We start from the raw sequence: 56071 nt of genomic DNA on the forward strand, positions 1-56071 counted from the left end.
TCGCATGGCCCCGGCGGCCGAGGCTGGTCTGATCGCATATCTCTGGCCGTTGCTCATCGTGTTGTTTTCCGGGCTTTTGCCGGGCGAACACCTGCGCATCGGACATTTGTTCGGCGCATGTCTGGGGTTTGCAGGGGCTGCCGTGATCATCGCCGGAGGCGGCAGCAATGGGTTTCAGACCGACCACCTGCCCGGCTACGCCTTGGCCTTGTTATGCGCGTTGACGTGGTCTGGATACTCGGTCCTGTCGCGTCGGCTGGGCGATACGCCAACTAGCTCTGTCGCCGTTTTCTGTATTGCGACCGCCATAGCATCCAGTTTGCTGCACCTTGCTGTCGAAGATACCGTCTGGCCTGACAGTGCCTTTAGCTGGACGTCCGTGATCGCACTGGGCCTGGGGCCGGTGGGGTTGGCGTTCTATGTCTGGGATATCGGGGTCAAGCAAGGCGACATACAGCTCTTGGGGACGGCGTCGTACGCGGCACCCTTGTTGTCTACGCTAGCTTTGGTTGTGGCCGGGATCGCCGCCCCGTCCTGGGGTCTGGCGATCGCGGCCCTATTGATTACTGGCGGCGCGGCCATTGCCGCGCGGGCGAGTATGAAAACCTAGGCTGACAGGCGTTCGATCTCTTCTTTTAGCCTTAGTTTTTGTTTTTTGAGTTGAGCGATATGGAGATCATCGATACCTGGCGCGCGTTGGGCTTGTTCAACTTCAAGACCGAGAGTTTCGTGCTTTTTCTTCAGTTCGGTCAGATGTGCGCTCACGCTCATGGCGATACTCCTTCGTTGGTGTCTCAGGTTCACGTAAGAAGTTGACCACATCGTTTCCAGCCTGTCACGCCGCAGACGCACAGAATCTGTAATAAATCCGACAAATTCGGCTGGTTAATGCCTATTGATCAGAAAACCCCGGCAGCGAGGCCCCTTTGCGCAACACGTCTGAGACCTTTGGCGTATAGCTTTCCCCATCATGTTCGTGCCGATCCCCGTCGTGTAAAACGACTGGCGCACGCAGCTGAAAATCGGCGCGGCCGCCCTTTCTGGCTCGTAAAATTACCAATTCTGCCTTGCGACCGGCTCTGGCGGCCAGTGGCAGGACTTCAACCGATCCCAACCGCCCTTCGCATGCCATCAATATGTCGGGAAGACGGTTGGCTTTCTGGATCATATGCAAGTGCCCGCGAGGCGCGAGGCGCTTGGCCGCGCAGTCAATCCATGTCTCCAAAGGCGTTTGCTCGCCCAACGCAATACTACGCCCCGTGTCATCGGCCGGGCTATGCGCGCCAGCACGGTAATAAGGCGGGTTTGCGAGTACATGATCGAATTGCCGCTGTTTGAGCGTAGCTGGCAATGCACTGATATCGGCCTCGACTACCTCCAGCGGCGCGTCATTTTCCGCGGCGTTTCGGCTTGCCAATTCTGCATAGCTTGCCTGTAACTCGACCCCAACGGCCTGCAGACCCGGCACGCGGGCCAGCAAGCACAGGATCGCGGCACCCGCGCCACAGCCCAGTTCCAACACGGTGTGACCACGTGTCGCCGGGACGACCGCTGCCAGCAAAACCGGGTCAACCCCCGCGCGATATCCTGCGCGCGGCTGCAACAAACGCACACGCCCGCCCAGAAAATCATTTTGGGTCAATTCACTATCGGAAAACAGGTTCATCTGCCCAGCGGGATTTCGTTGTCACGCATTACCCGTTCTGCGCGGGTCAGGTCATCGGCTCGCACCATCAGGCGGCGCGGAAAGATTCCTATGCCTCCTTCGAGGATGCTCATATTTACGTCCATCTGAAAGCAGTCTATATCCTCGCCCTCAAGAAGGGCGGAAGCAAAGGCCAGAATCGTCGGATCGGTGCTGCGCAAAAGTTCTTTCATGGGGATGGATGTAAGGGCAAGGCAAGGCGGAAGTCGAGCCTTGTATCAGGAGAGTGATGAACATCGACACGATCTCGAAACCGCATGAGCGCCTGGCAGAGATTCTGGACGGCGAAATGGATGCCGTAAACCAGTTGATCCGCACGCGCATGGCCTCGGAACACGCACCGCGCATCCCGGAAGTGACTGCGCATCTGGTTGAAGCAGGCGGCAAGCGTCTGCGCCCAATGCTGACGCTGGCGGCGGCCCGGATGTTTGACTATCCGGGTGATCATCACGTGCGACTGGCCGCGACGGTTGAATTCATCCACACCGCAACCCTGTTGCACGACGATGTCGTTGATGAAAGCGCACAGCGGCGTGGCCGCCCCACGGCGAACTTGTTGTGGGACAATAAATCCAGCGTTCTTGTCGGCGACTACCTGTTTTCCCGCAGTTTCCAGCTGATGGTTGAGACCGGGTCGCTGCGGGTGCTGGACATTCTGGCCAATGCCTCGGCCACCATTGCCGAGGGCGAAGTGTTGCAGATGACAGCTGCCACCGATCTGGGCACTACCGAGGCAATCTATTTGCAGGTCGTGCGCGGCAAGACCGCCGCGCTGTTTTCCGCCGCGACCGAAGTGGGCGGCGTGATTGCTGGCGCGGCTGAGGATCAGGTTAAGGCGCTATACGAATACGGCGATGCGCTGGGAATTGCGTTCCAAATTGCCGATGACCTGTTGGATTATCATGGTGACAGCAAGGCAACCGGCAAGAATGTCGGCGACGACTTCCGCGAGCGCAAACTGACCTTGCCCGTCATCAAAGCCATCGCACAGGCCACCCCGGAGGAGCACGCCTTTTGGGAGCGTACAATTGGTCGAGGCCGTCAGGAAGACGGCGATCTGGACCATGCGCTGAGCCTGATGAACAAATACGGCACGCTGGACGCCACACGATCGGATGCGTTTGGGTGGGCCACCAAAGCCAAGACCGCGCTGGATGCGCTGCCGGATCACGAGATCCGGTCGTTGCTGCGCGATCTGGCTGACTACGTGGTTTCGCGTCTCAATTAAACTGCGTGGCGCGGCACCACCAATCGGGGTGCGCCGCGCCAATCTCGTAAGCTGCGAAATGCGCGGCTTTCATGGTTGGGTAGAGCGCAAAACAGGTCGAACCCGAACCTGACATCCGAGCCAGCAGAACATCTTTCGTATCCGACAGATCATCCAGCACCCGGGCAACCTCGGGTGCGATGCCCTTTGTCGGTGGCTCTAAGTCATTGCGTTGTTCCTGCACCCAATCCGCGCATGCCTTGGGCGTTTCAAAGGCCGGGATATTATCGGGCATTGGCGGGTTGTCGCGACTCTGCAAGGCAGAGAATACGGCGCCGGTTGGGACTTCGACACCAGGATTGACCAAAAGCGCTGGCAATTGCGGCATTGAGACCGGCTGCAACCGCTCGCCGATGCCGCGCATCCGGGAGGCCCTTGCCATCATGCAAACCGGCACATCCGCACCAAGGGTCAGGGCAATTTCGCTGGGGATAGCCACACCCTGATCTGCAATCATGCGCAATGTCGCCGCGGCGTCGGATGATCCGCCGCCAATGCCACCACCGTGGGGCAGCGCTTTGTTCAGGTTGATATGCCCGGTCCATCCAGCAGCGACGGCGGCTTTCCAGACTAGATTTCGGTCATCCGCCGGAACGCCCTTGGCGTGTTCACCGGCCACTGACATCGACAGCTCTGACCCCAGCGCGAATTCCAGCTTATCCCCGACATCTGCAAACACGACGAGAGAGTCCAGCAGATGATATCCATCATCGCGTCGGCCGGTCACATGCAGGGTCAGGTTGATCTTGGCGGGCGCAAAACCCTCAATTGCCATTGGCGACTTTCAGGGGATCGGCGCCTTCTTCGGCCAAGACCGCGTCCAGGCCCACCTCAATCTTGCGACGAATGCGCTCGGGGTCGGCCTCACCATCCGTGTCGTCTGGATCAACAAAGGACAGAGCACGCTTCCACTGAAATTCAGCTTCGCGCGCGCGGCCCACGGCCCAATAGACGTCGCCAAGGTGGTCGTTTACCACAGGATCAACCGGCATCAGTTCGACCGCGCGCTCCATATGCGCGACGGCTTCGTCATAGCGGCCCAGTCGGAACAGGACCCACCCAAGGCTGTCGACAATATAGCCGCTGTCAGGGCGCGCCGCGACAGCGCGTTCGATCATGTTCAGTGCTTCGTCCAGCTTTTCCTGCCGTTCGACCAGCGAGTAGCCCAAATAGTTCAGAACTTGTGGTTGATCAGGGTTCAGTTCCAGCGCGCGACGGAAATCGGCCTCAGCCGCTTCCCAGTGCTTGAGACGTTCATGCGAGATACCGCGGGCGTAATACAAAAACCAGTTGCCGCTGACACCCTGCTCGGTCAGTTCGATAGCAGTGTCATAGGTCCCAACCGCATCGACATAGTTTTCTTGCCGCCGTTGCAGATCAGCCAGGGCTACATGCACACTGGGCAGGCTGGGGCTTTGCGCCGCGAGGTTCTGCAAAACTTCGGCGGCTGCATCCGTTTTTCCCGATCGGCTCAGAACCTCGGCCCGGCCCAACTCGGCCGCGTGGTAATCGCTGCTGGTGGATGGCACCATGCGATAGGCTTCGACGGCCAGGTCATATTGTTCCAGCGCATCCAGCAACTCGGCGCTTAGTAGGATTGCGTCCACGTGGTCCGGGCGCAGGAACGCGGCAATCCGGGCATAGAGAAGTACATAGTCCTGTGACGCCTCACTGCTGAGCGCGGCACCAACAGAAAAGAACACTTCAGCCATACCGTCCTGCGCCGACTGTATGTGTGTAAACGGCAACGTTTCACCCGCCTTCAAACGCGCCACGTAACCTTCGATGGATGGGTCGCTGCCCGCCGCGAAAACGTCTTTCAGATATTGCAGAGCGTCTTCGTTGCGGTCCAGCTGCGACAATACTTCGGTCCGGGCCAAGGCCGCCCGGCGCGAGAACCGCGACACCGCGCCGTTGTTTGCCGCAAAAATCTCTTCGGCCCCTTCGAAGTCACCAATCGACGCCAGCGCCAACGCCTTGTGGTAAAGCGCGAATTCCAGAAGCCCCTCTTGGGTGCCGACTTCGTCGAACTTTTCCATCGCTTTGGTCATGGCACCTTGCGCCACATAGACCCAACCCAGAACCAAGCCATCTACTAATGGCCCAACGCCTTGAGTTTCAGGATCACGAGCAAGCAGCTCATCTAGCTTTCCGTCGTCAATCAGGTTGGCCATGATGACCATCTTTGCCGCCTGACTTGGCAGTTCAAGCGCCTCAATTGACTGCGCAACCGGCAGCGCGCGCTCAATCTCGCCCAATGCAAGACGCGCTACGACGACGTTTTCCAGAAGTTTGCCATTTTCAGGGTCGGCGCGCAGGGCCTGCGCATAATATTTCTCGGCAGAAATATAATCGCTTTGATAAATCGCCTGACGCCCGGCCAGATACGACCCAGAGCCAGAGTCCGACAGCGCCGGGAATGCAAATGACGAGGTTAACAGCGCGGCAAATGCCGCGCGACGAACGAGGGAAGCCACCAAAATCCTGCCTTGCTATCGTTGACTGGACAACAAGCTAGGGCTTTGACCGGAAAGAGGCAATGGCAGAGCCTTCACGACCCCGCCATTGCCCATGTTTTCGCTTACATGTTGGGATAGTTCGGTCCATCCCCGCCCTGCGGCGTGGTCCAGGTGATGTTCTGACTGGGGTCCTTGATGTCGCAGGTTTTGCAGTGGACGCAGTTCTGGAAGTTGATGACGAATCGCGTGCCATCTTCATCCTCGACCATCTCGTACACACCAGCCGGGCAATAGCGCTGCGCCGGTTCGTCGAACTTGGGCAAGTTTACTTTGACCGGGATTTCCGGATCGGCCAGCTTCAGGTGGCAAGGCTGGCTTTCCTCGTGGTTGGTCATCGCAAAGGAAACGTTGGTCAGACGGTCAAAGGACAGCTTGCCATCGGGCTTTGGATAATCGATGGGCTTGTGCTTGCTGGCCTCTTCGGTCGATTCAGCATCGTTCTTGCCGTGACCCAGCGTGCCCAGCAGCGAAAAGCCCAGCGTGTTAGTCCACATATCCATGCCGCCCAGCATCAGGCTGGCGGTCAGGCCGTATTTCGACCACAGCGGCTTGACGTTGCGCACCTTCTTCAGGTCTGCGCCGATTGCACCGTCGCGCACGTCGGTTTCATAGGCTGTCAGTTCATCACCCGAACGCTCGGCCTTGATGGCGTCAAACGCCGCTTCAGCCGCCGCTTTGCCCGACAGCATCGCGTTGTGGTTGCCTTTGATGCGCGGCACGTTGACCATGCCTGCGGAACAACCCAACAGCGCCACGCCCGGCGCAACCAGCTTGGGCATCGACTGATAACCACCCTCGGTGATCGCACGGGCACCGTAAGCGACGCGTTTGCCGCCTTTCAGCAGCTCGGCCACCATCGGGTGATGCTTGAAGCGCTGGAACTCCATGTACGGATACAGATGCGGGTTCTTGTAGTTCAGGTGAACCACGAAACCGACATAGACCTGATTGTTTTCAAGGTGGTAGATGAATGACCCGCCGCCCGCGTTGCTGCCCAGCGGCCAACCCATGGTGTGCGTGACTGAGCCTTCCTTGTGCTTGGCCGGGTCGATCTCCCAGATCTCTTTCATGCCCACGCCGTATTTCTGCACCTCTTTGCCAGCAGAGAGGTCATACTTGGCGATGACTTCCTTGGACAGCGAACCGCGCACACCTTCCGACAGGAAGACGTACTTGCCATGCAGTTCCATACCTGGCTCGGTCTGCGGCCCGTATGATCCATCGGGCTCTAGGCCGAAGACACCGGCGACGACGCCTTTGACTTCGCCATTGTCGCCATAAACCAGTTCGGAACACGCCATGCCGGGGAAGATTTCCACTCCCAGCTCTTCCGCCTGTTCAGCCATCCAGCGGCAGACATTGCCCATCGAAACAATGTAGTTGCCGTGGTTGTTCATCAGCGGCGGCATTGGGAAGTTGGGAATGCGAATCTTGCCCGCCTCGCCCAGCATATAGAAGTTGTCTTCATGCACCGGCACGTTCAGCGGCGCGCCTTTTTCTTTCCAGTCCGGGATCAGTGCGTCCAGCCCGCAAGGGTCCAGAACCGCGCCCGACAGGATATGTGCGCCCACTTCCGAGCCCTTTTCCAGAACCACGACGTTCAGGTCGGCATCCAGCTGTTTCAGACGGATGGCCGCCGACAGGCCCGCGGGGCCTGCACCCACGATCACCACGTCGTATTCCATCGCTTCGCGTTCAATCTCGGCCATCGCGGGCTCCCTAGCTAACTTTCCGAATTGGCGCTTTCACTGCATGCTCTGCGCAATTTTGTTTCACGGCTGATTACATGGTCGCAAACACCTTGGTCAATCAAAACACGGCGTAACTTTGCTGCAATGCGGCAGTTATGCCTCGGGTGAGTCCCCCATCAGGTACCTGGGACCGCTACCATTGGATTTTGCGCGGTCATCCGGGTTGTAGAGGGCGCATTTCGGCAGGCTTAGACATCCGCAGCCGATGCAGCCATCCAAATTGTCGCGCAAACGCGTCAGGGTATCGATTCGCTGGTCCAGATGGGCCCTTAGCCCCTTGCTGATGTCCTGCCAATCCTGCGGTGTTGGCGTGCGGTTTCCAGGCAGGCCAGACAGGACCTCGCGGATCTCGGGCAAGGTCAGGCCGAACTGCTGCGCAATCATCACAAAACTCAGGCGTCTGATATCTGCGCGCTGATACCGCCGCTGCCCGCCCGCATTGCGCCAGGGCGATATCAGACCTTGCGCCTCATAGTACCGGATCGCCGAAACGGCCAAGCCTGTGCGCCGGGCCAATGCGCCAATTGCCAACCCTTCCGAAGCCGCCATCACATCCTCCTGAAAAATCTCTTGATCTAAAGTTAGGTTTAGGAATTACGGTGAGTCGGGACAAGCCTCAAGACACAAAGGAGATCCCATGATGGCGACACTTGAACACACCAACTTCACCGTTCGCGACCCGCAGGCCTCGGCTGCGTGGATGCACAAGGTGTTCGGTTGGAAAACACGCTGGGAAGGCCCGGCAATTGCAGGCGGTTACACGGTTCACGTGGGCGCCAAGCACACCTATCTGGCGCTTTACGCGCCCAGCGATCCACAACCGTCCGGGGAAAGCAGCTATGACATCGTCGGAGGGCTGAACCACGTGGGCGTTCTGGTCGAAGACATCGACACGACCGAGCAGAAGGTGATCGACGCCGGTTTTACGCCCAAGTCCCATGCTGATTATGAACCGGGTCGGCGGTTCTATTTCAATGACGACAATGACATCGAATTCGAAGTGATTAGCTACGATTAAGGCGTTCTGGGAAACACCCGATAGATTCTTCATCGCCAATGCCCCGAGAGCCACGAGCGTGGCAGGGTATTGGCGATTCAGACTTTTCCCGAACACCATAGGCCGTAATCCGCGCGTTGTGCGACCAAGCCCCCTTGCAATTCACGCCTCATTTGGGTCAGTTAATTGACGACCCATCAAATCGCCCCGACGCGTGTCTCATGCGGCGGGGCGAACCAATTTATGCGTGGACGACAAGAACATGGAAAAAATTCCAATGACGCCTGCGGGTAATGCCGCGCTTGGGGCGGAGCTCAAAAACCTCAAGTCCGTCGAGCGCCCGGCGATCATCGAAGCCATCGCAACAGCGCGCGAGCTGGGCGACCTGAAAGAGAATGCCGAGTATCATTCGGCCCGCGAAAAGCAGGGCTTCATCGAAGGTCGCATCAAAGAGCTGGAAGGCATTCTGTCGCTTGCCGATGTGATCGACCCCGCCAAACTGAACGGCGCGATCAAATTTGGCGCAAAGGTCACCCTGGTGGATGAAGACACTGACGAGGAAAAGACCTGGCAGATTGTTGGCGAATACGAAGCCAACATTGAAAAAGGCCTGCTGAATATCAAATCCCCCATCGCGCGGGCATTGATCGGCAAGGAAGAAGGCGACAGTGTCGAAGTACGCACCCCCGGCGGTGTGCGGTCCTATGAAGTTCTAAGTATCGAGTATGCCTGACCGGAGCCTTGACCATGTCAGAGCCCAATCCCGAACAAGATCCCGAACGGCCAACCCCTTTGGGGATATATGACAAGCCTTCGCATCCTTCGGTAACCGAGATCGAGATCGTTGCCGTCGCGCTTAGCGTGGTTTGGCTGATCGTGTCGATTGTGTTTCTGGTGCTTCCCGACAAGGTCGATGGCGGCGGATTCGTCGTGACCCTGCTGGCTGTTTTCATGCCGGTGGCGATGATTTGGGTCGCCGCTATGGCGATGCGCGCCAGTCGCGTCATGCGCGAGGAAAGCGCTCGGCTGCAGACAGCGATAGATGCGATCCGTCAGGCTTACGTGATTCAGCAACAGCGCGCCGCCAGCTTGCAAGAACCCGGTGTCAGCAAAAAGCTGGACGAAATCGCCGAGACCGCCAAAAAAGCAGAAACCGCGCTGGCGACGTTTTCGTCGAAACGGACCGAGCCGGTTCGCGGCGAAGCATCTGTTGCCACAAGCGACCAGACATCTTTGGAACTGGGCACCCCGGCCGAAGATATCGCGCCGCCATTGACGACCGATACCTTCATTCGGGCGCTGAATTTCCCGGAAACGCAGGATGATGCTGAAGGGTTCGACGCCCTTAGGCTGGCGCTACGGGATCGCAAGACCGCCCAACTGGTGCAGGCTTCGCAGGACGTGCTTACCCTGCTGAGTCAGGAAGGCATCTATATGGACGATCTGCGCCCGGATATGGCGCGTCCCGAAATCTGGCGGCAGTTCGCACAGGGCGCGCGCGGCCGCGCGGTTGCCGCGTTGGGCGGGATCAGGGACCGGTCTTCGCTGGCACTGACGGCAGCGCGGATGAAGCAGGATCCGATATTCCGGGACGCCGTGCACCATTTCCTACGCCGTTTTGATCACATGATCGTTGAATTTGAACCGGTTGCCAGCGACGCGGACCTGACCGCTTTGGGCGACACGCGAACTGCCCGTGCGTTCATGCTGCTGGGGCGTGTCGCAGGTACCTTCGATTGATCACAGCCCAAAGCTGCCATAGGGAATAAACCGCACCAGATTGCCCGGCCTGATGTGGCATGCGCCATCCTGAATCTCGACCAATCCCTCGGCCCAGCTTAGGCCGCTGATACGACCCGACCCTTCCGAGGCAAAAACCTCGACCCGACCGTCTCGGACACGGGCCCGCAAGTACTCGCGCCGCCCCGGTTTTTTGCGCTTCTCGAAATTGGCTGGCAAGTCGAACCCCTGCGGCTGAGACCAGCCTTCGCCCGCCATCAGACCCAGCGCCGGACGGGCAAAGATCAACGTACAGACTTTGGCAGCGACGGGATTACCCGGCAGGCCAAATACGGGCGTTTCGTTCCACATACCCAACGCCAGGGGGCGGCCGGGCTTTAGCGCAATACGCCACTCTTGCATCGCACCGGCCTCTCGCAACAGGGCCGAGACGTGATCCTCATCCCCGGCGGACGCGCCGCCGCTGGTCAGAATGACGTCGGCCTGTTCCGACGCCTTGTCCAGCCTGTCACGCAGATCTTCCCGGTCGTCAGACACGCGCCCCATATCCACCGGCTCATAGCCCAGCCGCGCGATCATCGACAACAGCATCGGACGGTTGGCGTCAAATATTTGGCCGGGTCCGGCAGAGTTTCCAGGCTCGACCAGCTCATCCCCGGTCGAGAGAACCGCAACGCGCAGCGTCTTGCGTACCGCTACCTCGGATATCCCGGTGGCCGACAGAAGGGCCATGTCAGCGGGGGTCAGCCTGCGCCCGGCAGGCAAAACCAAATCGCCCTCGGCGACATCTTCGCCAGCTTTGCGTGTGTTTGCGCCCTGTTTCAGCGGGCCGTGAAAGGCGATGTGGCCATCCTGAACGGTCACGTCTTCTTCCAGTATGACAGTGTCCACGCCGGCAGGCAGCGCTGCGCCGGTCAACACGCGCAGCGCCTTGCCGTGTGGCACCGTGCCATCAAACGGAATACCAGCCGCAGCGCGCCCATCCTGCAGCGGCATCACTTGGGGACCCTCGGGGGCAGCCCCGGAAAAACCATAACCATCCACGGCCGTGTTCGGTTGCGGCGGGTTTGAACGTTTCGCAAAAACGTTTTCTGCCAGTATCCGCCCCACAGCCTGCCCGATCAGAGCGGTTTCGACCGACGTCACCACCGTCAACCGAGATCGCAACAAGGCTAGCGCGTCGTCAACAGGTGTCCAGTTGACCCCGGCAGGCAAGGCAAAACAATCATTTCGCAGGGGCGGAGGCGTGATGTTTGGCGGCGTCATAATCCGACCTCTTTCAAGATGAAATCCGCGACTGCGGCGGTGTTGTCCAGATCAAACACCGGAACCTGTACCTGCAGGGGCGTATCGCTGGCGACAGCGCGGATCGTACTGTTTTCCGGGGCCATCAACGCATTGCCGGCCTCGGCACGAAACGCTTCGACCTTGGGGTGGCTTTCTCGTTTGAACCCTTCGATCAGTACGAGATCGACCGGGAGCAGCCGAGCCAGAAGATCAGCCAAAGGCGGCTCAGGTGCCCCGCGCAGTTCTTGCATCACGGCAATACGCTTGCCGGATGCCAATAGCACCTCGGACGCACCGGCTTCTCGATGGCGGAAGCTGTCGGTTCCGGTCTGGTCGACATCGACCGCGTGATGGGCATGTTTGACCGTCGAAACTGAAAAGCCGCGCCCCGTAATCTCGGTCACTAACCGCTCCACTAGGCCGGTCTTGCCTGCGTTTTTCCAGCCGGTGACGCCGAAGACCCTCATGCCTGTTCCAGCAGCTTTTGCGCCCGCGCCAAATCGTCGGGCGTGTTGACGTTGAAGAAGGGATCGAAAGGTTCCGCGGGAAACAAAGCTTCACGACCGTCATGTTTGTCGGTCCACAGCACAACCTTGCGCAGCCCGTCATTCAAGGCATCCCGCAGATCATCGCGCAGGGCGACAGGCCAGAGCCCAAATGTCGGATGCCTGTTGACCCGCTTGCCGCCGCCGGACTTTAGCGCTTCATCCCCGGTGCGCGGCGTGGTGGCCAGCACCAGAGGATGTGTTTGCCCTTGGGCAGCGTCGGTCAGCCGCGCCACAAGATCGCGTGGAAAAAACGGCGTATCAGCAGCGGCTGTGACTATGCTGTCGGCGCCTTGCTTGGCAGCCCAGTCGAGCCCCGCCAGCACACCCGCCAAAGGCCCGGCGAAACCTTCGATGGTATCGGGCAGAACCGGCAGGTTCAGATCGGCGAACCGTTCGGGATCGCCATTGGCGTTCAGCGCCAGACCGTCTACCTGCGGGCCGAACCGGTCAATGACATGAGACAGCAGGCTTTGCCCCCCGATCTGCATCAGACCCTTGTCGCCGCCGCCCATACGGGTGGCGAGGCCGCCTGCGAGGATTACGCCCAAAGGGGTGTTCATTGCTGCACCTTGTTGCTTGCGTCCAAGTGATCAATAGATCGCAACTTTGTAGAGCGAACTCAATTCAATTGGAACGCGGTAGGATGCAGATGATGCAGGACAAACAGCCACAGGATCAAAGTCCCGACCGCCAGGAACGAGGTCGCCGACACGATGTGAGCGGCGAGTTGCGGCTCCTGATCATAATGTTTGGCCAGCAAAAAGATGCTCTTTGCCGTGGGCGCTGCTGCAGAGACCGTCGCCGCAATGATCCAAAGCGGATCCAGCCCGATCAAATGCCCCGCAAGCAGCACCACCCCCGGAACAACGAGAAGTTTTACTACCGTCAAGAACAGGATCATTGGTCCAGTCTGAACAATCGTGCGAACACTTGTGGTAAACCCGATCGCAAACAGCGCAACAGCTGCAAGCGCCTGGCTCATAAGCTCTAAATAATCCGAAACGGCGTCAGAAAACCCAATACCTGTGAAAGAGTAAAGAACGCCCAACAACGTTGCAGCGATTATCGGGTTTTTCAAAACATTCAGAAGGATCTTGTAAATGGGTGTCTTGGCGCTTGCCTTGTGCCCGGCCGAGGTCTCTAGAATGGTGGTCATGATCAACAGCAGAATGGCGACCACCAGATTTGCCAATACGGCCGGCAGCGCCCCCTTTGATCCAAAAATCGCATGGAGGATGGGCAGCGCAACCAACGCTGTGTTCGAGGCAACGCCAGCAAAGGCCAAAACGGTTGCTGATCCGACCTGAAAACTCGTCAGCGCCTTCAAACCGATGAACAGGACGGCAAAAAGAGCCAGTATCGTACCGCCATACGACACGTAGAAACCGTAGTTTAGAAGGTTCTCAAACTCCTCCTGACCAATCAGGTAAAACATGATGGCGGGGATCAGGACGTAAACCGCAAACTGCACCAGAGCTTCTGACGTGTCTTCACCCAGAAGATTCGTCCAAGAAAACACGTACCCCGTCAAGATCACCGCGAAGACCGGTGCAATTAAACTGATTAATTCCATAGCTTCCCTACGTGGCAACCATCCAAAATTCCACCCTAAGTTGCTCCACCTTAGTGTATATCTTCTGGAACTTGCAGAGTTTTCTCAGAACGACTGGTTACCCAACGGATTTCAGGACTGGGAGCTTTTCCTTTTGTGTTTCTTATCCTCGACCGCCACAGTCGCCGGATCCACATCACGCATCAGTCGGTCCTCACCTGAAAGACATACAAAGCGCTGCCCACGCATCCGACCGATCAATGTCAGTCCGACTTCGCGGGCAATCTCTACGCCCCATGCGGTGAAGCCCGATCGCGATGCCAGAACCGGGATGCCCATCATCGCGGTCTTGATCACCATTTCCGAGGTAAGGCGTCCGGTGGTGTAGAGGATTTTGTCTTCTGCGCCTTCTCCTTGGGACAGCATCCAGCCGGCGATCTTATCGACCGCGTTGTGGCGGCCAACGTCCTCCATATAGACCAGCGGGCGGTTCTCGCGACATAGCACCGTGCCGTGAATCGCACCGGCCTCAAGATACAACGACGGGGTGCGGTTGATCTGGGCGGCCAGATCGTACAGCCACGAGGTGCGGACCGAGACCTGCGGCAGGCGCACGTCCTCCAATCCTTCCATCATGTCACCGAACACCGTGCCGACCGCACAGCCGCTGGTTCGGGTCTTTTTCTTCAGTTTGTCCTCATACGAGGTCTCGCGCGCAGTGCGTACCACTACGGTTTCCAGATCTTCATCGTAATCGACGCGCGTGATGTCGTCATCGACCAGCAGCATCCCCTGATTGCGCAGGAACCCCAGCGCCAGATACTCGGGGTAGTCACCGATCGTCATCGCTGTCACGATCTCTTGCGAATTCAGGAAAATCGTCAGCGGGCGTTCCTCGACCACCGAGATCTGGCTGACCTCACCATTCTGGTCCACGCCTTCAACGGCGCGGGTCAGGCGGGGCGCACCGGGATCTGGGGCGATGATGTAGCCTGACTGGTTCTGTTCCGTGGCCAATTGCAACCCTTTCCCAAGACCGCTACTGCTGCGGGGATCACCATAGGATTTAGCCATGGCAGACACCATATCCAAGTCATACTTCTGGAAGGGTTTTCGCGACGGGACCCCGTTCATTTTTGTGGCGATCCCGTTTGGCACCCTGTTCGGCGTGTTCGCAACCGAGGCCGGGTTGAATATCGTGCAAACCATGGCGTTCACATCCACCGTCTTTGCGGGTGCTGCGCAGTTTACCGCGCTGCAATTGCTGCAGGATCAGACGCCGACGGCCATTATTCTTGTCTCTGCCCTGGCGGTAAATCTGCGGATGGCGATGTATTCAGCGTCGCTGACCCCTTATCTGGGGGCTGCGCCGATGTGGCAACGGGCATGTGCGGCCTACCTGACCGTCGATCAGTCTTATGCCTGTTCAATCGTGCAGTTTGAAAAAGAACCCAGGATGACGGTGCCCCAGCGCATGGCTTATTTCGTGGGCTCGGTCACCCCCATCACGCCGCTATGGATATTTGCGACTTATCTGGGCGCGGTTCTTGGCACGCGCATTCCCGAAAGCTGGGCGCTGGACTTTGCCTTGCCGATTACATTTCTGGCAATGATCGGGCCAATGATGCGCACCCTACCCCATGTGGTGGCTGCGCTGGTCGCCATTTTCGTTTCTTTGATGACCGCTGGCATCCCATACAATCTGGGCCTGCTGATTGCCGGATGTGCCGGCATGATGGCCGGTGCTCAGGCCGAATTGTTCGCCGAACGCAGAAAGGCCACACAATGACCCCTGTTGATCCGGTCACGATCTGGTCCATCATCATTGGACTTGCCATTGGCAGTTATAGTTTGCGGTTTGTCTTTATCGGCCTCGTCGGGGATCGCCCGATGCCTCCCTGGCTGTTGCGCCACTTGCGCTATACCGCTGTCGCCATCCTGCCCGCCCTGATTGCACCGCTGGTTGTTTGGCCAACCGCAACCGAAGGGCAGCCCGACATTCCACGGATGGCGGCCGCCGCGGTTGCGCTGAGCGTTGGAGTGATCACAAAGAATGTGCTGGCAGCAATCTTCAGCGGCGCCGCAATCCTGTACGGGTTGCTGTACTTATTGGGTTGAGACCGTTTCCAGTTGGTTCAGTGCCGCATTGTTGGCGGCCAGACCTTTTTGCAGGTCGGCATCGTCGTTCTCACGATACTCCGTTGTCACAACACCCGGAAGCTGACCGAATTGATCCGACAGCTTGACCGGAAAAAAGGTCACGTCGATCTGTTCGAACCCCGGAACCTGCTTCAGCAGCGACGCGGTGGAATTCGCACAATAAGCGCCAGCGACCGGACCGGATTGTTTGGCCAGCTGCAAGGCAATCTCGGCCTGTTGCGGGCTTACCTGAATCGTCTGGATACGCGCATAATGTGTCTCGCGCGCGTGCGAGCTGCGATAGGCGCGCTCGGCATTCGGGGTGATGCCGTACAGCACGTCGTCCTTGATCGGAACCACATCTGCGCGGAAAGACCCTGCAGGATCAAAGATCACCCGCTCGCTGCCGCTGATCATCAACGAGGTATGCGCACCAGATCCGGTGCGCGTGCTGATCATCGTATACAGCGTCAGGGTCGAACGCCCCGGATCACGATAGGATCGGGCAGCGACCTCGGCCCGGTCGGCTTGCGGACGCTGCGATCCCGTGCAGCCAGCAACAGTTGCTGCCAGCAGGCAGGCAATCAAAATCCGGATCACGGTCAACCCCGTTTTTTGGATTATGCGGCGAAGACCGCCAGGAACAGGCAAAGGAGGGCGATGGCAACCACACACCATGTGGTGGCTTTGACGAACCCATCAAAGGTTTTGGTTTGAACAGTGATATCCATTTCGCCGTGCTTGTGTTCAGCCATGAGTCTCAGAATCCTAATTCGCGTGTTTGAAATGTTGGATAATGGAAAATCCGAGGCCTGTCACCACGTCATTCGCGCGCAGGGGCCAAAGGTGGGAACACCGAGCACCCCGGATACCCAAAACCCCAACGCCAGGGCAGGCCCGAACAGGGGCCACCGCCAAATCGGACCGCCGCGTACATCGCCTCGGCCGTGACGGAATGGGCGGTGCGAATCTGTTCGGCCGTCATGTCATAGCGCTCGGCATATTCCTCGGCATGGTCTGTCCCATGCTTTTTGACGCAAGCACGCAGGGTGTCGTCTGCGGACAGGCGTGCGTCATAGCTGTCTTCGGCCCGCATAGCCCCGCCGGCATGGTGATAGGCGCGATCATGGGTCACACAGCAGTATTCCCACGGTGGGTGCGCCTCATACAGTCCCCGAAAGCTGGGGAACGTATCCGCCACAAAGCGCCAGCTTGCCGAAAGACCACCCGAACAGCCATCCGTTTCAAACGGGGTCAACTCTGCGCTGCTGCGCTCCGCCATCAGGGCGCGATGCGCGGGCAACTCAAAGCTGCGCATGACGTCTTGCGCGAAGGCTGGCGCGGCACTCACCAAAAGGATTGCCGCCAGATTAGGGGCTTTCATCGCGCATCGCCTCAGTATCAAAGGACATGCCGAAGGTCGTCGCCAGCCATAACAACAACCGCTCTGCCGGCCCCAATTCGGCGCGCACACGCAGAACTTCATTTGCCATCGCTGGTCGGTCCGTGATCAGCCCATCCACCCCCATCGACGCCATCGCCGACATTTGCAGCGGATCATTCACTGTCCAGACATAGATGTCCTTACCCGCCGCATGGACCGAATTGACCAAACCCGGCGTCGCCATCGCGGCGTTCACCGCAACAAAATCACCTTCGAGACCTGAGAGATTACCCACAGCAGTCGCGGCTAGAACACCGGCGCGCCAGTCGGGGCGAATCGTCTTCATCTTTTGCACTGCCGGGTATTTCAGGGACATCGTTGCAATGTCGTCCTGCATGCCCAGCTCTTCGACCAGAGCGACAACCCGATTCTCAAGGTCTACGTCGTGGCCGTAGTATTTCAATTCGATAATGACCTTGGCCTTGCCCTTCGCGGCCTCCAGCACGTCACGCAGAGTCGGCGTACGCTCATCGGCGTATTCGGGACCGAACCAGCTGCCGATGTCGATCTGATCAATATCCTCCATCGTGGCATCCCACACCTTGAGGTTAACACCGGCCAGTTTCATGAAATCACTGTCATGGGCGACGATGACTACATCATCCGCTGTTTCCTGCACGTCGATCTCAACCCAGTCGGCCCCGTCCTCGATCGCCTTGAGAACCGAGGCCATCGTGTTTTCGGGCTTCAGCGCGGCAGCGCCGCGATGACCGATAACCTCTGCACGGTCCGATGCCTGCACCCTTTCCAGAAGGTGCTGCCCGAACCATATCCCAACAAGAACAGCAACGATGGCGGCCCCAACAGCCGTGACCATTGTTCTGCGCAGGTTGCGCGGCTTTGGAGGGGTTGGTTCTGATGTCTGGATATCAAAGAACCCATCGAGCAGCGCTGCCAATGCGCCCAGAGCCGTGGCTGCCAATACCAGTCCGGCCAGTGACCAGATACCGGCAACGGCGAGGCTGTAAATCAGGGCCAGTTTCAGGTTGGCTGCGCCTTGCAGCGGCACCAGTGCGAACAAAAGCCCGGCCACCCAGGCGATCACGGCGGCGATGACAAGGCGCACAGCCAGCCAGATTGCCAATTCTATCTTGAGGCGTCCGCGCCTACCTTCCATCCGACTGGCGCTGATGCCAAACGCATGTCCGGGGTGAACGCCTTCGAACAAAACCAAATGCAGCGACAAAGCCCAGGCTGACAGGCGTCGGATAAGCACCCAGGCCATAGCCAGCGCAACCGCCCCGATCAGCACCACGGCCACCCAGAATGAGGGCGGATGGAAGGTCAGGTAATAGTTGATGTCATATTCAGTTAGCGTCCACCATGCGATCACGGCAGAAACGACCGCAAAGGGCAGAACCAACAGCAGAACGCGCACAACAAAGCGCACCGCAAATCCGAACAGGGATGGAAGCCGCGACAGGATCAGCCTTATCGAAGAACTACCAGCGCGCCATGGGTCCGGCTCTGCCATCCGCAGCGACCCGGCCATGACCGAGAAGACAAACACCTCGGCCAGTAGAAACAGGCTGAGAACCGCAACGGCCGCAATAAATCCGGCAGGTGAGAGGATGAATGCAGCGATCGCCTGATCAGTCAGTGCCGTCTGGTTGGACAGCGATACGGCAAGATTCACCGTGATCGCCACGCCGGGCGCAATCAGCGCAACCAACAGCAGGCGCACAACAAGATAGATCGGCACAAAGACACGGCGACGAGCCCATGCACCCTTGTAGGCACTTGTAACGGCAGAGAAAGTGGTCACGTGAGGTCCCCTTGAATGGTAGACTCATTCAAGGCTGCGCAGACGTGAATTGCAAGTCAGGTGATCAGCTTTCTTCCAGATCAGCCGCCAGACGGAACCCGATCCGGTTGGCGGGTTTGTCCTCGACCGATTTGGGCAGGGCCCGCAGCATCACGTTCAACTGGCTGACATGTTGTACAAGTTGAGTGCGCGCGCCGGTCGCATCGGACCCGTAAAAGGTGATGATATCGGGATCGAAATACCCCATCCCCTCGATCCGCATGACGCCTGCGTCGCCGCCTGTGAATCCCATCGCAACCTCTTGGTCTCCAGTCAGCGTCTTTTCGAAATTCTGGATATAGAGGATCAGCCGCTCATAAGCCCACTGCGCGGGGCTTTTCGTTTCGACCGGCTTTTGCAACGGGCCGGGCAGGTCTTTTGCGCCTGACTTTGCTTCGGGGTCGGAATGCACTTCGTAGCAGCGCGGCAAGGCTGCGGCTTCGGCGGCCTCGGCCGATGTTTCGATCTGATCCTGCATGGCTTTACCCTTTGCGCTGAAACTCCCACGCCCCGTCCGCGCGGCGCGTCCGGGTGACAGCTCCAATGTGGTAAAGATGGTTCAGATGTGCAACCGCTTCGACCAGCGCAAGCCCATACTCGCCACCGCTGATCTGCCGTTTGAACAAGGGCATGAAACATTCGGCAGCGGTCTTGGGCTGGTCCAAATACTTTTCCAAACGATCCAATGCGCTGTGGTGATTGTCGATCAGTTGCCTCATCCGGATGGGCAGCCCGGTGAATGGCAACTTATGCCCGCCCAGCGCCAGATGATCGGGTCGCGCCAGCCCCTGTAGCCGTTCGCAGGCCTCAAGCCATTCCGCAACCGGATCCGCCAAAGGTTCGGTGACATATACACCCAGGTTGGGACTGATCGAACTGAGGATCTGATCGCCGGTGATCACCAGATTGTCGTTTCGGCTCCAGAACGTGGCGTGTTCTGGTGCGTGACCATTGCCCATATGAACATCCCAGTCGCGCCCACCCATGCGGATCACACTGCCTTGCTTGATCCGGGTGAAACCCAGCGGCATCGGATAAACAGTGTCGCAATAATTGAACGGGCGCTCGGCCATCCGCTTGGCCAGAACGTCAGGCGCCATTCCTGCACTGCGGTAATAGTCCAGCGTCTCCTGGGGCCAGCTTTCCTGAACATCCAGCTGTAGCATCCGCGAAAACAGCCAGGCCGTTCGCGACGCCACCAGTTCCACGCCATGTTCGGATTGGAACCAACCCGCATTGCCCACGTGATCGGGGTGATGATGAGTCACAACCACCCGCGTGATCGGCTTGCCCGCCAACGGGCCCGCCATCAGCTTTTCCCAGATGCGCCGTGTTTTGTTCGACGACATTCCTGTGTCGATCACTGTCCAGCCGTCCCCATCGTCCAGCGCATAAACGTTAACGTGATCCAGCGCCATGGGCAGCGGCAAACGCATCCACAGAACACCTTCGGCAATCTCGGTCGCCTCGCCCTCGGCCGGAGGCTCAGACCAGGGATATCTGATCGCCAAAGGGGTATCTCCGTCCATCAGGATACAAACTCCTCGGCGCTGAGCCCGAAAACATCATCTGCCCCGTTCTGTGCTTGAACAAGCAGCCCAGCATATTCAGGCAACAGCGCGTTGATGTAATACCGGGCCAGCTTAAAGCGCGGGCCACCCGGTTCAGCCAGAGCCGACTTCAGGTGGTAATGCGCACCCAAAACGCGGGCAAAGGCATGCAGATAGGGCAACGCCCCGGCAAACCGGTTGTTCATATCAGACTGCGCCACCATCCACTCGGTCGCCTCGCGCAAGCTTTCGGTCGCTTCCCAAACCGGGCCAGCCAGTTCGGGCATGGTCGCCCGCGCCTGTTCGGCATGATCTTCGATCTCGTCCAGTAGGCGCGAGGCTGCTTCGCCGCCATCCATCATCTTGCGCGCGACAAGGTCCATGGCCTGAATGCCATTCGTTCCCTCATAAATCGCAGTCACACGGACGTCGCGATAATACTGAGCCGCACCGGATTCCTCGATGAAGCCCATACCGCCGTGGACCTGAACACCGGTCTCAGATACGCGCATTCCCGTCTCGGTGCCAAAAACCTTGCCAATCGGCGTCAAAAGAGCGGCACGAGACATCCAATCGGCGTCGCCCGTTGCATTGGCCATATCGATGGCCGCGGCGTTGGCCAGCATAATCGCACGCGCAGCGAGAGTGTCAGCACGCATGCTCATTAACATCCGACGCACATCCGCGTGGTCGATAATGGTGCCCGAGGGGGTTTTGCCCTGTTTCCGCTCCAACGCATAGGCCAGCGCGTGCTGATAGGCACCTTCGGCTGCACCCACGCCCTGACCACCAACACCTAGGCGCGCGTTGTTCATCATGGTGAACATCGCGGCCATGCCGCCATGTTCCTTGCCTACAAGCCAGCCTTTGGCACCATCAAACTGCATCACGCAGGTTGGTGAGCCGTGCAGGCCCATCTTGTGCTCGACCGATACGACCTTCAGATCATTGGCCACACCGGGATTGCCGTTCTCATCCGGCAGCAGCTTGGGCACCAGGAACAGCGAAATGCCCTTGGTTCCGGGAACGCCATCGGGCAGGCGCGCCAGTACCAAATGGCAGACATTCTCAGCAAAATCGTTGTCACCCCATGAGATAAAGATTTTCTGCCCTGTCACAGAAAAGGTGCCATCCCCATTGGCTTCGGCTTTCGAAGTCAACGCACCCACATCCGACCCGGCCTGTGGTTCGGTCAGGTTCATGGTACCAGACCATTCACCTGCCATCATCTTAGGCAGATACAGCGCCTTGAGCTCATCGCTGGCGTGATGTTCCATCGCTTCGATCTGGCCCTGTGTCATCAGCGGCGCAAGTTGCAGCGACAGACAAGCGGCAGACATCATTTCATTAACGGCGGTGGTCAACGTCATCGGCAGACCCATGCCGCCATAATCCGGATCACCGCTCATCCCGACCCAGCCGCCTTCGGCTATGGCTTTCCAGCCATCAGCATACCCGGTCGAGGTACGCAGCACGCCGTTTTCCAAGCGCGCGGGCTCAAGATCACCGGGGCGTTGCAGAGGGGCCATCACCTCTTCGCACAGTTTTCCGGCTTCGGTCAGAATGGCACTGACCACATCGTCGCTGGCTTCCGAGAATTTCTCGGTGGCAGCGATCTTGTCAAAATTGACCGCGTGGCGGAACAAGAATTCATAATCAGAGATTGGGGCGCGATATGGCATGTCTTCCCTCTAGGCTGTCTGATTGCGTTTACGCCGACGGGCTTGGAATTTCCACCGCCCACCTTTATGCATCTGAGTTCCACCGATTAGGTATCGGTCCAAATGCTATACGCAATCAAAACGCGGCGTCACCACCAATGATCCCCAACGGCACTCTGACATTAAACGCCGATCCTGCCGGAATTACACAGGCGGCAGACCTGCTGCGGCAAGGCCTTCTGGTGGCTTTCCCGACCGAGACTGTCTACGGCTTGGGCGGGGATGCCCGTAACGGAGAAGCGGTGGCAAGCATCTATGCCGCTAAGGGACGACCCAGCTTCAACCCGTTGATTGCGCATGTGGCCTCGATCGAAGCCGCCCAGCGGTTCGTGACATGGTCCGATCAGGCCGAGGCCTTAGCGGCCGCGTTCTGGCCCGGACCGCTGACTCTGGTTCTGCCACTGCGACCGGATCACGGGATTTCATCGCTGGTGACAGCCGGACTGGACACGCTCGCCGTGCGAGTGCCAGCCCACCCTGCGGCCCGTGCGCTACTGTCCGAATTCGACGGCCCGGTTGCCGCGCCATCGGCCAATCCGTCCGGGCAAATCAGCCCGACCACAGCCGCGCACGTCCTGTCCGGCCTGAATGGGCGCATCGCCGCGGTTCTGGACGATGGGCCTTGCGGGGTCGGGTTGGAAAGCACCATCGTGGGCGTTGCGCGCGAGCCTGCCCTTTTGCGCCCCGGCGGCGTTTCGCTGGAACAGATCGAGGCGGTTCTGGATACTCAGCTGCACCACCACCAGCCGGGTGATGCGCTGAACGCGCCCGGCCAGCTGCAATCGCATTATGCTCCGGATGCACCCGTTCGTCTGAACGCCAGCACCGCCCAAGGCGATGAAGTTCTGCTGGGGTTTGGCCCGGTGGACTGCGATCTGAACTTGTCAGCGAAAGGTGATCTTGCTGAGGCCGCTGCCAACCTGTTCGCCGCACTGCACAGCCTGAATGACACCGGCAGATCAATTGCGGTGACCCAAATTCCGGAACATGGTTTGGGTGCGGCCATTAACGACCGCCTGCGCCGCGCTGCGGCCCCGCGTAACGGCTGATCAGGCGCGTCCGGACTCGGCAGACAGGATCAAGGGGTCAACGCCTAAAGTCGCAAGCGCACCTCCCCATTTCTCATCATCGGCTACATCGAAGACCAGCTTGGACGACGCCTCGGTCGTGAGCCAGCCGTTCATCGCGATCTCATCCTCAAGCTGACCAGGTCCCCAACCCGAATAGCCCAGCACCAAAGTGGAGTTCAAAGGCCCGCGCCCCGAGGCAAGATCCTCTAGGATGTCCAGCGTTGCCGTCATGCTGAACTCATCCGTGATGTGCATGGAATGCAGGTTCGCCTCGTAATCCGAGCTGTGCAGGACAAAACCACGCGACATCTCGACCGGACCGCCGAAATGGACCAAACGTTCACCCACAACCGGAATCCGGCAGGGGATGTTGAGCTGACTCAACAGAGTTTTCAGCCGCAGATCCGAAGGTTTGTTGATAATCAACCCCATAGCACCATCTTCGCCATGGCTGCACAGGTACACCACCGAATGATCAAAACGCGGATCGCCCATGCCAGGCATCGCAATCAACAGTTTTCCGGTAAGATCCATGGGCCGACATCTCTTATCAGGTATGCCTCAACAATGACCCTTGGTCACCCGGATTGGCAAGGGATCAGCGCACATTTCCGCAGATTTCATCCCGGTTACCGGAACGTGACTTGGATTCTGTGCCGCAACCGCGCATTTATGAACCATGAGCGTAAAAAATGTATTACCGGCAATCGCCATAACCTTTGGTCTGGCCTTACCTGTAACAGCGCAGGTCAACGGCCCCGTTGCCGAGTTGGATATTCTGGATGGCGGACGCAACGCTAAAGGAACGTACCTCAGCGCCGTGCGTGTGACGCTGCAGGACGGTTGGAAAACCTATTGGCGTGCGCCGGGGGATGCTGGCATTCCGCCGCAATTCGACTGGAACCGTTCGAACAACGTCGGGGATGTGTCGATTACATGGCCCGCACCCAATGTTTTTGACCAGAACGGATTGCAATCGATCGGCTACGAAAACCAACTGGTTTTGCCAGTCGAGATCACGCCGAAAAACCCGGCCAAGCCCGTACGCCTGCAGGGAACGATGGATCTGGGCGTCTGCAAGGATGTTTGCATCCCGGAACAGCTGGATTTCGACCACACGCTGAACGCAGACGCCGGGCGCAACCCCACCATCGCCGCTGCACTGGCACAAAGGCCCTTTTCCGAACACGAGGCCAGAGTGGCCCATACCACCTGTCACCTCTCACCCACATCAGACGGGATGAAGATCGAGGCCCGGGTGACCATGCCCTCGGCAGGCGGTCGCGAGGTGGCCGTGATCGAGCCGGGGAACCCGGCGCTCTGGGCTTCGCAGACCGAGACGACGCGAACCGGCAACACTCTGATCGCAACCTCTGAGGTGATTAATGCATCCGGTGGACCGTTTGCCCTGGATCGGTCGGAAATTCGGATCACTGTGTTGGGGGCAAATCACGCAGTCGACATTCGGGGATGCAGCGCAAGCTGAGCCCGGTGATTTCATGACACAAACTCCAAAAATCGGCGCTTTGGCAGTAGTCCTGCATCAGGACCAAGTGCTGCTGGTTCAACGCAGCAAGCAACCTGATGCTGGGCTATGGGGGTTTCCTGGGGGTCACGTGGAATGGGGCGAGACTGTTTTGCAAGCCGCGCAAAGAGAGCTGCGCGAAGAAACCTCGGTCATTGCAGACCCACAGCACTACTTAGACAATCTTGATTTGCTGCGCTGGAACGAAAACGGCGACGTCCAGACACACTACCTGCTGGTAGGCGTGGCCTGTCAGTATCAAACCGGCGACCCCATTGCAGGTGACGACGCGCTCGATGCGCGTTGGTTCCCTGTAGATCAGATCCGCCGCGGCGAACTAGAGATGAGCAACCGCGTCATCGATCTGCTGGAAACCGCCCTGCGCCGGACTTAGGTCGCGGGCCTTTTGAGCCGGGTATAAAGCAAGCCTGAGACTGCCACGCTGAGGAACAGTATCAGCGCGGCACCTGTAACGAATGCGCCCAAGCCCATCCGAAGAATAGCCATGCCTTCCTCGCCCGCATAAAGCCCGGACAAGAACCCGATGGGCGCGCCGTAAATTGCGGGCCACACCATCGTGACCGTAAACCATGAAAGCAAGGCGAGGCCCGAACACGCCAACGTCCCCTGCACCACACGGTCCGGGGCACGTGCCGCCCGACGCATCGCGGTCATTGGGCGAGACAGATCGTTCAGAATGGCAAGCAACGCCGGGACTAGCAGCAGGACCAGCAACATTCCAAAGCCCAGCCCATAGACCAAAGTAATGACTGTGGGTTTAAGAAACTGCGCCTGCTGCGACCCTTCATACAGTAACGGGGTCAGCCCCAGAACCGTCGTCAGCGTCGTCAGCATCACAGGCCGCAACCGGTCTGCGGTGCCTTCAACTATCGAAGGCACAAGCCCGCGCTCTTTCTGGTAATCGTCGATGGTCGTCACCAAAACAATCGAGTCGTTGATGATGATCCCCGTCATCCCCAGCAGACCAACGACCGTGAACATGCTTAGCGGAACTTCCCACAGATAGTGCCCCCAGATCGCGCCCACCAGTCCGAAGGGGATAATCGCCATCACCACCAGCGGCCGCGTCCAACTGGCGAAAACCCAGGCCAGTACAAGATAGATACCGGTCAGGCACAGGATCAAGCCGGTGCGCGCCTCGGACAGGAACTCATCTTCCTGTTCACTCAGGCCGGCCATTCGCCATTCGACCTGTCGTTCCGAGGCGATTTTCGGCAGGATTTCCTCGCCCATGGCACGTGCAATCTCAGCCGCGCGCGTTGGGTCGTCTTCCGATATGTCACCGTTTACCGAGATCACCCTCAGGCCATTTTCGCGCCGGACGGTCGAGAAGCCGGATTTTCGCTCGACCGACACGATATCGGCCAACGGCACATACACTCCATCGGGTGTACGCATCAGAGTGCGCTCCAGGAAATCGGCGGTCAGCTCGCCTTCGGGCAGTTCGACCCTGATCTCGGCACTACGCGGGCCGTCCGGGAAGGTTGCCGCCTCGATCCCGTTCAACCGGTCGCGCAACACGCGCCCCAGCGTTTCGATCCTGAACCCCAGCGACTGACCCTGTGCCGTCAGGTCCAGAATGTACTCTTCCTTGTCATAGGCAAGATTGTCTTCCAGCGCCGAAACTTCAGAGTATTTCGAAAGCTCAGTTTGCAAGTCCTCTGATGCGGATTTGAGCGTATTCACATCCGCGCCATAGAACTGAACGTCAATGGCATCGCCACCGGGCCCAGAGCGCCAGCCCCGGAAGCTGAGCAGTTCGACCTTTGGGTGGCGCGGAACAAAATCCTGCAACTCACCCACAAACTCAAAGCTGGAATAGGGGCGCAGATCCGCATCGATCAGCTCGATGGAAATACCACCCAGCAAGTCAGCGTCTTTGCCATCGGCGGCGGCCAATCCCCATCCTGCGGAACCGCCCACCTCGGCCAGCACATAGTCGATCGGGTTGCGACCGTGACGCTCTTCATAGATCTGGCCCAGCTCTTCGGTCGCACGCTGCAGCTCATGCATCATGGCCACAGTCTCGGCGCGGGTGGCGCCTTCGACCATTATGAAGTTGCCCGTGACCGAGCCGCGCTCGGGTGCGTTGAAAAACCGCCAGTTCACATCACCTCGAATGAACAGAGCAATCTGACTGGCCAAGATCACCACCATCATTGCAACCACCACATATCGCGCCCAGACAACCCAGGCGATCAACGGTCGGAACAGATGATCCCGCACCCAGCGGAACCCGCGATTGACCACGCGGTTGGGCAGGTCATACCAGTGCTCTTTCGTGGAATGCGCGATGGCATGCGCCATATGGTTCGGCAAAATAAGGAAACATTCGATCAGCGACGCTATCAAGACCGCAATAACGGTAAAGGGGATGTCACGGATCAACTCTCCGAACCGACCACCAACGAGGGTCAGGCCAAAAAAGGCGATCACGGTTGTCAGGGTCGCCGCAAAGACCGGCATCGCCATTCGTCGCGCCGCGCGTTCAGCGGCCACCATTGGGGCCTCACCTAATCGGCGCGCGCGGAAATCGGCATGCTCGCCCACGACGATGGCGTCATCCACAACAATGCCCAATGTGATGATCAGGCCGAACAGGGACACCATGTTGATCGACAGCCCGCCGATATACATGAAGGCAATCGCGGCGGACATGGCAACCGGAATACCTGCTGCGACCCAAAAGGCGATCCGCGCATTCAGGAACAAAAACAGCAGGCAGACCACAAGGCCCAAGCCAACAAGGCCGTTGTCGACCAGAATATCCAGACGGTCGGTGATCGCCTGAGCGCGGGTTCTGATCAGCTCGATCGTCACCCCTTCGGGAACGCTGGCCTGCATTTCCGTCACAACGTCTTCGACCGCGTGCTGGATTTCAATCGCGTCACCCAGGTTTGAGCGATCTACCCGCACCGACATTGCCGGATTTTCGCCCACAAAGTAGCTGCGATTGCGGTTGACCCCTTCGACCCGGATCTGCGCCACATCGCCCACCAGCAACTTAGATCCGTCCGCAAAATTGCGCAGGGCGATACCTTCGATTTCTTCGGGTGTGCGCTTTTCCGTACCCGTGCGAATACGGGCATTCGCGCCGGTCACATCACCCGCTGGGTTTGCGTTGACCTCGGCCGCGACTGCCGACGCGACCTCGGACAGAGTAATGTCGTTGGCAATCAGTTGGGCGGTCGGTATCTCGACCACGATGCGCGGCGCAGCAAGCCCCCGAATCGTGGTACGAGTAACCCCGACCGCGAAAAGACGGTTGATTAATTCGTCCGTGAATTTGGCCAGTTGATCAGGATCGACAGGCCCGGTGACAACCACATCTGTAACCCGGTCCCGCCAGGCACCCCGCCGGATTGTTGGTTCTTCGGCATCGTCGGATAGGCTGGTGACACTGTCGACAGCCGTCCGTACTTCTTCGACGGCGCGGGACATGTCCCAGTTTGGCTCGAACTCGAGCCGAATGCTGGCGCGCCCCTCGCGTGACGTGGACTCGGTGCTGGCGACACCCTCGACCGCCAGCAAGGCGGGCTCAAGCACCTGAACGATACCGTTGTCCACATCTTCGGGACCGGCCCCATCCCAGTCCACACTCACGTCGACGCGTTCCAGGATCACATCCGGAAAGAACTGTGCCCGCATGTTCGGGATTGCCGCCGCGCCCAGGACCAGCATCACCAGCAGCAGCAGGTTTGCCACCGTTTTGTGACGCGTGAAGTAACTAAGGATGCCGCCTGCCGCGCCGGGGATCTCGCGCATCATAGCGCTTAGCCCCCCGCCCTGTTTTCAAGCCGCTGGACAAGCGAGGCGGGCACCTTGGCCTCGCTCAACTGGCCCAGAACCCGTTCTTTTACGTCCTTTGGCATGCGGGTGCTGGCCTCAACCTGAGCGACCAACTTAGCGCGCTGTTCCACAGACAGCTCAACCATATCCGGTGCGGCCCCGGCGCTATCATCTATCCGCAGGGGCCGGACACGCACGCCCGACCCCAGCAGCGGCGTACGGCCTATCACGACCTCACGCCCAACCAAACCTTCGCCGCGCAGCAAGACCTCATCGCCCTGACGGCGGATCAACTGGACTGGCAGCGCTTCGAGCCTGTCATTCTCATCCAGCACCAACACTGTGCCCACAGCATCCAGAACCGAAGACGGCAGCAGTACTACGTTGTCCAGCGGTTGTTCCTGCACTGTGACGGTAACAAAATCGCCCGGCTTGAACCCCGACGCCTCATCCAGTCGGGCATAGATCAAACGCCCGGTCTGCCCTTCGCCCGCCGATCCGCTGTCGCGGCTAATGCGGCCTTGTGCGGTCAGGTCGGTGCCCGTGACCTCAAGCGAGATTGTCACCGGTGCGTCGATCAGATCACCGGCTGCGTCCAGCAATCGGACGTATTGCGCGGTTGAGACGCGGAATGCCACCTCCAACGCATTCGGGTCGACAAGTTCCGCCAGCTTTTCGTTCGCGGACACCAGCCGTCCTTCGACTAGCGTTACATCCGTCAATGTGCCCCCGAACCGGGCGCGGATTGTCATATCATCCAGATCGCGTTCAGCAGCCTCAAGCGCAATGCGGGCTCGTGACAACAGGGTGGTCGCCTGATCGACGCGGGATTCTGCTTGGGCCAGGGCAATCCGCCGCGCCAGCACCGCCTGCTGCGCGGCAGCCTTGGCCAACTCGGCTTCTTCCACAGATGCTGCGGCCCCAACTCCGCGGGTCTGTAAATCCTGTTGGCGCTGCAAGGCGCGCCCGCGCAGCTCCGCCTGCGCCTCAGCCGAGTTCAACTCGTCCTGCGCCAGCAGCAGCGACCGCTCCGCGTCACGCTCTTCAAACTGCGCGTCCAGCAAATCGGATTTTGCGCGGTCCAGCGCGGACTGGGCGTCTGCGGGATCAAGTTCGACCAGAACTTCGCCTGTTGTTACCACACCGCCATCTTCAAAATCTTCGGCCAGCCCGACAACGCGCCCGCCCAGCGCGGCGCGCAACTCTAACCTGCGACGGCTTTGAACCTCGCCAAAAGCTTCAAGATATGGTGTCACGGTCTCCAATTCCGCAGACCGAACAGAAACGGCAAAGACACGCTCGCGCGCCTGCGGAGCCGACTCCTCCCGTGTCAGAACGTCTTGCACGGCGCCCGAAATCATCTGCGCCGCCACAAACAACAGGGCCACTGTCAACGACGTCAAAAAGACTCCAACAAGGCTTTGCCTCAGAAATCGCATATAAAATTCACCCCGGTTGCATCAGGCTGCCATTAGCAAAAGGTAGCTGGGCAGCAAAAAATGCCAAGCCACAAAGCGGTTATGAACGGTTTAACGTGCGACCAGTCTACTTCCGTCGCAAATGTTCGTCCAATCTGGGCATTATTTCGACGAAATTGCAGGGACGGTGGCGGTAGTCGAACTGTTTTTCCAAAATGCCGTCCCAGGCGTCCTTGCAAGCGCCCGGGCTGCCGGGCAATGCAAATAGATATGTGCCGCCTGCGACCCCACCGGTCGCACGTGATTGCACGGCCGACGTACCAATCTTCTCCATTGAAACGACTGTGAACACCGTGCCGAAAGCCTCGATTTCCTTCTCATAGACATCGCGATGCGCTTCGACCGTTACGTCGCGGCCCGTCAGGCCCGTACCACCGGTCGAAATCACTGCGTCTATCCCAGGATCCGCAATCCAGACACGCAACTGATCGGCGATCTCGCCGCGCTCATCGCGGATGATGCTGCGATCAGCGACCCTGTGCCCTGCCCCTTCGATACGATCAACAAGTGTCTGGCCGGATTTGTCCTCGTCCAGCGACCGCGTGTCCGAGACGGTCAGCACGGCGATACGGACCGGAATGAAGTCTTTGGTCTCATAAATGCGCGACATGTTTCCTCAGGCCCTTTCCAAGATGGCAAGCCGGATCGCGAGGGCTGCGAAAATCCCTCCTGTCACCCAGCCCATGATGCGCGAAGCGCGCGGGTTCGCGATTAGCATCCGCCCCGCACCACCGGCAAAAATTCCCACTAGCCCATTCACCACAAATCCGCCCAGGGCAATGATGGATCCGAAAACCAGGAACTGCAGCAGGATCGAACCCGCCGCCGGATTCACGAACTGCGGAATAAAAGCCAGAACAAACAGAATTACTTTGGGGTTGGTCAGGTTCACCACCAGCCCGTCCCGGAATGCCAATTGGGTGGGACCGGAGGGAGTATCCGCAGAAACCGCCCCATTCCGAAACGCCCCCCAGGCGAGATACAGCAGATAAGCAACGCCCATCCAGCGGATCACATCGAACAGCCAGGGCATCGTCGCCACAGCCGCTCCTAGACCGAGACCCGCCACCAGAACGTGAACCATCGATCCGACGGAGATACCTGCGCTAGCGGCGATTGCAGGCCGCGCCCCGGACCGCAGCCCCTGCCCAAAGCAGAACATCATGTCCGCCCCGGGGGTCAGATTCAGGGCAATTGCCGCCGGGATAAACGCCAGCAGCGTAACTGTTTCAATCACGTGGTGACCTCGAACCAATTTACTGTGGGGCCAAGATTGGCGATCTGCGTCACGCCGATTGCGCCTCGGTAACCCCAGCTGTCATGGATATGGCCACAAAGGGCAAATTGCGGCTGCAACCGCTCGATTGCGTCACGGACCGCCACCGATCCTACCGCATCACCCGTCGACGTAAGATCGCCGTGACCCTTGGGCGGAGAATGGGCAATCAGGATGTCAGCCCCTTCGCAACGATCCAGCAATTCAGCCGCTTCAGGGTCCGTCAGATCACAGGACCACTCACCGAATGGCGTCACTGGCACGCCGTAACCAAGGCCAAACAGACGCAGTCCATCCACGGTCATGCCTGTCCCGTGCAAAACATGCACGCCTTCCGGCGCAGCGTCGGTCAGTTCACCTGCACTTTCGGCATTGCCCGGAACCAGAACCAGCGGCGCATTGACGCCGCACAGCATCGCCATCGCGTCATCCAGCCCTTGCCGCATGTTGCAATAATCTCCGGCTCCGATAACCAGATCGGCCTCATCGCTGGCTGCAACAACGTCTGCGGCACGGTTTCGCGCCATATGCAGGTCCGAGAATGCGAGGATCTTCATGCCTTGCCCTCCAGCCTTGATTTGAGTTCCAGCAAATCGGCCCATGCCTGCCGCTTCATCTGTGGCTGTCGCAGCAGATATGCAGGATGGAACATCGGAATAACCGGCAAGTCCATCGCCTGATCCCACTGACCCCGAAGCCGTGTGATCCCCCGTTTGCCCAGAACAGCCTGACAGCTGATATTGCCCATCACCACCAAAACCTCGGGTTTGGCCAAGGCCACGTGCCGTTCGAGAAACGGCTTCAACATGCCAATCTCTTCGGGCTTGGGATCCCGGTTCTGCGGTGGGCGCCACGGCAGGACGTTGGTGATATAGACGTTTTCGGTCCGCTTCAGATCAATCGCGGCCAGCATCCGGTCCAACAACTGACCGGCGCGTCCGACAAAGGGCTTGCCCTCGCGGTCCTCATCGCGGCCAGGGGCCTCTCCGATAATCATCACCCGCGCACCCGGGGTGCCGTCTGCGAAGACCAACTGCCGCGCACCGCGCTTCAACTCGCAATGGTCAAACGCGTCCATGGCCGCCTGCAACTGATCCAGCGACCTTGCAGCCTGTGCCGCAGATTTCGCAACCGCAACCGGATCAACTTGCTTGGGTTTTTCTCGTGCGGTCTGGGCCTTTGCGGGTTTCTTGGCTTTGGGCGCAGTATCCGGCAACGCATAGCGATCCACCGGTGCATCACCGATCGCATCCGTTGCGCCCAGCTCGATCTGCCATTCCAGCAGAGCACGGGCAGTATGATAGTCCAAAGCCGATTCCATACCCCTCAATCTAACCACCTTTTGAACGAGGGAAAGCAGATAGACCTTGATTGGTCAGTCCATCGCGCCGACGATTGCCATATTCATGTTGTCTGTATTGCGATTCTTGTTTCTTGGTTTGCTGCTGATCATTCTCAGCAGTCCTACTTCTGCGCAGTTCAAAGACAGATATGGCCAGTGCCGCGCGGGCCAATTCAAATGTGGCAGCACATGCTGTTCGGGTGGCCAAAGATGCAGCTTTGATGGCCACTGCATTCCCCTGGGCGGCACCTATTGCGGTGGCGGTAGAACCTGCGGGCCGTTCGAGCGCTGTGTGGCGGGCGGGACCCGATGTGCCCCAGCGGGGCAAAACAAATGCAGGTCGCGTCTGGATTGCCCCGGCGGCAGCATCTGCAATGCCCGTGGCGAATGCGAGCGCAATACACCTGACATTCTGGAACTGCCTTCGCTGACATGCGACGACGGTCGCATTTGCGGATCCGGATCGTCTTGCCTGCCGGGTGGCGGATGTTCACGCCCCGGCTGGTATCTTTGCGAAAAAACCGGATCGCAGTGCCGTCAGGGGTTCAAGTGTTCCAAAAACCAGGGCTGTGTTCCCGTCAAGGCCGTAGACTGCGGATATGGTAAGTGGTGCAAGCCCGGCGAACAGTGCCTGCCCGAAGGCGGATGCGAGAAACTGCCCGAGTGAACCGAACCTTAGGTTGCCTTGAGCAGCGCGGCTTCTTATAAGCGGCGCGATTGTCAGACAGGAGCCCGCCAATGCGTTTCGCCCATCGTCACCTTCTTGGCATCGAGCATCTGTCGCAATCCGATATCACTGTTATTCTCGATCTGGCCGAAAAATACGTCGACATGAACCGCCAGTCGACCAAGCATTCCGACGTGCTGTCAGGGCTGACCCAAATCAACATGTTCTTCGAGAACTCAACCCGCACGCAGGCCAGTTTCGAAATCGCAGGCAAGCGGCTGGGCGCGGATGTGATGAACATGGCGATGCAAGCTAGTTCGATCAAAAAAGGCGAGACGCTGATCGACACAGCGATGACGCTGAATGCGATGCACCCCGATTTGCTGGTGGTGCGCCATCCGCATTCCGGCGCGGTCGACCTGCTGGCGCAGAAGGTGAACTGCGCGGTGCTAAATGCCGGTGACGGCAAACATGAACACCCGACGCAGGCTCTGCTGGACGCCCTGACCATTCGCCGCGCCAAAGGTCGCCTGCACCGACTGAATATCGCAATCTGCGGCGACGTCGCCCATTCCCGCGTGGCGCGGTCAAACCTGATCCTGCTGGGCAAAATGGAAAACCGTATTCGTCTGATTGGACCACCGACGCTGCTCCCAAGCCAGTTTGCCGAGTTTGGCGCTGAAATTTACGACGACATGAACGAAGGCCTGAAGGACGTCGACGTCGTGATGATGCTGCGCCTCCAGAAAGAACGGATGGATGGCGGGTTCATCCCCTCGGAACGGGAATACTATCACCGCTATGGTCTGGACGCCGCTAAGTTGTCGCAGGCCAAACCGGACGCCATCGTCATGCATCCTGGCCCAATGAATCGCGGTGTTGAGATTGACGGAACGCTGGCGGACGACATTAACCGGTCCGTTATTCAGGAACAGGTCGAAATGGGCGTCGCCGTTCGCATGGCCGCAATGGAACTTTTGGCCCGCAACCTTGGTGAGGCCGCATGAGTGATCTGAACGTCGCCCCACATGAACACGGCGTCCTGCGCTTGTTTCAGCTGGACATGCGCCCGGAAGAGGCAAAGTTCCTGCGCGAACCCGGTGCGGCAGACCAGATTCTGGGTGTCGAGGGTCTGGATCTGACCCAGATCGACGTATTTCCTGTCTCGGACCTCGAGGAACTGGGTCTTTATGGCTATCTCAACGAAGGGTGCGGCGTCCCTAAAGATCAGCTGGACCGGGCTGCGCTGGAGAGCATTGAAGGCTGGGTCATGGTCGTGCGCAGTGCCGCTTTTCAGGGACGTGCCGCCACTTTGCAACCGGACGCCAAAGTGCGCCTGATTGGCCTTTACACTGAAGAGGCGACAAGCTGGACCGGCGGAGCAATTAAAGCAGAAAGCGCGAAACCGTTCTCGGCCCCGCAAACCCCACCACAAGACGACAATCCTGGCCGTATTGGGTCGGCCATGCTGGCAGTGGTGGCGCTGTTGGTCATCGGAGGCATCCTGTGGCTGATCCTGTGACCTTCACCCCCGACAAAGGCGCGTATATCCGCACGAATACATGGCTGGCCGCCGGGGCCATGGCGGTCGCGATGATCGTGCTGTGGTTGGTCGGCAACCCCTACGTCTGGACCGGGGCGCCCGCGGGTCTTGCCGCGGTTGCCTTTCGCGCATGGTACCTGGCCTCAGAAGAACTGACCACAACGTGGCAGATGACGGAAACCACCCTAACCGGCCCCGGCCCGCGCAATGTGACGCTGAATCAGATAGAGGCGGTCAACCTCATGGGCAGTTTTGTCCAGATCGTCACCAAGGGCGGTGACAAACACCTGATCAAGTATCAGGCTGACCCCGCCGCCACCAAAGCCGCCATCGAAAGGGCAATGGCATGAACAACACTATTTTCACCAATGCCCGCCTGATCGACCCGGAAACCGGCACCGACAGCCCTGGCTGGCTACATGTATCCGATGGTCGGATTACTGCGCGCGGCGAAGGGGATGCTCCGACGCCGGAGGCGCAGGTCGTCGATTGTGGCGGACAGTGCCTTGCCCCCGGTATCGTCGATATCGGCGTCAAGGTCTGCGAACCGGGTGAGCGGCACAAGGAAAGCTATAAGTCCGCCGGTCTGGCCGCTGCAGCCGGAGGCGTGACCACCATCGTGACCCGCCCCGATACCAGCCCCGCGATCGACACGCCCGAAAGTCTGGAGTTCGTCACACGCCGAGCGCAGGCCGACACTCCGGTCAACGTCCTGCCAATGGCCGCGTTGACCAAAGGTCGCGAAGGCCGCGAAATGACTGAGATCGGATTCCTGCAGGATGCCGGTGCCGTCGCCTTTACTGACTGCGATCACGTGATCGCCAACACCAAGGTGTTTTCCCGCGCCCTGACCTATGCCCGGGCCTGTGGCGCGCTGGTCATCGCCCACCCGCAAGAACCCATCCTCAGCAATGGTGCCGCAGCCACCAGTGGTAAATTCGCCGTGCTGCGTGGCTTGCCCGCCGTCTCACCAATGGCCGAGCGGATGGGACTGGACCGCGACATCGCTTTGCTAGAGATGACCGGGGCCACCTATCACGCCGACCAGATCACCACCGCCCGCGCCCTGCCTGCGCTGGAGCGGGCCAAGCGGAATGGGCTGGACATCACGGCAGGTACGTCAATCCACCACCTGACGCTGAATGAACTGGACGTGGCCGACTATCGCACCTTCTTCAAGGTCAAGCCGCCGCTGCGATCCGAGGATGACCGGCAAGCAGTGATCGAAGCGGTGCGGACCGGCCTGATTGATACGATCAGTTCCATGCACACGCCTCAGGATGAGGAAAGCAAACGCCTGCCGTTTGAAGAGGCGGCCTCCGGCGCGGTAGCGCTGGAAACCCTGCTGCCCGCCGCCTTGCGTCTGTATCATGCCGGGCAGTTGGACCTGCCGACACTGTTCCGCGCAATGGCCCTAAACCCGGCGAAAAGATTAGGGTTGGACAGTGGCCGTCTGTCCGAAGGCGCGCCTGCGGACCTGGTGCTGTTTGACCCGGATGTACCCTTTGTGCTGGACCGGTTCTCGCTCAAATCCAAATCTCAGAACACACCGTTTGACGGCCAGCGGATGCAGGGTAAGGTCACCGCAACTTTCGTTGCAGGACAAGAAGTTTACCGGAGACCCTGATGCCGATCATCGACAGCACAATGACCCAGCTGATCCTGTGGGCGGCACTTGGATATCTGATGGGGTCGATCCCGTTTGGCATGGTCCTGGCCAAGGTGATGGGCTTGGGCAATCTGCGCAACATCGGTTCGGGCAATATCGGCGCAACCAATGTTTTGCGGACAGGCAACAAGACCGCCGCTGCCCTGACCCTGATCTTCGACGCCGCAAAAGGCGGGGTTGCTGTTCTGGTCGCGCATGCCCTTGCGGGTGAGGATGCCGCGCAGATTGCAGCGCTGGCCGCACTTTTGGGCCATTGCTTTCCGGTTTGGCTGGGATTTAAGGGCGGCAAAGGGGTCGCCACGTTTCTGGGGATCTGGCTGGCGTTGGACTGGCGCGTCGGTGTGGCCTGTTGTTTGACTTGGTTGGTTGCTGCTGCAGTCTGGCGCATCTCATCCCTTGCGGCACTTGCAGCGGCGGCAACGTCCACTATCTGGGCCCTTCTGCTGACAGGTTCGCAAACGCTGCTACTGGCTGGCGTCCTGACCCTGTTGGTCTATTGGCGCCACAGCGCGAATATTGCCCGCATCAAATCCGGCACTGAACCAAAAATCGGGCAGTCTTGAGCGCCCCGAACGCCTTCCTTACCGCTTTTTTTGCCATCCCCAAGGGGTCGTCGACCGGGCGTGCCCACGGCAGGCGGTATATCGTCAGTCGAACGGAATTTTCAGACGGCAAGTCGCAGAAACTTGTCGCACGCGCACTGGGCGGCAGCGACTACATCAGCCTGAACCTTTATCTGACCAAACGCGGATCTCTTCTTCGCCCCTGCGAAATGCCCGCGGAAAAAGTCACCGAATTCGTTTTGGATCTGACGCCCGATACCTAAGGCCTACCCTGCATTTGTGAACAATGCCTCTTCGCCCCTGCACATTCACAATTGATTGCTTTGAACGTGATGAGCCGCCTTCCCACTTGGGTTCCGTGACGGCCAATTGCGGGTCTCACGGACAAAAAAACTCTTGGGTTGTCTGGGCGCAATTTTCTGCGTCACGTGGCAGCCCCTTCACGAAAGGTGAAAACAATGAACAAGTTCAAATCTCTTATCGGCGGCGTCGCGCTGTCTGTTGCCATCGCAAGCTCGGCTCTGGCCGCTGGTGTTGAACTGAACGCAAGCTCGACCGGTCTGGCCATGCAGGGCTATGATCCGGTTGCCTACTTCACCGCTGGCGAGCCGACCAAAGGTGACTACCGCATCACCACACTGCACAACGACGCGATGTATCGCTTTGCCAATGAAGAAAACAAAGCAGCGTTCGAAGAAAACCCCGAGGCGTACCTGCCTGCATATGGCGGCTACTGCGCATTCGGCGCTGCGATGGGCTTCAAGTTTGACGGTGACCCGACCTACTGGAAGATCGTCGACAACAAGCTGTACCTGAACCTGTCGCAAGACATCCAGCAGCGCTGGGAAGGTGACATCCCTGGTTTTGTCGAACAAGCCAGCGCCAATTGGGAAACCATCGCGGATAAAACACCGGCGGAACTGCAGCAATAATTTCTGACATTCCTAATGAAAGCGGCGGCAGAGTTTTCTGCCGCCGCTTTTCGTTTCAAAATCAAACACCGGCGAGCCGGGTGCAGTCGGTCTTACGGTTCAAGAACCGTGCTGCCTGTGGTCTGACGCGCTTCAAGAACCCGATGCGCCTCGGCCACCTGATCCAACGGGAACCGCTGATCGATATGGATTTTGACCTCGCCGCCCTCAACCTTGCCGAACAGCCGCCGTGCCATTGCCTGACAGACGGAAGGGTCGGCGATATGAGTAAACAGGGTGGGTCGGGTGATTTTCAAGGAACCCTTCTTACCCAAAATACCGATATCCATCAACGGGACCGGACCTGAGGCATTGCCGAATGAGATCATCATTCCCAAGGGTTTCAGGCAGTCCAGCGAGCCATTGAACGTGTCCGCGCCGATGGAATCCATGACCACATCCACACCTTTGCCGCCGGTGATTTCGGCCACACGTTCGGCAAAGTTCTCGGTCCGGTAGTTGATGCAATGCGCAGCCCCGTTGAACTGCGCGAGGCTGCATTTCTCATCTGTCCCGGCTGTTCCGATCAGGGTGATGCCCTCGGACTTGGCCCATTGGCAGGCAATCAGACCAACGCCACCGGCAGCTGCGTGAAACAGCACCGTGTCACCCCGTTTCAAAGGCGTTGTCCGGTGAAACAGATACTCGACCGTCATCCCCTTGAGCATCATCGCCGCAGCCGCGTCAAAAGAAATCCCTTCGGACAACGGACACACCTGCGCCGCTGGCATCACGCGCGCCTCACAATAGGCCCCAGCGGGAGCTGCGGCATAGGCCGCGCGCTGGCCCGGTTTCAGATGGGTAACACCTTCGCCAACAGTCTCAATCACACCTGCCGCTTCCATGCCCAGCGCGTGCGGTAAATCCATCGGGTACAACCCGGTGCGCTGATAGACATCGATGAAGTTCAGCCCACAGGCCCGGTGGCGGATGCGAACCTCGCCGGGTCCGGGGTCGCCCAAGGGCCGGTCTTCGATCTTTAGAACTTCGGGACCGCCGTGTTCATGAATGACGACGGTTCTTGCCGTTTGCTGCATGCTGACCTCCTGTTGCCTGACGCCAAGCTAACACGCCTGTGAAACAGGGCAATTGGTAGGTTTTCGCTGCCGCGCAACCACAACGGGAAAAACTGTGCTATACTAGGCCCCGAGCGTTGCCGGCTGGTCCGGCCAAAGGCAACCACCGCCGGATTCAACCCGTTGCGCACTGGCAAAGGGAGGGGATCAAGATGGCCAAAACAATAGGAAATCCGATCAGTTGGGCCGCCCGAAACATCGGCGCGACCGGCGATCATATTACCGAAAGCGTGCACCACATCGGCAGCGCGGACACCCGGCATCTGCCGCAGGTGCAAACACTGACGATGCAGGACCTGAAGGCCTGTTTGCAGGCCGGGTACAATGATTTTCTGGAAACACGGGCGGATGCGATTTTCATCATCCTGGTTTACCCGATCGCAGGTCTGCTGATGTTCGGGTTCGGCCTTAATCGCAACATGGTTCCCCTTCTGGCACCGCTTATCATGGGTTTCGCACTAGTCGGTCCGATAGCAGCCGTGGGCCTTTACGAAATCAGCCGCAAACGCGAGCAAGGCGGCGAGGTCCATTGGCTGGACGCCTTGGGCGTCTTCCGGTCCCCGTCCTTCGGTGCAATTCTGGCCTTGGGGTTCTACCTGGTCATGCTGTTGCTGATTTGGCTGATGGTCGCGCAGAGCATCTATGTGCATACGCTTGGGCCTGATCTGCCCACCTCACTTGGGGCTTTCGTGACTCAGGTGTTCACCACGGGCGCCGGCTGGTCAATGATCATCTTCGGCAATGCGATCGGGTTTCTATTCGCGCTGGTCGCATTGGCCATGAGCGTCGTCAGCTTTCCATTGCTGTTGGACCGTCCTGTCGGACTGCCCGTGGCGGTCGTGACGTCGGTCCGGGTGTTGCGGCATAACCCCGGTGTCATTTTGGCATGGGGGTTCATCGTAGCGGCCCTGTTGATCATCGGAGCCATCCCGATGCTGCTGGGGCTGATCGTTGTCATGCCAGTCCTGGGCCATGCAACCTGGCATCTTTACCGCCGTGCAGTGGTCTGATCGGAAAAAGCGCGGGATTTACCCGCGCCAGAACTTTAACCGGCGACCTTGAGGACAATCTTGCCGATGTGACCCGAGCTTTCCATCCGCGCATGCGCGGCTGCCGCCTCGGCCAGATCGAACTCACTGTCCATGACGGGGGCCACCTTCCCAGCTTCCAGCAATGGCCAGACCGCTTCGCGCAGATCCTGCGCAATCTTCGCCTTTGCCAGATCGCTTTGCGGGCGCAAGGTGCTGCCCGTCAGGGTCAGGCGTTTGACCATCATCATCGCAAAGTTCAACTCGACGTTCGGCCCCTGCAGGAACGCGATCTGAACCAGACGTCCATCTTCGGCCAAGGCCTTAACGTTGCGCGGGATATAGTCGCCGCCGACCATGTCGAGGATCAGGTTCGCACCACCCTCAGCCCGCATGACGCCCACGAAGTCATCATCCCGGTAATTGATCGCCTTCTCGGCCCCGAGGTTCACACAGGCCTCGCATTTCTCAGCAGATCCGGCGGTTGCAAACACCCGCGCACCAAACGCGTTCGCCAGCTGGATCGCTGTTGTGCCAATGCCGCTGGACCCGCCATGCACCAGAAAACGCTCACCTGCCTTCAGACCGCCGCGCGTGAAAACGTTGGACCACACAGTAAAGAACGTTTCGGGCAGGCACGCGGCCTCTTTCATCCCCATTCCCGAAGGAACTGGCAGACAATGCGCAGCCGGTGTGGCCACATATTCCGCATAACCGCCACCGGGCAGCAAGGCACAGACCTGATCGCCAATGGCCAGACCCTCGACCCCGGCACCAACGGCAACAACCTCGCCCGATGCCTCAAGCCCCGGCAAATCGCTGGCACCCTGCGGCGGATCATAGGCCCCGGCACGCTGCAGCGCATCCGGGCGGTTCACACCCGCATAGGCCACTTTCAGGATCACCTGTCCGGCTTGTGGTTCCGGCACCGGGCGTTCCGTCAGTTGCAGAACATCCGGACCACCGGGTTTGGTGATTTCGACAGCGCGCATCATCTGGGTCATGGGCAAATCTCCTTTGCCCAATGCCTAGCAGGCAATTTCTGGAAGGCCCAGACGCTTACTTGCGCGGGTTCAACATACCCGGCAAATCAGCCCGTATCTTTGTCGGCGCTTTTACCTGACCAGCCAACCAGTTCGGCACCGCCAAAAACGGTTTGAACAACGGGTTGTCATTCACCTGCGCCTTGATCTTTTCGAATTGCATGACGTTGTCTATCCGCCGATCCAGAAACTCCCAGGTTTTCTGGTGATCGGGGGAATCGTCGCCCAGCCAGAACAGCAGAGTCGAGGAATAGACGCCCGACAACGTCGCCCGTTTCGTGTACCAGTTCACGTCTTCCGAGGAATCGCCCAGCGTGTCCCAGATCAGATCGCAGGTCTGCCACAAGGCTTTTGCCCCATCGGCTGCGTGGGTGGGCAGCGAAAACAACGTCATACCCCGGCGAACAAGCTCTTTGTCCGGAACCGCCTCAAGCCGGAACCGAACTGCAGCGGCGATTCGCTCGCGGAACTTCAACTCGCTCAGGTCCGAGGACTTCAGCCGATCCTCCATCGCCGCGTCACCGCGCGCGTGAAAGGCCAGTGCCAGATCAACCGCGCCACGGGGACAAATCGCGCGCGCCAGCGTGTCATCCATATCGCAATCTAAGATAGCTGCACGAAAGCTGACTTCGGACCAGCCGTCAAACGGCACATGGATCAAAATCGCGTCCAACAACTGCTGCTTGGTGTCTTCATATGTGATGGTCATGGCGGTTCTCCGGTTCTGGGGACCAGTACTAGACAAGATAGAACGGCTTTGCTATACGGCCAATTCCTGCAATTTCCTTGCAACTCTATCTAGAAAGGTGGTGACAACCACATGCAGGTTAGTGTTCGCGACAATAACGTCGATCAGGCGCTTCGTGCCCTGAAGAAAAAGCTGCAGCGCGAAGGCGTGTTCCGCGAAATGAAGCTCAAGCAACATTTCGAGAAACCGTCCGAGAAAAAAGCGCGCGAGAAAGCTGAAGCGATCCGCCGTGCCCGTAAACTGGCACGTAAGAAAGCACAGCGCGAAGGTTTGCTCTAAAACCTCACTCGTCCAGCTTTGGATGACACTATTTGACGACCCCCGAGGCATCGCCCGGGGGTTTGTCGTTTTTAGGGTCGGATGATTTACGCCGACTCGGGTCGCCCACGCGCGACAAGCTGCCATTTCCCCCTCAGCAACATTTTGCCCGGCATTTTGCAGCGCAGCGAATCCCGTGGCGGTAGCACTGACCCGCCAAAACTCGCCTCTGAACACGCCATCCCTATCAACGCAGCATCGAGCCTTTGTAACTGGCGCGGTCTACCACGACAAAAAACCAATCGGAGGCAAAAATGTCGACTGCAAGTAGTATCGAACAAGAAATGCTGGCGCTGATTAACCAAGAGCGCACATCCCGCGGGCTGGACCCCCTACAGCTTGAAACGCGCCTGAACGACTCGTCCGAGGATCACAGTGAATGGATGCTGGAAACTGACAGGTTCAGCCACACCGGCTCGGGTGGTTCCAGCGCCACGCAGCGGATGGAAATGGCCGGGTTCGACTTCTCGGGCAACTGGCGGTCAGGTGAAAACATCGCCTGGCAATCCGAGCGCGGCGCGCCAGGCATCAGCGATGACGTCGCCCAGCTTCACCAGAACCTGATGAACAGCCCCGGTCACCGTGCCAACATTTTGAACCCAGATTTCAAATACATCGGAATCGGAATTGAAACCGGCGACATGCAGGGTTTCGACGCTGTGATGGTGACGCAGAACTTTGCTGCCACCCAGGGCGAGGTCATGCTGGACAACGGCTCTGGCACTCCGCCAGCGCCGACGCCACCGGTTGAAGAAACTCCGCAGCCCGAACCCGAAGAGCCGGTTGCCGAAGTGCCAGAACCCGAGGTTAGCGAGCCTGAGGAACCCGTAGCCGAAACGCCGGATACCGACACCGAGGAACCGGCACCAGAAACACCGGACACCGATGTCACCGAAACCGAAGAGCCCGAGCCTGAAACGCCCGACACTGATGTCACCGAGACCGGAGAGCCAGAGCCCGAAACGCCTGGAACCGAAGAACCGGAAGAAGTCGCCTGTTTTGACGTTCAGGAGTTTCTTGCCGAGATCCGGGCATTCGTCCAATCGATTCAGGCGCAGTTCCACCAGTTTGATTGGAACGACACGGACTATGCCGATGCGGAACCCGAAACCGACGATTTCGATATGGTGATGACCGGTGATGACAATCCTGTGGACGATGTTGAGACTTGCTCTGACATGACCGGGGACAATTCAGGTGATGTCTTTGTGTTCAACTATAATGATTTCGACTGCATGATGGACGCCGCTTAACGGATACCACGGTGCGGGGCGGGGCGACCCTGCCTCGCACCAAATTCCACTTCAACTGTTCAATAGACCTTTGGAACATACAGATCGTCCGGCAGAATTCGGCGTTCATATTCCGGGTTGTACTTTCGATCCGGCAGATCGACCTTTTCCTGCGGCACATCCGAATACGGGATCTTGGTCAGCAGGTGTTCAATACAATTCAGGCGCTCGCGCTTTTTGTCATTGCCTTCGACGATGTACCAGGGCGCTTCGGGAATGTTCGTGCGAAACAACATATCCTCCTTGGCCTTGGTGTAGGATTCCCACCGAATGCGCGATTCCAGATCCATCGGCGACAGCTTCCACTGCTTCATCGGATCGTGAATGCGCATCAGGAATCTCAACTGCTGTTCTTCGTCGGTGATCGAGAACCAATATTTCAGCAGGATGATCCCCGACCGCACCAGCATCCGTTCAAATTCGGGAACGTCCTGAAAGAACTGTTCGACCTGATCTTCACTGGCAAAACCCATGACCCGTTCGACGCCCGCACGGTTGTACCAGGACCGGTCGAACAGAACGATTTCGCCAGCTGCTGGCAGATGCGGCACGTAGCGTTGGAAATACCACTGGCTTTGTTCCCTGCGACTGGGTGCGGGCAACGCAACCACACGCGCAACACGCGGGTTCAGGCGCTGGGTAATCCGCTTGATTACCCCCCCTTTACCGGCACTGTCGCGACCTTCGAACAGGATGCACACTTTGGCGCCAGTGTGTTGAACCCAATCCTGAACCCTGATCAGTTCGGCCTGCAATCGCAGCAGGTTTTGGAAATAGACCTTGCGGTCCAGCATGTCCGGATGCTGTTCCTTATAGATCTTGCGAACTTCCATCGACAGCATCGGCTCGCTGAATTCGATTTCGAAATCTTCGTCCAGCGTGTCTTCGAGCTCGGCTTCCAGCCAGTCTTTTGGGGCGTCATTTTGTTGGTAAGCCAAGATCTGCTCCTTATCAGTCAACGGGTTCCGACCATACTCAGAGAGTGTGACCGCCTGATGTCATCAGAAATAATTGATGAACGCTCCGCGCCAGTTCAATATCAAGTTGGTGCGGGGCCGTAAAACAGGCAGACGTTCGATCATTCCTATAATTGAACCGACCTGCGCCTAGATACAAGCGTCCGATTTGACGCAACGCTGGCAGTAAGGCACAGGCTGATCCTTGCACGGCCTTGCCATTTGGGGGTGTCCGACGGCATCAATACGCACCTGAATACATGAGAGAGCCGTGGCGCATTTTGTATCCCTTCTGCCATTGATATGGCCCTGGTCCATACTGATCGCCGGCATGGTCAGTGCGGCCTCGGGCCGGCGGCAACTTGGCCTGACGCTGCTGTTGGTGTTTGGCCTTGCCGCCCTCGCCCTGGGGCTGGTCACGCCTTTGGCTGTTGGAATTGTTGCTGCCGGATTGCTGGGGGCTGCGGCCCTGAACCATCTTACAGGCACCGGCGCGGCGGTTGGCCACGTGATGTTGATCGGCTGGTGTCTTGCATTGGGCGCACATCTGGTGCCCGGATTTCAAAACCTGATGGTACTGGACCGGGTCTACGCCGGACCGGACAGTTCGGCGTTTTCAATGTACTTGAATCTGGACAAGCCAATGGTGCTGTTTGCGGTTCTTCTGGCCGGGCCGGGAATGACCGATTCAGTGAGACCTGTCCGGAGAACACCCTTGCTGGTGGGCCTTGCGACCTTGCCCGCCCTCTTCGCCGTTGGGCTGGCCGCGCAGGCCATCCGGCCAGAACTCAGCCTACCGCCTTGGTGGCTGATTTTTGCATTGTCGAACCTGTTTCTGACCTGCCTGACGGAAGAGGCTTTTTTCCGCGGGTACCTGCAGTCGCTTATTGCTTCCAAACTTGGTGCAGCACTTGGCGTATCTCTGGCCGGCCTGCTGTTTGGTCTCGCTCATTTTCCGGGCGGTCCGGCCCTGGTCGCTTATGCCGCGATTCTTGGTGCGGCCTGTGGCTTGGGGTTTTATGCGACCGGTCGGTTGTGGGTGCCCGTTCTGATGCATTTCGGCTTCAATGCCGTGCATCTGATCCTGTTCACCTACCCGACACCAGCCTGACGATCACACCGGCAAGGCCGTCGTCTTGAACACTGTGCGCAAGGCAAATGAGCTTTGCATTTGCGCTACGCCGGGCAAACGCGACAGGTACTGACGGTGAATTCGGGCGAAATCCTCGGTGTTCTCGGCGACAACCTTCAGAATATAGTCCGCCGTCCCCGCCATAAGATGACACTCCAGAACGTCGGGAATACGCGCCACCGCTTTTTCGAACGCGTCCAGAAGCTCTTCGGCTTGCCCCTGCAAGGTGATCTCAACAAACACGGTGGTCGGGACGTTCATCTTGCGTGCATCCAGCAGCGCAACATAGTTTCGGATGTACCCTTCGGCCTCAAGCCGTTGGACCCGCCGATGACACGCCGACGGCGAAAGATTCACCTGATCTGACAGCTCGGCATTCGACATCCTGCCGTTTCTCTGCAGAGCAGCCAGAATCTTTCTATCGGTCGTATCAAGGCTCATTGGCGCAAATCCTTTGCAAGAAATTTCAATAATACCGAAGATTCTCGCAAAGAAAACCTAAATGACGGGCAGAGTTTCACAGAAATTGCATCCCGAATTGCACATAATTTGGGCAGTTTATGAATGGAGGAGCGAGAAATGAAAATCGGTTGCCCCAAGGAAATCAAACCCCAGGAATTCCGTGTTGGGATGACCCCCAACGCTGCGCAAGAAGCTGTTGCGCGCGGCCACGAGGTCATCATTGAAACCAATGCCGGCATGGGTTCCGGCTTTGACAACGACTCGTATGTTGCTGCAGGTGCGCGCATCGTCGACACCGCAGAAGAAGTTTTTGCGACCGCGGACATGATCGTAAAGGTCAAAGAACCCCAGGCGGTCGAGCGCAAGATGCTGCGTGAAGGCCAGCTGCTGTTCACCTACCTGCACCTGGCACCTGATCCAGCCCAGACCCACGACCTGCTGGCGTCGGGCTGCACCGCGATTGCCTATGAAACCGTAACTGACCGCAACGGCGGCCTGCCGCTGCTGGCGCCGATGTCCGAAGTTGCCGGTCGTCTGGCACCTCAGGTCGGTTCGTGGACCCTGCAAAAAGCCAATGGCGGCCGCGGTGTTCTGATGGGTGGCGTTCCCGGCGTTGGCCCGGCCAAAGTCATCGTGATCGGCGGCGGCGTTGTTGGTACCCACGCTGCCAAGATCGCGGCCGGCATGGGCGCTGACGTCACCGTTCTGGACCGGTCTCTGCCACGCCTGCGTTACCTCGACGACGTCTTTGGCGGCACATTCAAAAGCCAGTACTCGACAGCCGGCGCAACGGCCGAGCTGATCCAGGATGCCGACATGGTCATCGGTGCGGTTCTGATCCCTGGCGCTGCGGCACCCAAGCTGATCTCGCGCGCGCAGCTGGCCACCATGAAACCTGGTGCGGTTCTGGTTGACGTTGCGATCGACCAGGGCGGCTGCTTTGAAACCTCCAAAGCGACCACTCATGCCGATCCGATCTATGAAGTGGACGGCGTCATGCACTACTGCGTTGCCAACATGCCGGGCGCAGTTGCGCGAACCTCGACCATCGCATTGGGCAACGCGACCATGCCGTTCCTGCTGGCGCTGGCGGGTAAAGGCTGGAAGAAAGCATGTCAGGACGACCCGCATTTGCTGGCAGGTCTGAACGTCCATGCCGGTCAGCTGACTTACGAAGCTGTTGGTACGGCGCTGGGTCTGGATATTGTCTCGCCCGAGGCAATCGTCAACGCCTGAAGCACTCCCGCCTCTGAAAGTAGCCGCTGAAGCGGCTGCTTTGCAGCGTTGGGCATGGCGGCGCGCCGCTTTTCTTTTGATCGAACGACTTTTGCACCAATAAAAAAACGCCGCGCTAAAAGCGCGGCGCCGGGCCCAACCGGAGGAGGGCATTTCCAATGCCCGCTCGACGGGCGGGAGAGTTCAGCCCTCTTTCCGAATTTCCACGGTATGTGGGTACGGAATCGACACACCCTTGGCGTCAAACGCCTCTTTCACGGCCTTAGTGATCTCAAACTTCAGGTCCCAGTAATCGGCGGCGTTGCACCACAGGCGTGCGGTCAGATCGACCGAGCTGTCGCCCAGGTTGGTCACGCGCACCCACGGCTCTGGATCTGAGTGAATTCGGTCATCGGCCTTCGCGACATCCAGAATGATCTTCATCGCCTCATCAGCGCTGTCACCGTAGTCAATGCCGAACACCAGATCGACACGCCGCGTGTCATGCGCCGAGTAGTTCGTGATGATCGATCCCCAGGATTGTCCGTTGGGAACGATGATCTGCACGTTATCCGGCGTCACCAGCTCGGTCGTGAACAGGTTCAGATCCTTGACAGTGCCTGCGGTGCCGCCGATATCGACATACTGACCCAGCTTGTAAGGGCGGAAGACAACCAGCATAACGCCCGCAGCAAGATCGCTAAGCGTTCCTTGAAGGGCCAAACCAATGGCCAGAGAAGCAGCACCCAAAATGGCGACGATGCTTGTCGCCTGAATGCCAAAGATGCCCAGCACTGCAACCAGTACCATGGCCAATATGACCCATTTCACCAGACTGGCGACGAAATTCCCAAGCGTCTGATCAATATGCGGTGTCGCATTGATCCGGCGCCGGACTACACCGGCAATGGCGCCAGCAATGATCCATCCAAGGATCAGTACTACCAGCGCTTTGACTGCGCTTATGATCAGCGGGGCAAAGGCACCCACCTGTGTTACGACATCATCCACGCGCATCTCCTTTCGATTCACGGCAAACCCGCGTCTCTCAGCGCGGGATTGGCGGAATAGTGATCCATAAGCGCGCTTCGGTCTAGGTGTGAGATACGCAGGTTTTCCCCGTTGTTCTCACGCACACAGCCCCTGACCTTGTATGCACAGCCCAGATACTGGCAAGACTGGGCAGGTGTACCTACCTATTGCTGGCAACCCATGACAGGAGCCCCCCAATGCTGGATACCGCCTCTCACCCGATAACGGCACGCTGGCCTGCGCAGTTTCCCGACAGGATTCAGCTCTATTCTTTCCCCACGCCGAACGGCGTCAAAGCGTCGATCATGCTGGAGGAAACCGGCCTGCCCTATGAAGCCCATCGGGTTACGCTTTCGGACTCAGATGTCAAAAGCCCCGAATTCCTGTCATTGAACCCCAACAACAAAATCCCGGCGATCATCGACCCGAATGGTCCGGACGGAGAATCCATTGGCCTGTTCGAAAGCGGAGCGATCCTGATATACCTCGCCGAGAAAAGCGGCAAGTTTCTGGGTCAAACCAAAGCCGACAAATATCGCGTGATCCAATGGGTGATGTTCCAGATGGGCGGCATCGGTCCAATGTTCGGGCAACTGGGCTATTTTCACAAATTCGCAGGCAGCGAGATCGAAGACCCGCGCCCCCGCGAACGCTACGTGAACGAGGCCAAGCGATTGCTGAATGTCCTGAACCAACAGCTTGAAGGCCAGGATTGGATTGCCGGAGACTATTCGATTGCCGATATCGCAATCGCGCCGTGGCTGCGCGGGCTCGAATTCTACAATGCCCGCGACCTTGTTGGTTGGGAAGACCACGCTAATCTGGTGGCGTATCTCGACCGGTTCCTAGAGCGACCCGCGGTGCAAAAAGGCCTGGTTACGCCGCTCCGGGACTGATTGCTTCGGCGATCTTTTCAGCAATCATGATAGTGGGCGCATTGGTATTGCCGCCGACCAAAGTCGGCATGACCGATGCGTCCACCACCCGCAGCCCCTCGACCCCATGAACCCGACCTTCGGTATCGACAACGGCCATATCGTCGACCCCCATCCTGCAGGTGCCCACCGGGTGATAGATCGTGTCGGCACGGCTGCGGATATCAGCCTCCAAGGCCTGATCACTGCCGTCATGGGGATAGAGTCGCTTTTTGCGCCAGGGTTCCAGTGGTTCGGATTCGAGAATTGATTCCATGATACGAGCCCCGCGCTTCAACAGATCCAGATCGCGGTCATCGCTGAGATAAGCCGGATCAATACGCGGTGCCTCTCCGGCCCGGTCCAAGGTTAGACCCACGCTGCCCCTGCTGAACGGGCGCAACACACAGACATGGCACGAAAACCCGTGCGACAAGTGAATCTTGCGCATGTGGTCGTCAACGATTCCGACAACAAAGTGCAGCTGAAGATCCGGTTTGGAAACGGATGGATCAGATTTGAAAAACGCGCCGCCTTCGGCAAAGGGAGTCGCAAACAGCCCCTCTCCAGTGCGGCGCCAGTCCAACCCTGCCTTGGCCAGGTTCCATAGCCCGCCCGGGGTCAGCCCTATGACATCCTTACGTTTCGAATGATAGCTGAGGACATAGTCCAGATGGTCCTGCAGATTCTGACCAACGCCGGGCAAGTCGTGCAGAACAGGAATACCGTGCTGTTTCAACTCGTCTTCGGGCCCAATACCGGACAACATTAGCAATTGTGGCGAACCAAAAGCACCCCCCGAAAGGATGACCTCACGGCGGGCGCGAACCTCGACAGCCTTACCTTTCTGACGCAGCAAAACCCCGTTTGCGCGCTTTTTGTCCAAAAGGATCTTCTGAGCTTCTGCCCCTGTCATGATTGTCAGGTTCGGCCGCGATTTGGCGCCCCGCAAATAGGCCGCAGCCGCCGAGCAGCGTTCACCCTTATGCGCCCCGTCGTGGAACTGCGTGACCTGATACAGGCCCGCGCCTTCCTGTGTCGGCCCGTTGAAATCCTTTGTCTTGCGAATTTGTTGCTGGCCGCAGGCCTCGACAAACGCATGAGAGATGGCACGCGGCTCAGACTGGTCCGACACCTGCAAGGGACCATCACCGCCATGGAGATCATCCGCACCGCGCGCGTTGCCCTCGGTCTTGCGAAAGTAAGGCAGGACATTCTTCCAATCCCAACCTTCGCACCCCAAATCCGCCCATTCATCATAGTCGCTAGGATGACCACGCACGTAAAGCATGGCGTTGATCGCCGATGAGCCCCCCAGCGCTTTGCCGCGTGGCTGAAACCCTTTCCGACCATTCAACCCGGGCTGGCGCACCGTTTGAAAGGCCCAATTATTAAGCTTGGGTCGCCCCGACACCATGGCTGCCACCAGGGCCGGAGCCCGGATCACCAGGTCCTCACCCGCCCCGCCCGCTTCGATCAGGCAAACGCTTGTGTCTAGTTGTTCGCTCAGCCGCGCGGCCATCACACAACCAGCGGACCCGCCGCCCACGATGACGTAATCGAATTCCATGGCTGCTCTCCCCCACTGCCCTATCAGACGGTAGAAAGCGCCCTGAAATCAGGCAAGCGGAACGTAGCGTGAGTTATTTTGGCAGGGCGCCCGTCAGAACATAGCGCAGCACATCAACCACTTGGCCCGGGTGCTCGGCCACAGCCAGCGCCGCAGCATCCACTTCTTTCAGCGCGTGCTGGTGATCAGGACCGTGCAGTACGATCAAGGACTTTCCCAAAGCCGCAGCATAACCCGCATCGAAGGCTGCATTCCACTGTTTGTACTTCTCGCCGAACCGGACCACGACCACATCGGCATCCGCAATACCCTTGCGCGTGCGGATCGCGTTGACCATCGCGCCCTTGTGGTCATGCCAATACTTGTTCGGCTCGGCCCCGAGAATGGCCACACCGCAATCGTCGCTGGCCGCGTGATCGGTGACCGGACTGTTGAAAGTGATATCCAGACCCTGAGCACCCTCAATGATCTGTTCCCGCCAGTCGGTGTGGATTTCGCCAGATAGGTAAACGTTCAGCATCTTTTGTCCTCCGCAAAAACTGAAAGGGCGCGACCGCCCCTTCATCTTTTCAAAAACACTCCCGCCAGCGGCGGCCAAGCATCAACCGCGTAATGTACCGCCTGTTGCCTTGGTAACCTTGGCGATGATCTTTTCGGCGACCGCTTCGATGTCTTTTTCCTTCAGCGTCGCATCCGTCGGCTGCAGGCGCACGGTAATGGCCAGTGATTTCTTGCCTTCACCCAAGCTGCCGCCAATGAATTCGTCAAAGACTCGAACGTCCTCGACCAAAGCTTTGTCGGCGCCGGCTGCGGCGTTCACCAATGTCAGCGCCTCGACACTCTCGTCGACGACGAATGCAAAGTCACGCTCTACCGCCTGCAAATCACGCAGTTCAAGCGCGGCGCGGGTAGCGCCGGATTTACGCGGCAGAGGCACCTCTTCTGGCCAGATGGTGAAGGCCATCGCCGGGCCTTTGATGTCCATCGCCTGCAACACGCGTGGATGCAGTTCGCCAAAGACACCCAACACCTTTTTGGGACCCAGACAAATTTTGCCGTGACGACCCGGATGCCACCAGGCGTCACCGTCGCGCAGGACCTGCACCTTGGCGGGTGCTCCAATGGCCGTCAGCACGGCCTCGGCATCTGCTTTGGCGTCGAACACGTCAACTGGGCGCGAGGCACCGTGCACGTCCTTAGGGCCGTTGCGACCGACAAGCAGCCCGGTAATCTGGGTATTCTGATCGCCAGGTTCGCCGTCATGGAAAACCGGGCCAACCTCGAACAGCGCGACATCTGCATACCCTCGCGCCTGATTACGGGCGGCGGCCTGCAGCAGACCGGGCAGCAGATCCGGGCGCAAATGGCTCATCTCGGACGAGATCGGATTTTCCAACTGCGTCGCTTCATCCCCGCCACCGAACAAGGCAGCCGAAGCCTGATCGATGAAGGTGTAGCTGACGCATTCATTGTACCCCAGCGCGGCACAAGTGCGACGCGCCATCGACTGACGGCGTTGCGTCGGGGTCATCACCGGTTTGGGGATGCCATCGGTGACACGCGGCAGCGGTTTGCCCTGCAGTTTGGTCAGCGATGCAATCCGCGCGACCTCTTCCACCAGATCGGCCTCACCCATGATGTCGGGGCGCCAGCTTGGGACATGCGCCAGCTCGCCTTCCAAACGAAAGCCCAAACGGGTCAGGGTCTGGCGTTGCTCGCTTTCCGGAATGTCCATGCCCACCAACGACTGCACACGTTCAGCATCCAGCTTGTAGGCGCGCGAGTGATCCGGTGCCTTGCCAGCTTCGACCACTTTCGAGGCTTCGCCACCGCAAATATCCAGGATCATCTGCGTCGCATGTTCTAACCCTTCCAGCGTGTATTCAGGGTCTACGCCACGTTCGAACCGATAACGCGCGTCCGAGTTGATCTTGAGCGCACGGCCGGTCAACGCGATCTGCACATGATCCCAAAACGCGCTCTCAAGGAACACATTCACGGTGCCCTCGGTACAGCCGGTTTCCTCACCGCCCATAATCCCGGCAATCGACTCCGGGCCCTTATCGTCCGAAATCACCATCATACCGGGATGCAGGGTGTATTTTTTCTCGTCCAGCGCAACCAGCTTTTCACCGCCTTTGGCACGGTGAACACGCAAGTTGCCCTGCACCTTGTCCGCATCGAAAACGTGCAACGGGCGGTTCTGGTCGAACGTAATATAGTTGGTGATATCCACCAATGCCGAGATCGGACGCAGGCCGATTGCCTTCAACTGATCCTGCAGCCATTGCGGGCTGGGGCCATTCTTGACCCCTTTGATCAGGCGGCCGGTGAAATGCGGCGCACCGTCCAGCGTATCCTCGTCGATCGTTACGTTGATCGGGCTTTCGAACTCACCCGGCACCGGTGTATAGCCGCGTTCTTTCAGCGTACCGACGCCACGTGCAGCCAAATCGCGAGCGATCCCGGCCACGCCCAGCGCATCAGGGCGGTTCGGCGTGATCGCGATCTCGATCATCGTATCGACTTTTGCCGGCTCGTTCTCGGCCAACCAGTCGACGAATTTGTCGCCGACTTCGCCCGAGGGCAGCTCGATGATGCCGTCATGTTCTTCTGACAGCTCCAGCTCCCGCTCCGAGGCCATCATGCCAAAGCTTTCGACGCCGCGGATCTTGCCCACGCTGATCGTCAGATCCAGACCGGGGATATACATGCCCGGCTTACAGACCACGACCGTGATACCTTCGCGTGCGTTGGGCGCGCCGCAGATGATCTGCAGATCGCCTTCGTCAGTCGCGACCGTGCAAACGCGCAGCTTATCCGCATCCGGGTGCTTTTCCGCGTGCTTCACATAGCCCAGCGTAAAGCCCGCCAGACGGTCCGCCGGATTCACGATCTCTTCGACTTCCAGTCCAAGATCGGTCAGCGTCTCTGCAATCTCATCCACCGACGCATCGGTGTCGAGGTGGTCTTTCAGCCAGGAAAGAGTGAATTTCATCGGTCGGTATCCGCCAGTAAATCTAGGGTCAGACCGCGTTTAACGGATATTGCGGACAGGGGAAAGAGGGTGCGGGGGGCTTGGGTGCCTACTCTTCCGCGACCGTGTTGGAAACGCCCTCTGCACCGGCAAACACGGCCAGAATCCGCGCGATATCTCCGCCTGAATTCACGCCTGCATGAGGTGAACGGAACGCCTCAACCAGCGCGTCACCGGTTTTGTAGGTTTTGGTCCCGGCATCCCCGTAATCCACGGTGATTTCACCCTCTAGCATGTAAGCCGCCAATGGGGCCTCATGCCGGTGCCAGCCGGTTTTTTGGCCGGGCTGCATGGTCACGATGGCCATGGTTATCTGCGCCTTGCCTTCGGGGTATTCCAGCGGTTCACCAATCACGGATTTATCGGTCTGCAACAGCACCTCAACCGGCGGATAGATGTCGCGCGCCAGAACAGGTGTGGTTGCAAGGATCAGGGCGCTTAGCAGCAAGGTTTTCATCGGGCAGTTCCATTTTCGGATCATTCCGGGCAACCAAGCTGGAAATACCTGTGCAAGTCAAATGATCAGGGATATGTCGGCTCGCGCCCCAGCAGCTCATCCAACTGCCGTCCAATCCAGCCGTGGGGAATGAAATGTCCACCAGGATGTGTGTCCAGCACCACCTGCCCCTGCGCGCAATCGGTCCATTCCATCCGGCTGAGCGTCAGGATCGGCACGACGCTCCAATCCCCGCCCGGGGTGGCGTCGTGGCAACCATATTTCTCCCGCCACAGCGCCACTAGATAAGTCGTGTCCCCGCCCGGCCCAAAAGGGAAATCCATCACGGTGTCGCTGGTCCCGTGCACATGGCGCACCTCGGCCGGGGCTTGCGGGCAATCCTCGGTCTGCCGGATCGAGCCTGCGACCGCCAGCAAAGCGGCCGTGTCATTTCCCGACTGACAGACATAGCGCCACGCCATCGCGCCACCGAACGAATAGCCAGAGACATAGATGCGGTCCGGGTCAATCGGATAGCGTTTGGCGACGTCCTCCAACACCCGGTCGGCAAAAGGCACGTCGCCGGTGTCCGAGGTCCAGAAATCCCAGCTTTTGCCCAACCCGTTCGGGGCCACCAACAACACGCCGCGCAGCTTCGTGGCCCCAGCGATACGTTCGTGGTTCACCACTACCGTCCCCTGCCGCGCCCAGCCGTGAAAGTGCAGCAACACCGGCAGAGGCGTTTCACCGTCCCAGCCATCGGGTTCCAGCACATGATATGAACGGTCGCCGACCTCACATGCGGTATCGTCATGGCAATCGGAATTCCAAGGCCCCATTGCAAGGGCCGGAGCAGAGGAGAGCAGAAGCAGGCAGAGCAAACGATAAATCATTGGCCGGAGCCTAGCTTCGTAACACCACCTGTCACGTCACAAACTCGTGCGAGAGTGTAACAAGCAGCGCCGTCACTAGACGGAGGGATGTCCAGGGCGCGGATTATCGATTTTGCTCAGCCCTGCTTTGCGCAGGCAAAACCAATGGTTAGCTCACTTGGAGCGGCCGATTAGGCTTTTAGTCTTCTGCAATTGATTTTGCTGGTCGCGCCAGATTTCATCACGTTTTTTCCAAACGCTGTGATGCGCTGCGCCAAAAACACTGACCGGGCTACACACGATCACCCAATAGGTAAACAACACCCAATTAGGCGCAAGTATGGCCACTGCGATTAAGCCTAAGGCAGCTAAAATCTCAATGACATAACCTTGCCAGCGCGGCATTCTTTCAGCGCGAGTAAGGCACCAGTTGTAACACCAAGCCATTACCGCGCTGAGCTGATACATTTAACGGCTCAAACCACCATGCAGGTTCGGCATATCCAGCGCCGCAAACCCGTAGTGGCGCAGCCAGCGCAGGTCGCTATCAAAGAACGCGCGCAAGTCAGGGATGCCGTATTTCAGCATCGCCAGACGGTCGATGCCGATCCCAAAGGCAAAGCCCTGATAGACCTCCGGATCAATCCCACCGGCGGCAATCACCTTGGGGTGGACCATGCCCGAGCCCAAAATCTCCATCCAGTCGTCGCCCTCGCCAATCTTCAGCTGGCCGTTGTCCCAGGAACAGCGGATATCGACCTCGGCCGACGGTTCAGTGAAGGGGAAGTGCGAGGCGCGGAAGCGCAGTTCGACATCGTCGACCTCGAAGAACGCCTTCACGAACTCTTCCAGAACCCATTTCAGGTTCGCCATCGAGATATCCTTGTCGATGGCCAGCCCTTCGACCTGATGGAACATCGGGGTGTGGGTCTGGTCATAGTCGGCACGGTACACGCCGCCCGGACAAATGATGCGGATCGGCGCGCCCTGTTTCTCCATCGA

At 58.7% G+C, this 56071-nt stretch carries 63 protein-coding genes (2 of these 63 only partly in view); 23 read left to right on the forward strand and 40 right to left on the reverse strand.

Going from position 1 to position 56071, the window contains the following annotated elements:
• Window positions 1–610, forward strand: the 3' portion of a protein-coding gene (locus DK510_RS15985; protein WP_109312926.1) for a DMT family transporter. 257 nt of this gene lie to the left of the window's left edge; the window shows 610 of its 867 coding nt (coding positions 258–867); its start codon lies beyond the left edge, outside the window; the stop codon is at window positions 608–610.
• Here DK510_RS15985 and DK510_RS15990 read toward each other — a convergent pair.
• The 3 genes from DK510_RS15990 to DK510_RS16000 all read right to left on the reverse strand — a co-directional run bounded on the left by DK510_RS15990 (window position 607) and on the right by DK510_RS16000 (window position 1878).
• On the reverse strand, window positions 607–771 hold the full coding sequence (locus DK510_RS15990; RefSeq protein WP_082649277.1) for a YdcH family protein: 165 nt from the start codon (window positions 769–771) through the stop codon (window positions 607–609). The two genes, DK510_RS15985 and DK510_RS15990, sit on opposite strands and share 4 nt — an antisense overlap.
• Window positions 772–892: 121 nt before the next feature.
• Complete coding sequence (locus DK510_RS15995; RefSeq protein ID WP_109312927.1) at window positions 893–1666, reverse strand: tRNA1(Val) (adenine(37)-N6)-methyltransferase; 774 nt, start codon at window positions 1664–1666, stop codon at window positions 893–895.
• Complete coding sequence (locus DK510_RS16000) at window positions 1663–1878, reverse strand: DUF2007 domain-containing protein (protein WP_037316655.1); 216 nt, start codon at window positions 1876–1878, stop codon at window positions 1663–1665. Before DK510_RS16000 ends, DK510_RS15995 begins: the two co-directional genes overlap by 4 nt.
• Before the next feature lie 56 nt (window positions 1879–1934).
• Between DK510_RS16000 and DK510_RS16005 the strand changes: the two genes are divergently transcribed.
• On the forward strand, window positions 1935–2933 hold the full coding sequence (locus DK510_RS16005; protein ID WP_109312928.1) for a polyprenyl synthetase family protein: 999 nt from the start codon (window positions 1935–1937) through the stop codon (window positions 2931–2933).
• On the opposite strand, the gene DK510_RS16010 is transcribed toward DK510_RS16005, so the two are convergent.
• The 4 genes from DK510_RS16010 to soxR all read right to left on the reverse strand — a co-directional run bounded on the left by DK510_RS16010 (window position 2926) and on the right by soxR (window position 7791).
• Entirely contained in the window at window positions 2926–3747 is an 822-nt protein-coding gene (locus DK510_RS16010; protein WP_109312929.1) for a 4-(cytidine 5'-diphospho)-2-C-methyl-D-erythritol kinase, read from the reverse strand. The genes DK510_RS16005 and DK510_RS16010 overlap by 8 nt on opposite strands.
• On the reverse strand, window positions 3737–5449 hold the full coding sequence (locus DK510_RS16015; protein WP_109312930.1) for a tetratricopeptide repeat protein: 1713 nt from the start codon (window positions 5447–5449) through the stop codon (window positions 3737–3739). Before DK510_RS16015 ends, DK510_RS16010 begins: the two co-directional genes overlap by 11 nt.
• Window positions 5450–5553: 104 nt before the next feature.
• A complete protein-coding gene (locus tag DK510_RS16020; RefSeq protein ID WP_109312931.1) occupies window positions 5554–7200 on the reverse strand; it encodes an electron transfer flavoprotein-ubiquinone oxidoreductase in 1647 nt (548 codons plus the stop codon).
• A 135-nt stretch (window positions 7201–7335) separates the two neighbouring features.
• A complete protein-coding gene (soxR, locus tag DK510_RS16025; protein ID WP_058278822.1) occupies window positions 7336–7791 on the reverse strand; it encodes a redox-sensitive transcriptional activator SoxR in 456 nt (151 codons plus the stop codon).
• An 88-nt stretch (window positions 7792–7879) separates the two neighbouring features.
• Here soxR and DK510_RS16030 point away from each other — a divergent pair, with 88 nt between their 5' ends.
• The 3 genes from DK510_RS16030 (at window position 7880) to DK510_RS16040 (ending at window position 9979) form a co-directional block, all read left to right on the forward strand.
• Window positions 7880–8260 carry a VOC family protein gene (locus DK510_RS16030; protein ID WP_109312932.1) on the forward strand — a complete coding sequence of 127 codons (381 nt, stop codon included), beginning with the start codon at window positions 7880–7882 and terminating at the stop codon, window positions 8258–8260.
• A gap of 241 nt (window positions 8261–8501) precedes the next feature.
• Window positions 8502–8972, forward strand: a complete 471-nt coding sequence (greA, locus tag DK510_RS16035) for a transcription elongation factor GreA (RefSeq protein WP_109313008.1) — start codon at window positions 8502–8504, stop codon at window positions 8970–8972.
• A gap of 14 nt (window positions 8973–8986) precedes the next feature.
• Window positions 8987–9979: a hypothetical protein gene (locus DK510_RS16040; RefSeq protein WP_109312933.1), complete on the forward strand. Its 993-nt coding sequence runs from the start codon at window positions 8987–8989 to the stop codon at window positions 9977–9979.
• On the opposite strand, the gene glp is transcribed toward DK510_RS16040, so the two are convergent.
• The 5 genes from glp to DK510_RS16065 form a co-directional block, all read right to left on the reverse strand.
• Window positions 9980–11245, reverse strand: a complete 1266-nt coding sequence (gene glp / locus DK510_RS16045) for a gephyrin-like molybdotransferase Glp (RefSeq protein ID WP_109312934.1) — start codon at window positions 11243–11245, stop codon at window positions 9980–9982.
• Window positions 11242–11733, reverse strand: a complete 492-nt coding sequence (gene mobB / locus DK510_RS16050) for a molybdopterin-guanine dinucleotide biosynthesis protein B (protein WP_109312935.1) — start codon at window positions 11731–11733, stop codon at window positions 11242–11244. Before mobB ends, glp begins: the two co-directional genes overlap by 4 nt.
• On the reverse strand, window positions 11730–12374 hold the full coding sequence (gene mobA / locus DK510_RS16055) for a molybdenum cofactor guanylyltransferase MobA (RefSeq protein ID WP_109312936.1): 645 nt from the start codon (window positions 12372–12374) through the stop codon (window positions 11730–11732). The genes mobB and mobA overlap by 4 nt, the downstream gene beginning before the upstream one ends.
• A gap of 59 nt (window positions 12375–12433) precedes the next feature.
• The gene (locus DK510_RS16060) at window positions 12434–13387 is read right to left on the reverse strand and encodes an AEC family transporter (protein WP_109312937.1); all 954 of its coding nucleotides are present in this window, start codon (window positions 13385–13387) and stop codon (window positions 12434–12436) included.
• 111 nt (window positions 13388–13498) lie between these two features.
• Window positions 13499–14440 (reverse strand): formate dehydrogenase accessory sulfurtransferase FdhD, encoded by a 942-nt coding sequence (locus DK510_RS16065; RefSeq protein ID WP_234999103.1) that lies wholly within the window; start codon window positions 14438–14440, stop codon window positions 13499–13501.
• Between DK510_RS16065 and DK510_RS16070 the strand changes: the two genes are divergently transcribed.
• Window positions 14439–15155 (forward strand): AzlC family ABC transporter permease, encoded by a 717-nt coding sequence (locus DK510_RS16070; protein ID WP_109312938.1) that lies wholly within the window; start codon window positions 14439–14441, stop codon window positions 15153–15155. The two genes, DK510_RS16065 and DK510_RS16070, sit on opposite strands and share 2 nt — an antisense overlap.
• The gene (locus DK510_RS16075; RefSeq protein WP_109312939.1) at window positions 15152–15484 is read left to right on the forward strand and encodes an AzlD domain-containing protein; all 333 of its coding nucleotides are present in this window, start codon (window positions 15152–15154) and stop codon (window positions 15482–15484) included. Before DK510_RS16070 ends, DK510_RS16075 begins: the two co-directional genes overlap by 4 nt.
• Here the strand turns inward: DK510_RS16075 and DK510_RS16080 are convergent.
• The 7 genes from DK510_RS16080 to DK510_RS16110 all read right to left on the reverse strand — a co-directional run bounded on the left by DK510_RS16080 (window position 15473) and on the right by DK510_RS16110 (window position 21985).
• Entirely contained in the window at window positions 15473–16105 is a 633-nt protein-coding gene (locus tag DK510_RS16080) for a hypothetical protein (protein WP_109313010.1), read from the reverse strand. The two genes, DK510_RS16075 and DK510_RS16080, sit on opposite strands and share 12 nt — an antisense overlap.
• A 20-nt stretch (window positions 16106–16125) precedes the next feature.
• Entirely contained in the window at window positions 16126–16260 is a 135-nt protein-coding gene (locus DK510_RS16085; RefSeq protein ID WP_058273578.1) for an aa3-type cytochrome c oxidase subunit IV, read from the reverse strand.
• A gap of 68 nt (window positions 16261–16328) precedes the next feature.
• Window positions 16329–16889, reverse strand: coding sequence for a hypothetical protein (locus DK510_RS16090; protein ID WP_109312940.1), 561 nt, complete (start codon window positions 16887–16889; stop codon window positions 16329–16331).
• Entirely contained in the window at window positions 16876–18714 is a 1839-nt protein-coding gene (locus tag DK510_RS16095; RefSeq protein ID WP_109312941.1) for a glycerophosphodiester phosphodiesterase, read from the reverse strand. The genes DK510_RS16090 and DK510_RS16095 overlap by 14 nt, the downstream gene beginning before the upstream one ends.
• Before the next feature lie 64 nt (window positions 18715–18778).
• Window positions 18779–19231, reverse strand: coding sequence for a DUF6173 family protein (locus DK510_RS16100; protein WP_058273581.1), 453 nt, complete (start codon window positions 19229–19231; stop codon window positions 18779–18781).
• Between the two features lie 4 nt (window positions 19232–19235).
• Window positions 19236–20282 carry an MBL fold metallo-hydrolase gene (locus DK510_RS16105; protein ID WP_109312942.1) on the reverse strand — a complete coding sequence of 349 codons (1047 nt, stop codon included), beginning with the start codon at window positions 20280–20282 and terminating at the stop codon, window positions 19236–19238.
• Window positions 20282–21985 carry an acyl-CoA dehydrogenase gene (locus tag DK510_RS16110; RefSeq protein WP_109312943.1) on the reverse strand — a complete coding sequence of 568 codons (1704 nt, stop codon included), beginning with the start codon at window positions 21983–21985 and terminating at the stop codon, window positions 20282–20284. The genes DK510_RS16105 and DK510_RS16110 overlap by 1 nt, the downstream gene beginning before the upstream one ends.
• 137 nt (window positions 21986–22122) lie before the next feature.
• Between DK510_RS16110 and DK510_RS16115 the strand changes: the two genes are divergently transcribed.
• The gene (locus DK510_RS16115) at window positions 22123–23073 is read left to right on the forward strand and encodes an L-threonylcarbamoyladenylate synthase (RefSeq protein WP_109312944.1); all 951 of its coding nucleotides are present in this window, start codon (window positions 22123–22125) and stop codon (window positions 23071–23073) included.
• On the opposite strand, the gene DK510_RS16120 is transcribed toward DK510_RS16115, so the two are convergent.
• Window positions 23074–23628, reverse strand: a complete 555-nt coding sequence (locus DK510_RS16120; RefSeq protein WP_109312945.1) for a YqgE/AlgH family protein — start codon at window positions 23626–23628, stop codon at window positions 23074–23076.
• A 145-nt stretch (window positions 23629–23773) separates the two neighbouring features.
• On the opposite strand from DK510_RS16120, the gene DK510_RS16125 reads away from it, so the two are divergent.
• Both DK510_RS16125 and DK510_RS16130 read left to right on the forward strand, forming a co-directional pair.
• Window positions 23774–24580 carry a protein-disulfide reductase DsbD domain-containing protein gene (locus DK510_RS16125; RefSeq protein WP_109312946.1) on the forward strand — a complete coding sequence of 269 codons (807 nt, stop codon included), beginning with the start codon at window positions 23774–23776 and terminating at the stop codon, window positions 24578–24580.
• Window positions 24581–24593: 13 nt separating this feature from the next.
• Window positions 24594–25013: an NUDIX hydrolase gene (locus tag DK510_RS16130; RefSeq protein ID WP_058273587.1), complete on the forward strand. Its 420-nt coding sequence runs from the start codon at window positions 24594–24596 to the stop codon at window positions 25011–25013.
• Here the strand turns inward: DK510_RS16130 and DK510_RS16135 are convergent.
• The 7 genes from DK510_RS16135 to DK510_RS22850 all read right to left on the reverse strand — a co-directional run bounded on the left by DK510_RS16135 (window position 25010) and on the right by DK510_RS22850 (window position 32754).
• On the reverse strand, window positions 25010–28408 hold the full coding sequence (locus DK510_RS16135; RefSeq protein WP_109312947.1) for an efflux RND transporter permease subunit: 3399 nt from the start codon (window positions 28406–28408) through the stop codon (window positions 25010–25012). The two genes, DK510_RS16130 and DK510_RS16135, sit on opposite strands and share 4 nt — an antisense overlap.
• Window positions 28409–28413: 5 nt before the next feature.
• The gene (locus DK510_RS16140) at window positions 28414–29868 is read right to left on the reverse strand and encodes an efflux RND transporter periplasmic adaptor subunit (RefSeq protein WP_109312948.1); all 1455 of its coding nucleotides are present in this window, start codon (window positions 29866–29868) and stop codon (window positions 28414–28416) included.
• 106 nt (window positions 29869–29974) lie between these two features.
• Window positions 29975–30517, reverse strand: a complete 543-nt coding sequence (moaB, locus tag DK510_RS16145; RefSeq protein ID WP_109312949.1) for a molybdenum cofactor biosynthesis protein B — start codon at window positions 30515–30517, stop codon at window positions 29975–29977.
• Window positions 30518–30523: 6 nt separating this feature from the next.
• The gene (locus DK510_RS16150) at window positions 30524–31144 is read right to left on the reverse strand and encodes a LysE family translocator (RefSeq protein ID WP_109312950.1); all 621 of its coding nucleotides are present in this window, start codon (window positions 31142–31144) and stop codon (window positions 30524–30526) included.
• Window positions 31141–31740: a metallophosphoesterase gene (locus DK510_RS16155; protein ID WP_109312951.1), complete on the reverse strand. Its 600-nt coding sequence runs from the start codon at window positions 31738–31740 to the stop codon at window positions 31141–31143. The genes DK510_RS16150 and DK510_RS16155 overlap by 4 nt, the downstream gene beginning before the upstream one ends.
• Window positions 31737–32504, reverse strand: a complete 768-nt coding sequence (locus DK510_RS16160) for a uracil-DNA glycosylase family protein (protein WP_109312952.1) — start codon at window positions 32502–32504, stop codon at window positions 31737–31739. The genes DK510_RS16155 and DK510_RS16160 overlap by 4 nt, the downstream gene beginning before the upstream one ends.
• A 10-nt stretch (window positions 32505–32514) precedes the next feature.
• Window positions 32515–32754, reverse strand: a complete 240-nt coding sequence (locus DK510_RS22850) for a hypothetical protein (RefSeq protein WP_160116550.1) — start codon at window positions 32752–32754, stop codon at window positions 32515–32517.
• Window positions 32755–33263: 509 nt separating this feature from the next.
• Between DK510_RS22850 and DK510_RS16170 the strand changes: the two genes are divergently transcribed.
• From DK510_RS16170 to DK510_RS16200, 7 genes are all read left to right on the forward strand, one after another.
• Window positions 33264–34199, forward strand: coding sequence for an aspartate carbamoyltransferase catalytic subunit (locus DK510_RS16170; RefSeq protein WP_109312953.1), 936 nt, complete (start codon window positions 33264–33266; stop codon window positions 34197–34199).
• Window positions 34196–34714, forward strand: a complete 519-nt coding sequence (locus tag DK510_RS16175) for a hypothetical protein (protein WP_109312954.1) — start codon at window positions 34196–34198, stop codon at window positions 34712–34714. The genes DK510_RS16170 and DK510_RS16175 overlap by 4 nt, the downstream gene beginning before the upstream one ends.
• Window positions 34699–35085 (forward strand): hypothetical protein, encoded by a 387-nt coding sequence (locus DK510_RS16180; protein ID WP_234416643.1) that lies wholly within the window; start codon window positions 34699–34701, stop codon window positions 35083–35085. The genes DK510_RS16175 and DK510_RS16180 overlap by 16 nt, the downstream gene beginning before the upstream one ends.
• Window positions 35082–36362, forward strand: a complete 1281-nt coding sequence (gene pyrC, locus DK510_RS16185; protein WP_109312955.1) for a dihydroorotase — start codon at window positions 35082–35084, stop codon at window positions 36360–36362. The genes DK510_RS16180 and pyrC overlap by 4 nt, the downstream gene beginning before the upstream one ends.
• Window positions 36362–36967 carry a glycerol-3-phosphate 1-O-acyltransferase PlsY gene (plsY, locus tag DK510_RS16190; protein ID WP_109312956.1) on the forward strand — a complete coding sequence of 202 codons (606 nt, stop codon included), beginning with the start codon at window positions 36362–36364 and terminating at the stop codon, window positions 36965–36967. The genes pyrC and plsY overlap by 1 nt, the downstream gene beginning before the upstream one ends.
• Entirely contained in the window at window positions 36964–37230 is a 267-nt protein-coding gene (locus DK510_RS16195; protein ID WP_109312957.1) for a hypothetical protein, read from the forward strand. The genes plsY and DK510_RS16195 overlap by 4 nt, the downstream gene beginning before the upstream one ends.
• Before the next feature lie 195 nt (window positions 37231–37425).
• Entirely contained in the window at window positions 37426–37899 is a 474-nt protein-coding gene (locus DK510_RS16200) for a YHS domain-containing (seleno)protein (RefSeq protein ID WP_058273690.1), read from the forward strand.
• Between the two features lie 92 nt (window positions 37900–37991).
• On the opposite strand, the gene DK510_RS16205 is transcribed toward DK510_RS16200, so the two are convergent.
• Window positions 37992–38975: a quinone oxidoreductase gene (locus tag DK510_RS16205; protein ID WP_109312958.1), complete on the reverse strand. Its 984-nt coding sequence runs from the start codon at window positions 38973–38975 to the stop codon at window positions 37992–37994.
• Between the two features lie 191 nt (window positions 38976–39166).
• Between DK510_RS16205 and DK510_RS16210 the strand changes: the two genes are divergently transcribed.
• Window positions 39167–40024 carry a DUF2189 domain-containing protein gene (locus DK510_RS16210; protein WP_109313012.1) on the forward strand — a complete coding sequence of 286 codons (858 nt, stop codon included), beginning with the start codon at window positions 39167–39169 and terminating at the stop codon, window positions 40022–40024.
• 35 nt (window positions 40025–40059) lie between these two features.
• On the opposite strand, the gene DK510_RS16215 is transcribed toward DK510_RS16210, so the two are convergent.
• Both DK510_RS16215 and DK510_RS16220 read right to left on the reverse strand, forming a co-directional pair.
• The gene (locus tag DK510_RS16215) at window positions 40060–41046 is read right to left on the reverse strand and encodes an NAD(P)H-quinone oxidoreductase (protein ID WP_109312959.1); all 987 of its coding nucleotides are present in this window, start codon (window positions 41044–41046) and stop codon (window positions 40060–40062) included.
• Between the two features lie 55 nt (window positions 41047–41101).
• Complete coding sequence (locus DK510_RS16220; protein ID WP_109312960.1) at window positions 41102–41794, reverse strand: COQ9 family protein; 693 nt, start codon at window positions 41792–41794, stop codon at window positions 41102–41104.
• Window positions 41795–41905: 111 nt separating this feature from the next.
• Between DK510_RS16220 and rpsU the strand changes: the two genes are divergently transcribed.
• Entirely contained in the window at window positions 41906–42112 is a 207-nt protein-coding gene (gene rpsU, locus DK510_RS16225) for a 30S ribosomal protein S21 (protein ID WP_005614280.1), read from the forward strand.
• 293 nt (window positions 42113–42405) lie between these two features.
• Complete coding sequence (locus DK510_RS16230; RefSeq protein ID WP_109312961.1) at window positions 42406–43404, forward strand: CAP domain-containing protein; 999 nt, start codon at window positions 42406–42408, stop codon at window positions 43402–43404.
• Window positions 43405–43463: 59 nt separating this feature from the next.
• Here DK510_RS16230 and ppk2 read toward each other — a convergent pair whose 3' ends face one another.
• Window positions 43464–44381 (reverse strand): polyphosphate kinase 2, encoded by a 918-nt coding sequence (gene ppk2, locus DK510_RS16235; protein WP_109313013.1) that lies wholly within the window; start codon window positions 44379–44381, stop codon window positions 43464–43466.
• Window positions 44382–44670: 289 nt separating this feature from the next.
• Here ppk2 and DK510_RS16240 point away from each other — a divergent pair, with 289 nt between their 5' ends.
• Window positions 44671–45510, forward strand: a complete 840-nt coding sequence (locus DK510_RS16240) for a CPBP family intramembrane glutamic endopeptidase (protein ID WP_109312962.1) — start codon at window positions 44671–44673, stop codon at window positions 45508–45510.
• Window positions 45511–45513: 3 nt separating this feature from the next.
• Here DK510_RS16240 and DK510_RS16245 read toward each other — a convergent pair whose 3' ends face one another.
• Window positions 45514–45972, reverse strand: coding sequence for an Lrp/AsnC family transcriptional regulator (locus DK510_RS16245; RefSeq protein WP_058278916.1), 459 nt, complete (start codon window positions 45970–45972; stop codon window positions 45514–45516).
• A 138-nt stretch (window positions 45973–46110) separates the two neighbouring features.
• Here DK510_RS16245 and ald point away from each other — a divergent pair, with 138 nt between their 5' ends.
• Window positions 46111–47229 carry an alanine dehydrogenase gene (gene ald / locus DK510_RS16250; protein ID WP_109312963.1) on the forward strand — a complete coding sequence of 373 codons (1119 nt, stop codon included), beginning with the start codon at window positions 46111–46113 and terminating at the stop codon, window positions 47227–47229.
• Window positions 47230–47412: 183 nt separating this feature from the next.
• Here the strand turns inward: ald and DK510_RS16255 are convergent, their stop codons facing one another.
• Window positions 47413–48219, reverse strand: coding sequence for a mechanosensitive ion channel family protein (locus tag DK510_RS16255; protein WP_058273694.1), 807 nt, complete (start codon window positions 48217–48219; stop codon window positions 47413–47415).
• A gap of 218 nt (window positions 48220–48437) precedes the next feature.
• On the opposite strand from DK510_RS16255, the gene DK510_RS16260 reads away from it, so the two are divergent.
• Window positions 48438–49136: a glutathione S-transferase family protein gene (locus DK510_RS16260; RefSeq protein WP_109312964.1), complete on the forward strand. Its 699-nt coding sequence runs from the start codon at window positions 48438–48440 to the stop codon at window positions 49134–49136.
• Here the strand turns inward: DK510_RS16260 and DK510_RS16265 are convergent.
• The 7 genes from DK510_RS16265 to pheS all read right to left on the reverse strand — a co-directional run.
• The gene (locus DK510_RS16265) at window positions 49117–50724 is read right to left on the reverse strand and encodes a GMC family oxidoreductase (RefSeq protein WP_109312965.1); all 1608 of its coding nucleotides are present in this window, start codon (window positions 50722–50724) and stop codon (window positions 49117–49119) included. The genes DK510_RS16260 and DK510_RS16265 overlap by 20 nt on opposite strands.
• A gap of 73 nt (window positions 50725–50797) precedes the next feature.
• Entirely contained in the window at window positions 50798–51244 is a 447-nt protein-coding gene (locus DK510_RS16270) for a YtoQ family protein (RefSeq protein WP_058278855.1), read from the reverse strand.
• A gap of 81 nt (window positions 51245–51325) precedes the next feature.
• On the reverse strand, window positions 51326–53722 hold the full coding sequence (gene pheT / locus DK510_RS16275) for a phenylalanine--tRNA ligase subunit beta (protein WP_109312966.1): 2397 nt from the start codon (window positions 53720–53722) through the stop codon (window positions 51326–51328).
• 88 nt (window positions 53723–53810) lie between these two features.
• Window positions 53811–54218 carry a cupin domain-containing protein gene (locus DK510_RS16280; protein ID WP_160116551.1) on the reverse strand — a complete coding sequence of 136 codons (408 nt, stop codon included), beginning with the start codon at window positions 54216–54218 and terminating at the stop codon, window positions 53811–53813.
• Between the two features lie 65 nt (window positions 54219–54283).
• Window positions 54284–55090, reverse strand: a complete 807-nt coding sequence (locus DK510_RS16285) for a PHB depolymerase family esterase (RefSeq protein WP_109312968.1) — start codon at window positions 55088–55090, stop codon at window positions 54284–54286.
• A 153-nt stretch (window positions 55091–55243) separates the two neighbouring features.
• A complete protein-coding gene (locus DK510_RS16290; protein WP_109312969.1) occupies window positions 55244–55537 on the reverse strand; it encodes a hypothetical protein in 294 nt (97 codons plus the stop codon).
• Window positions 55538–56071, reverse strand: partial view of a phenylalanine--tRNA ligase subunit alpha gene (pheS, locus tag DK510_RS16295; RefSeq protein WP_109312970.1) — the 3' end only. 540 nt of this gene lie beyond the right edge of the window; the window shows 534 of its 1074 coding nt (coding positions 541–1074); the start codon falls outside the window, past its right edge — the gene reads right to left on this strand; the stop codon is at window positions 55538–55540.

The sequence above is a fragment of the Ruegeria sp. AU67 genome (assembly GCF_900312795.1).
GTDB classification, from domain to species: Bacteria; Pseudomonadota; Alphaproteobacteria; order Rhodobacterales; family Rhodobacteraceae; genus Ruegeria; species Ruegeria atlantica.

Coding starts and splice junctions, on each gene's coding strand:
- DK510_RS15995 (WP_109312927.1), bottom strand. CDS start 1,666: ATGAACCTGTTTTCCGATAGTGAATTGACCCAAAATGATTTTCTGGGC.
- DK510_RS16175 (WP_109312954.1), top strand. CDS start 34,196: ATGAGTGATCTGAACGTCGCCCCACATGAACACGGCGTCCTGCGCTTG.
- DK510_RS16220 (WP_109312960.1), bottom strand. CDS start 41,794: ATGACCATCACATATGAAGACACCAAGCAGCAGTTGTTGGACGCGATT.
- DK510_RS16085 (WP_058273578.1), bottom strand. CDS start 16,260: ATGGCTGAACACAAGCACGGCGAAATGGATATCACTGTTCAAACCAAA.
- moaB (WP_109312949.1), bottom strand. CDS start 30,517: ATGTCGCGCATTTATGAGACCAAAGACTTCATTCCGGTCCGTATCGCC.
- DK510_RS16030 (WP_109312932.1), top strand. CDS start 7,880: ATGATGGCGACACTTGAACACACCAACTTCACCGTTCGCGACCCGCAG.
- DK510_RS16115 (WP_109312944.1), top strand. CDS start 22,123: ATGATCCCCAACGGCACTCTGACATTAAACGCCGATCCTGCCGGAATT.
- DK510_RS16265 (WP_109312965.1), bottom strand. CDS start 50,724: ATGGAATTCGATTACGTCATCGTGGGCGGCGGGTCCGCTGGTTGTGTG.
- DK510_RS16125 (WP_109312946.1), top strand. CDS start 23,774: ATGAGCGTAAAAAATGTATTACCGGCAATCGCCATAACCTTTGGTCTG.
- DK510_RS16110 (WP_109312943.1), bottom strand. CDS start 21,985: ATGCCATATCGCGCCCCAATCTCTGATTATGAATTCTTGTTCCGCCAC.
- DK510_RS16260 (WP_109312964.1), top strand. CDS start 48,438: ATGCTGGATACCGCCTCTCACCCGATAACGGCACGCTGGCCTGCGCAG.
- rpsU (WP_005614280.1), top strand. CDS start 41,906: ATGCAGGTTAGTGTTCGCGACAATAACGTCGATCAGGCGCTTCGTGCC.
- DK510_RS16290 (WP_109312969.1), bottom strand. CDS start 55,537: ATGTATCAGCTCAGCGCGGTAATGGCTTGGTGTTACAACTGGTGCCTT.
- DK510_RS16285 (WP_109312968.1), bottom strand. CDS start 55,090: ATGATTTATCGTTTGCTCTGCCTGCTTCTGCTCTCCTCTGCTCCGGCC.
- DK510_RS16140 (WP_109312948.1), bottom strand. CDS start 29,868: ATGCGATTTCTGAGGCAAAGCCTTGTTGGAGTCTTTTTGACGTCGTTG.
- DK510_RS16065 (WP_234999103.1), bottom strand. CDS start 14,440: ATGGCTAAATCCTATGGTGATCCCCGCAGCAGTAGCGGTCTTGGGAAA.
- DK510_RS16040 (WP_109312933.1), top strand. CDS start 8,987: ATGTCAGAGCCCAATCCCGAACAAGATCCCGAACGGCCAACCCCTTTG.
- soxR (WP_058278822.1), bottom strand. CDS start 7,791: ATGGCGGCTTCGGAAGGGTTGGCAATTGGCGCATTGGCCCGGCGCACA.
- mobA (WP_109312936.1), bottom strand. CDS start 12,374: ATGAACACCCCTTTGGGCGTAATCCTCGCAGGCGGCCTCGCCACCCGT.
- DK510_RS16215 (WP_109312959.1), bottom strand. CDS start 41,046: ATGACCCAGATGATGCGCGCTGTCGAAATCACCAAACCCGGTGGTCCG.
- DK510_RS16160 (WP_109312952.1), bottom strand. CDS start 32,504: ATGGAATCGGCTTTGGACTATCATACTGCCCGTGCTCTGCTGGAATGG.
- DK510_RS16245 (WP_058278916.1), bottom strand. CDS start 45,972: ATGAGCCTTGATACGACCGATAGAAAGATTCTGGCTGCTCTGCAGAGA.
- DK510_RS16280 (WP_160116551.1), bottom strand. CDS start 54,218: ATGAAAACCTTGCTGCTAAGCGCCCTGATCCTTGCAACCACACCTGTT.
- DK510_RS16200 (WP_058273690.1), top strand. CDS start 37,426: ATGAACAAGTTCAAATCTCTTATCGGCGGCGTCGCGCTGTCTGTTGCC.
- glp (WP_109312934.1), bottom strand. CDS start 11,245: ATGACGCCGCCAAACATCACGCCTCCGCCCCTGCGAAATGATTGTTTT.
- DK510_RS16070 (WP_109312938.1), top strand. CDS start 14,439: ATGGCAGACACCATATCCAAGTCATACTTCTGGAAGGGTTTTCGCGAC.
- DK510_RS16010 (WP_109312929.1), bottom strand. CDS start 3,747: ATGGCAATTGAGGGTTTTGCGCCCGCCAAGATCAACCTGACCCTGCAT.
- DK510_RS16075 (WP_109312939.1), top strand. CDS start 15,152: ATGACCCCTGTTGATCCGGTCACGATCTGGTCCATCATCATTGGACTT.
- DK510_RS16230 (WP_109312961.1), top strand. CDS start 42,406: ATGTCGACTGCAAGTAGTATCGAACAAGAAATGCTGGCGCTGATTAAC.
- DK510_RS16120 (WP_109312945.1), bottom strand. CDS start 23,628: ATGGATCTTACCGGAAAACTGTTGATTGCGATGCCTGGCATGGGCGAT.
- DK510_RS16100 (WP_058273581.1), bottom strand. CDS start 19,231: ATGCAGGATCAGATCGAAACATCGGCCGAGGCCGCCGAAGCCGCAGCC.
- DK510_RS16210 (WP_109313012.1), top strand. CDS start 39,167: ATGGCCAAAACAATAGGAAATCCGATCAGTTGGGCCGCCCGAAACATC.
- ald (WP_109312963.1), top strand. CDS start 46,111: ATGAAAATCGGTTGCCCCAAGGAAATCAAACCCCAGGAATTCCGTGTT.
- DK510_RS16130 (WP_058273587.1), top strand. CDS start 24,594: ATGACACAAACTCCAAAAATCGGCGCTTTGGCAGTAGTCCTGCATCAG.
- DK510_RS16205 (WP_109312958.1), bottom strand. CDS start 38,975: ATGCAGCAAACGGCAAGAACCGTCGTCATTCATGAACACGGCGGTCCC.
- DK510_RS16105 (WP_109312942.1), bottom strand. CDS start 20,282: ATGGACGGAGATACCCCTTTGGCGATCAGATATCCCTGGTCTGAGCCT.
- DK510_RS16000 (WP_037316655.1), bottom strand. CDS start 1,878: ATGAAAGAACTTTTGCGCAGCACCGATCCGACGATTCTGGCCTTTGCT.
- plsY (WP_109312956.1), top strand. CDS start 36,362: ATGCCGATCATCGACAGCACAATGACCCAGCTGATCCTGTGGGCGGCA.
- DK510_RS16155 (WP_109312951.1), bottom strand. CDS start 31,740: ATGAAGATCCTCGCATTCTCGGACCTGCATATGGCGCGAAACCGTGCC.
- pyrC (WP_109312955.1), top strand. CDS start 35,082: ATGAACAACACTATTTTCACCAATGCCCGCCTGATCGACCCGGAAACC.
- DK510_RS15990 (WP_082649277.1), bottom strand. CDS start 771: ATGAGCGTGAGCGCACATCTGACCGAACTGAAGAAAAAGCACGAAACT.
- DK510_RS16270 (WP_058278855.1), bottom strand. CDS start 51,244: ATGCTGAACGTTTACCTATCTGGCGAAATCCACACCGACTGGCGGGAA.
- DK510_RS16005 (WP_109312928.1), top strand. CDS start 1,935: ATGAACATCGACACGATCTCGAAACCGCATGAGCGCCTGGCAGAGATT.
- DK510_RS16135 (WP_109312947.1), bottom strand. CDS start 28,408: ATGATGCGCGAGATCCCCGGCGCGGCAGGCGGCATCCTTAGTTACTTC.
- pheT (WP_109312966.1), bottom strand. CDS start 53,722: ATGAAATTCACTCTTTCCTGGCTGAAAGACCACCTCGACACCGATGCG.
- DK510_RS16170 (WP_109312953.1), top strand. CDS start 33,264: ATGCGTTTCGCCCATCGTCACCTTCTTGGCATCGAGCATCTGTCGCAA.
- DK510_RS16020 (WP_109312931.1), bottom strand. CDS start 7,200: ATGGCCGAGATTGAACGCGAAGCGATGGAATACGACGTGGTGATCGTG.
- mobB (WP_109312935.1), bottom strand. CDS start 11,733: ATGAGGGTCTTCGGCGTCACCGGCTGGAAAAACGCAGGCAAGACCGGC.
- greA (WP_109313008.1), top strand. CDS start 8,502: ATGGAAAAAATTCCAATGACGCCTGCGGGTAATGCCGCGCTTGGGGCG.
- DK510_RS16090 (WP_109312940.1), bottom strand. CDS start 16,889: ATGAAAGCCCCTAATCTGGCGGCAATCCTTTTGGTGAGTGCCGCGCCA.
- DK510_RS16060 (WP_109312937.1), bottom strand. CDS start 13,387: ATGGAATTAATCAGTTTAATTGCACCGGTCTTCGCGGTGATCTTGACG.